Annotated in this window: 60 protein-coding genes (2 of these 60 cut by a window edge); 13 read left to right on the plus strand and 47 right to left on the minus strand. The window is 66.0% G+C overall.

The genetic code is table 11. The features are described 5' to 3' along the window. The 3 genes in view from HGB44_RS02440 to HGB44_RS02450 are tightly spaced (at most 54 nt apart) and all read left to right on the plus strand, a layout consistent with a single transcriptional unit that may run on beyond the window. Positions 1 to 108: the end of a hypothetical protein gene (locus tag HGB44_RS02440; protein WP_061080022.1), read on the plus strand. 5,478 nt of this gene lie to the left of the window's left edge; 108 of the gene's 5,586 nt are visible here — the last part of the coding sequence; its start codon lies beyond the left edge, outside the window; its stop codon occupies positions 106 to 108. A 1-nt stretch (position 109) separates the two neighbouring features. After that, complete coding sequence (locus HGB44_RS02445; protein WP_061080021.1) at positions 110 to 1,885, plus strand: hypothetical protein; 1,776 nt, start codon at positions 110 to 112, stop codon at positions 1,883 to 1,885. Between the two features lie 54 nt (positions 1,886 to 1,939). Next, positions 1,940 to 2,275 (plus strand): hypothetical protein, encoded by a 336-nt coding sequence (locus tag HGB44_RS02450; RefSeq protein WP_168443896.1) that lies wholly within the window; start codon positions 1,940 to 1,942, stop codon positions 2,273 to 2,275. Between the two features lie 104 nt (positions 2,276 to 2,379). Here the strand turns inward: HGB44_RS02450 and HGB44_RS02455 are convergent, their stop codons facing one another. The 28 genes from HGB44_RS02455 to HGB44_RS02590 form a co-directional block, all read right to left on the minus strand. After that, positions 2,380 to 2,547 carry a hypothetical protein gene (locus HGB44_RS02455; protein WP_168443897.1) on the minus strand — a complete coding sequence of 56 codons (168 nt, stop codon included), beginning with the start codon at positions 2,545 to 2,547 and terminating at the stop codon, positions 2,380 to 2,382. Between the two features lie 431 nt (positions 2,548 to 2,978). Beyond that, positions 2,979 to 3,179 carry a hypothetical protein gene (locus HGB44_RS02460; RefSeq protein WP_061080019.1) on the minus strand — a complete coding sequence of 67 codons (201 nt, stop codon included), beginning with the start codon at positions 3,177 to 3,179 and terminating at the stop codon, positions 2,979 to 2,981. 294 nt (positions 3,180 to 3,473) lie between these two features. Continuing rightward, the gene (locus tag HGB44_RS02465) at positions 3,474 to 3,728 is read right to left on the minus strand and encodes a hypothetical protein (protein WP_168443898.1); all 255 of its coding nucleotides are present in this window, start codon (positions 3,726 to 3,728) and stop codon (positions 3,474 to 3,476) included. A 566-nt stretch (positions 3,729 to 4,294) separates the two neighbouring features. Beyond that, positions 4,295 to 4,972, minus strand: a complete 678-nt coding sequence (locus HGB44_RS02470; protein WP_061080017.1) for a hypothetical protein — start codon at positions 4,970 to 4,972, stop codon at positions 4,295 to 4,297. 81 nt (positions 4,973 to 5,053) lie between these two features. After that, on the minus strand, positions 5,054 to 5,230 hold the full coding sequence (locus HGB44_RS02475; protein ID WP_168443899.1) for a hypothetical protein: 177 nt from the start codon (positions 5,228 to 5,230) through the stop codon (positions 5,054 to 5,056). 435 nt (positions 5,231 to 5,665) lie between these two features. Then, complete coding sequence (locus tag HGB44_RS02480; protein ID WP_061080015.1) at positions 5,666 to 5,872, minus strand: hypothetical protein; 207 nt, start codon at positions 5,870 to 5,872, stop codon at positions 5,666 to 5,668. Between the two features lie 74 nt (positions 5,873 to 5,946). Next, positions 5,947 to 6,198 carry a hypothetical protein gene (locus HGB44_RS02485; RefSeq protein WP_061080014.1) on the minus strand — a complete coding sequence of 84 codons (252 nt, stop codon included), beginning with the start codon at positions 6,196 to 6,198 and terminating at the stop codon, positions 5,947 to 5,949. A gap of 408 nt (positions 6,199 to 6,606) precedes the next feature. Then, a complete protein-coding gene (locus tag HGB44_RS02490) occupies positions 6,607 to 7,008 on the minus strand; it encodes a hypothetical protein (RefSeq protein WP_061080013.1) in 402 nt (133 codons plus the stop codon). Positions 7,009 to 7,226: 218 nt separating this feature from the next. Continuing rightward, entirely contained in the window at positions 7,227 to 7,460 is a 234-nt protein-coding gene (locus HGB44_RS02495; protein ID WP_061080012.1) for a hypothetical protein, read from the minus strand. A gap of 93 nt (positions 7,461 to 7,553) precedes the next feature. Further along, positions 7,554 to 7,949, minus strand: coding sequence for a hypothetical protein (locus tag HGB44_RS02500; RefSeq protein ID WP_061080011.1), 396 nt, complete (start codon positions 7,947 to 7,949; stop codon positions 7,554 to 7,556). After that, entirely contained in the window at positions 7,946 to 8,320 is a 375-nt protein-coding gene (locus tag HGB44_RS32620) for an HNH endonuclease (RefSeq protein ID WP_061080010.1), read from the minus strand. Before HGB44_RS32620 ends, HGB44_RS02500 begins: the two co-directional genes overlap by 4 nt. 218 nt (positions 8,321 to 8,538) lie before the next feature. Next, complete coding sequence (locus HGB44_RS02510; RefSeq protein WP_061080009.1) at positions 8,539 to 8,814, minus strand: hypothetical protein; 276 nt, start codon at positions 8,812 to 8,814, stop codon at positions 8,539 to 8,541. Positions 8,815 to 8,883: 69 nt separating this feature from the next. Beyond that, positions 8,884 to 9,117 carry a hypothetical protein gene (locus HGB44_RS02515; protein WP_061080008.1) on the minus strand — a complete coding sequence of 78 codons (234 nt, stop codon included), beginning with the start codon at positions 9,115 to 9,117 and terminating at the stop codon, positions 8,884 to 8,886. Next, positions 9,114 to 9,593 (minus strand): hypothetical protein, encoded by a 480-nt coding sequence (locus tag HGB44_RS02520; RefSeq protein ID WP_061080007.1) that lies wholly within the window; start codon positions 9,591 to 9,593, stop codon positions 9,114 to 9,116. The genes HGB44_RS02515 and HGB44_RS02520 overlap by 4 nt, the downstream gene beginning before the upstream one ends. After that, positions 9,590 to 10,021 carry a hypothetical protein gene (locus HGB44_RS02525; RefSeq protein WP_168443900.1) on the minus strand — a complete coding sequence of 144 codons (432 nt, stop codon included), beginning with the start codon at positions 10,019 to 10,021 and terminating at the stop codon, positions 9,590 to 9,592. The genes HGB44_RS02520 and HGB44_RS02525 overlap by 4 nt, the downstream gene beginning before the upstream one ends. After that, positions 10,014 to 10,466: a hypothetical protein gene (locus HGB44_RS02530; RefSeq protein ID WP_061080005.1), complete on the minus strand. Its 453-nt coding sequence runs from the start codon at positions 10,464 to 10,466 to the stop codon at positions 10,014 to 10,016. The genes HGB44_RS02525 and HGB44_RS02530 overlap by 8 nt, the downstream gene beginning before the upstream one ends. A gap of 396 nt (positions 10,467 to 10,862) precedes the next feature. Beyond that, positions 10,863 to 11,966, minus strand: a complete 1,104-nt coding sequence (locus tag HGB44_RS02535) for an AAA family ATPase (protein WP_061080004.1) — start codon at positions 11,964 to 11,966, stop codon at positions 10,863 to 10,865. An 813-nt stretch (positions 11,967 to 12,779) separates the two neighbouring features. Next, entirely contained in the window at positions 12,780 to 15,533 is a 2,754-nt protein-coding gene (locus HGB44_RS02540; RefSeq protein WP_061080003.1) for a UvrD-helicase domain-containing protein, read from the minus strand. 303 nt (positions 15,534 to 15,836) lie between these two features. After that, positions 15,837 to 16,034: a hypothetical protein gene (locus HGB44_RS02545; protein WP_168443901.1), complete on the minus strand. Its 198-nt coding sequence runs from the start codon at positions 16,032 to 16,034 to the stop codon at positions 15,837 to 15,839. Positions 16,035 to 16,036: 2 nt separating this feature from the next. Beyond that, on the minus strand, positions 16,037 to 17,962 hold the full coding sequence (locus tag HGB44_RS02550; protein ID WP_061080001.1) for an AAA family ATPase: 1,926 nt from the start codon (positions 17,960 to 17,962) through the stop codon (positions 16,037 to 16,039). 156 nt (positions 17,963 to 18,118) lie between these two features. Further along, the gene (locus HGB44_RS02555; RefSeq protein WP_061080000.1) at positions 18,119 to 19,795 is read right to left on the minus strand and encodes a hypothetical protein; all 1,677 of its coding nucleotides are present in this window, start codon (positions 19,793 to 19,795) and stop codon (positions 18,119 to 18,121) included. Between the two features lie 115 nt (positions 19,796 to 19,910). Continuing rightward, on the minus strand, positions 19,911 to 21,149 hold the full coding sequence (locus tag HGB44_RS02560) for an AAA family ATPase (RefSeq protein ID WP_061079999.1): 1,239 nt from the start codon (positions 21,147 to 21,149) through the stop codon (positions 19,911 to 19,913). Positions 21,150 to 21,433: 284 nt separating this feature from the next. Continuing rightward, positions 21,434 to 22,462 carry a hypothetical protein gene (locus tag HGB44_RS02565; protein WP_061079998.1) on the minus strand — a complete coding sequence of 343 codons (1,029 nt, stop codon included), beginning with the start codon at positions 22,460 to 22,462 and terminating at the stop codon, positions 21,434 to 21,436. 99 nt (positions 22,463 to 22,561) lie between these two features. Next, positions 22,562 to 23,512: a hypothetical protein gene (locus HGB44_RS02570; protein WP_061079997.1), complete on the minus strand. Its 951-nt coding sequence runs from the start codon at positions 23,510 to 23,512 to the stop codon at positions 22,562 to 22,564. A 441-nt stretch (positions 23,513 to 23,953) separates the two neighbouring features. Then, positions 23,954 to 24,214 carry a hypothetical protein gene (locus tag HGB44_RS02575; protein ID WP_061079996.1) on the minus strand — a complete coding sequence of 87 codons (261 nt, stop codon included), beginning with the start codon at positions 24,212 to 24,214 and terminating at the stop codon, positions 23,954 to 23,956. 12 nt (positions 24,215 to 24,226) lie between these two features. Continuing rightward, complete coding sequence (locus tag HGB44_RS02580; RefSeq protein WP_061079995.1) at positions 24,227 to 24,466, minus strand: hypothetical protein; 240 nt, start codon at positions 24,464 to 24,466, stop codon at positions 24,227 to 24,229. Next, positions 24,463 to 25,047: a DUF4326 domain-containing protein gene (locus tag HGB44_RS02585; RefSeq protein ID WP_168443902.1), complete on the minus strand. Its 585-nt coding sequence runs from the start codon at positions 25,045 to 25,047 to the stop codon at positions 24,463 to 24,465. Before HGB44_RS02585 ends, HGB44_RS02580 begins: the two co-directional genes overlap by 4 nt. Before the next feature lie 392 nt (positions 25,048 to 25,439). Continuing rightward, positions 25,440 to 25,967, minus strand: a complete 528-nt coding sequence (locus HGB44_RS02590) for a hypothetical protein (RefSeq protein ID WP_082768299.1) — start codon at positions 25,965 to 25,967, stop codon at positions 25,440 to 25,442. 413 nt (positions 25,968 to 26,380) lie between these two features. On the opposite strand from HGB44_RS02590, the gene HGB44_RS02595 reads away from it, so the two are divergent. The 4 genes from HGB44_RS02595 to HGB44_RS02610 all read left to right on the plus strand — a co-directional run bounded on the left by HGB44_RS02595 (position 26,381) and on the right by HGB44_RS02610 (position 29,502). Next, a complete protein-coding gene (locus tag HGB44_RS02595; protein ID WP_168443903.1) occupies positions 26,381 to 27,103 on the plus strand; it encodes a hypothetical protein in 723 nt (240 codons plus the stop codon). A gap of 71 nt (positions 27,104 to 27,174) precedes the next feature. Then, positions 27,175 to 27,693, plus strand: coding sequence for an ImmA/IrrE family metallo-endopeptidase (locus HGB44_RS02600; RefSeq protein ID WP_168443904.1), 519 nt, complete (start codon positions 27,175 to 27,177; stop codon positions 27,691 to 27,693). Beyond that, complete coding sequence (locus tag HGB44_RS02605) at positions 27,690 to 28,910, plus strand: MAB_1171c family putative transporter (RefSeq protein ID WP_061079992.1); 1,221 nt, start codon at positions 27,690 to 27,692, stop codon at positions 28,908 to 28,910. The genes HGB44_RS02600 and HGB44_RS02605 overlap by 4 nt, the downstream gene beginning before the upstream one ends. Beyond that, the gene (locus tag HGB44_RS02610; protein WP_061079991.1) at positions 28,903 to 29,502 is read left to right on the plus strand and encodes a phosphatase PAP2 family protein; all 600 of its coding nucleotides are present in this window, start codon (positions 28,903 to 28,905) and stop codon (positions 29,500 to 29,502) included. Before HGB44_RS02605 ends, HGB44_RS02610 begins: the two co-directional genes overlap by 8 nt. Positions 29,503 to 29,895: 393 nt before the next feature. Here the strand turns inward: HGB44_RS02610 and HGB44_RS02615 are convergent, their stop codons facing one another. The 6 genes from HGB44_RS02615 to HGB44_RS02640 all read right to left on the minus strand — a co-directional run bounded on the left by HGB44_RS02615 (position 29,896) and on the right by HGB44_RS02640 (position 33,681). After that, complete coding sequence (locus HGB44_RS02615) at positions 29,896 to 30,837, minus strand: DNA-processing protein DprA (RefSeq protein WP_061079990.1); 942 nt, start codon at positions 30,835 to 30,837, stop codon at positions 29,896 to 29,898. Between the two features lie 47 nt (positions 30,838 to 30,884). Continuing rightward, positions 30,885 to 31,445 (minus strand): GNAT family N-acetyltransferase, encoded by a 561-nt coding sequence (locus HGB44_RS02620; RefSeq protein WP_061079989.1) that lies wholly within the window; start codon positions 31,443 to 31,445, stop codon positions 30,885 to 30,887. Between the two features lie 105 nt (positions 31,446 to 31,550). After that, a complete protein-coding gene (locus HGB44_RS02625) occupies positions 31,551 to 32,009 on the minus strand; it encodes a hypothetical protein (protein WP_061079988.1) in 459 nt (152 codons plus the stop codon). An 85-nt stretch (positions 32,010 to 32,094) separates the two neighbouring features. Further along, complete coding sequence (locus HGB44_RS02630; RefSeq protein WP_061079987.1) at positions 32,095 to 32,568, minus strand: hypothetical protein; 474 nt, start codon at positions 32,566 to 32,568, stop codon at positions 32,095 to 32,097. Positions 32,569 to 32,767: 199 nt separating this feature from the next. Then, positions 32,768 to 32,944 (minus strand): hypothetical protein, encoded by a 177-nt coding sequence (locus HGB44_RS02635; RefSeq protein WP_168443905.1) that lies wholly within the window; start codon positions 32,942 to 32,944, stop codon positions 32,768 to 32,770. Then, complete coding sequence (locus HGB44_RS02640) at positions 32,941 to 33,681, minus strand: N-6 DNA methylase (protein WP_168443906.1); 741 nt, start codon at positions 33,679 to 33,681, stop codon at positions 32,941 to 32,943. Before HGB44_RS02640 ends, HGB44_RS02635 begins: the two co-directional genes overlap by 4 nt. Before the next feature lie 139 nt (positions 33,682 to 33,820). Here HGB44_RS02640 and HGB44_RS02645 point away from each other — a divergent pair, with 139 nt between their 5' ends. Beyond that, positions 33,821 to 34,066: a hypothetical protein gene (locus HGB44_RS02645; protein WP_061079985.1), complete on the plus strand. Its 246-nt coding sequence runs from the start codon at positions 33,821 to 33,823 to the stop codon at positions 34,064 to 34,066. On the opposite strand, the gene HGB44_RS02650 is transcribed toward HGB44_RS02645, so the two are convergent. The 10 genes from HGB44_RS02650 to HGB44_RS02695 all read right to left on the minus strand — a co-directional run bounded on the left by HGB44_RS02650 (position 34,067) and on the right by HGB44_RS02695 (position 48,546). Next, positions 34,067 to 36,007 carry a DEAD/DEAH box helicase gene (locus HGB44_RS02650; RefSeq protein WP_061079984.1) on the minus strand — a complete coding sequence of 647 codons (1,941 nt, stop codon included), beginning with the start codon at positions 36,005 to 36,007 and terminating at the stop codon, positions 34,067 to 34,069. It abuts the gene before it with no gap. Positions 36,008 to 36,231: 224 nt separating this feature from the next. Then, complete coding sequence (locus tag HGB44_RS02655) at positions 36,232 to 37,242, minus strand: hypothetical protein (RefSeq protein ID WP_061079983.1); 1,011 nt, start codon at positions 37,240 to 37,242, stop codon at positions 36,232 to 36,234. Between the two features lie 114 nt (positions 37,243 to 37,356). After that, positions 37,357 to 37,677 carry a VRR-NUC domain-containing protein gene (locus tag HGB44_RS02660; RefSeq protein WP_061079982.1) on the minus strand — a complete coding sequence of 107 codons (321 nt, stop codon included), beginning with the start codon at positions 37,675 to 37,677 and terminating at the stop codon, positions 37,357 to 37,359. A gap of 56 nt (positions 37,678 to 37,733) precedes the next feature. Next, entirely contained in the window at positions 37,734 to 37,877 is a 144-nt protein-coding gene (locus HGB44_RS02665; RefSeq protein WP_168443907.1) for a hypothetical protein, read from the minus strand. A 176-nt stretch (positions 37,878 to 38,053) separates the two neighbouring features. Beyond that, positions 38,054 to 41,305 carry a hypothetical protein gene (locus HGB44_RS02670; RefSeq protein WP_061079981.1) on the minus strand — a complete coding sequence of 1,084 codons (3,252 nt, stop codon included), beginning with the start codon at positions 41,303 to 41,305 and terminating at the stop codon, positions 38,054 to 38,056. A gap of 35 nt (positions 41,306 to 41,340) precedes the next feature. After that, complete coding sequence (locus HGB44_RS02675; RefSeq protein WP_061079980.1) at positions 41,341 to 43,209, minus strand: DNA primase family protein; 1,869 nt, start codon at positions 43,207 to 43,209, stop codon at positions 41,341 to 41,343. A gap of 1,098 nt (positions 43,210 to 44,307) precedes the next feature. Next, positions 44,308 to 45,103 (minus strand): IS5 family transposase gene (locus HGB44_RS02680; protein ID WP_231972698.1). Its coding sequence is split into 2 segments (ribosomal slippage): positions 44,308 to 44,773 and positions 44,772 to 45,103, totalling 798 coding nucleotides; the frame shifts between segments, so codons are not numbered across the junction. Positions 45,104 to 45,181: 78 nt separating this feature from the next. Then, complete coding sequence (locus HGB44_RS02685; RefSeq protein WP_061080719.1) at positions 45,182 to 45,622, minus strand: hypothetical protein; 441 nt, start codon at positions 45,620 to 45,622, stop codon at positions 45,182 to 45,184. Between the two features lie 194 nt (positions 45,623 to 45,816). Beyond that, positions 45,817 to 46,602 (minus strand): CPBP family intramembrane glutamic endopeptidase, encoded by a 786-nt coding sequence (locus HGB44_RS02690; RefSeq protein ID WP_061080720.1) that lies wholly within the window; start codon positions 46,600 to 46,602, stop codon positions 45,817 to 45,819. Between the two features lie 18 nt (positions 46,603 to 46,620). Next, positions 46,621 to 48,546 (minus strand): DHH family phosphoesterase, encoded by a 1,926-nt coding sequence (locus tag HGB44_RS02695; RefSeq protein ID WP_061080721.1) that lies wholly within the window; start codon positions 48,544 to 48,546, stop codon positions 46,621 to 46,623. A gap of 185 nt (positions 48,547 to 48,731) precedes the next feature. Between HGB44_RS02695 and HGB44_RS02700 the strand changes: the two genes are divergently transcribed. Further along, positions 48,732 to 49,082, plus strand: a complete 351-nt coding sequence (locus tag HGB44_RS02700; protein WP_061080722.1) for a histone-like nucleoid-structuring protein Lsr2 — start codon at positions 48,732 to 48,734, stop codon at positions 49,080 to 49,082. Between the two features lie 75 nt (positions 49,083 to 49,157). Here HGB44_RS02700 and HGB44_RS02705 read toward each other — a convergent pair whose 3' ends face one another. After that, complete coding sequence (locus HGB44_RS02705) at positions 49,158 to 49,652, minus strand: hypothetical protein (protein ID WP_210751112.1); 495 nt, start codon at positions 49,650 to 49,652, stop codon at positions 49,158 to 49,160. Positions 49,653 to 49,661: 9 nt separating this feature from the next. After that, positions 49,662 to 49,958, minus strand: a complete 297-nt coding sequence (locus HGB44_RS02710; protein WP_061080724.1) for a hypothetical protein — start codon at positions 49,956 to 49,958, stop codon at positions 49,662 to 49,664. Positions 49,959 to 52,090: 2,132 nt separating this feature from the next. Between HGB44_RS02710 and HGB44_RS02715 the strand changes: the two genes are divergently transcribed. The 4 genes from HGB44_RS02715 to HGB44_RS02730 all read left to right on the plus strand — a co-directional run bounded on the left by HGB44_RS02715 (position 52,091) and on the right by HGB44_RS02730 (position 54,522). Continuing rightward, complete coding sequence (locus tag HGB44_RS02715) at positions 52,091 to 52,480, plus strand: hypothetical protein (RefSeq protein WP_168443909.1); 390 nt, start codon at positions 52,091 to 52,093, stop codon at positions 52,478 to 52,480. Positions 52,481 to 52,535: 55 nt separating this feature from the next. Beyond that, entirely contained in the window at positions 52,536 to 53,840 is a 1,305-nt protein-coding gene (locus tag HGB44_RS02720) for an acetate and sugar kinases/Hsc70/actin family protein (protein ID WP_061080727.1), read from the plus strand. A 305-nt stretch (positions 53,841 to 54,145) separates the two neighbouring features. Beyond that, the gene (locus HGB44_RS02725) at positions 54,146 to 54,301 is read left to right on the plus strand and encodes a hypothetical protein (protein WP_168443910.1); all 156 of its coding nucleotides are present in this window, start codon (positions 54,146 to 54,148) and stop codon (positions 54,299 to 54,301) included. A gap of 26 nt (positions 54,302 to 54,327) precedes the next feature. Next, positions 54,328 to 54,522 (plus strand): hypothetical protein, encoded by a 195-nt coding sequence (locus HGB44_RS02730; protein ID WP_061080728.1) that lies wholly within the window; start codon positions 54,328 to 54,330, stop codon positions 54,520 to 54,522. Positions 54,523 to 54,665: 143 nt separating this feature from the next. Here HGB44_RS02730 and HGB44_RS02735 read toward each other — a convergent pair whose 3' ends face one another. Continuing rightward, positions 54,666 to 54,848, minus strand: partial view of an NADAR family protein gene (locus HGB44_RS02735; protein ID WP_168443911.1) — the 3' portion only. Its footprint extends 267 nt past the window's final position; 183 of the gene's 450 nt are visible here — the last part of the coding sequence; its start codon lies off the right edge, out of view; it ends in the stop codon at positions 54,666 to 54,668.

Consider the following 54,848-nt stretch of genomic DNA (forward strand, 5'->3'; position numbering starts at 1 on the left):
CAGCGCTCGGCCCAGGCTGTAGTTGTCGGCGGCCGCCCGGAGTACACGCCCTCGATCAACATCGAGCAGCCCGTGGCAGGCGGGCATGACGAAGGAATGGGGCTGTGACATGAGCGAGCGCAAGCGCCTGGGAGACGTGGAGACGGTGCCAGTGGGCCGCACGCCCATGGCCGTAGACGGGCAGGGGCAGATCGACGCCGACGAGTGGACGGCCGAGAGGGCCAGGGCGCAGCCGCCCCTGGAGACCGGGGCGGGCTACCCACCGTGGCCGAGGCCGGCCGAAGAGGAGCCGATCGACGCCGAGTTCACCGAGGAGCGGCCGACGACCCGGCAGAGGGCCCGCCGCGCGTGGGAGGAGAGCAGGAGGAAGGCGCGAGAGTTCTTCAGCGAGAGCGTGCAGGCCACGATCGTCGATCACGAGGAGCAGCGGGCCAGGGACGAGGAACGGGCGGCGACCGACGACCCGGAGGCGAGCAAGCGCGCGCAGCTGCTCAAGCTGCGCAGCGAGGCGAGGCTGGCTGGCGAGGAGTACCTCGACTCGCTCAGGCGCTCGCAGATCTTCGTGCCCGGCTTCACGGAGGAGAAGGCGGCCAAGCGGCTCGACGCCATGCACCAGGTCTACGTGCAGATGATGGTGCAGGGCTGCCTGCGCCCGCTCTCGCGCGGGGTCAATACCAACTCGATCATCCAGGCCGTGGGGATGATGACGTCGATGACGCTGCTGTCGGAGGACTTCCGCGAGCAGACCCGCCCGCACCTCGACCGGCTCAGGGAGAAGATCCAGGACCGCATCGACACCAAGACCCGCTCGAGAGTCGGCGCGGTCGAGAAGGGTATCGAGCGCCGCCGGGACTTCTTCAGCGGGGTCGTTGACGAGGAGAAGAGGGCACGACTGGTCGGCTCGACCGATGCGCGCGCTCAGCTGTCGAGGAAGTGGCGCAAGCGCTATGACGACCTGCTCTATCGTGAGCGCGGCCGGCGGCAGCTCTACACTCCGGAGGCGGCGGCGCTGACGGAGCTGGGTCTGATGGAGAACGCCTTCGTCCAGATGCGGGACCCGGCGACGGAATCGCAGGAGGTCTACGAGTCCTACAAGAAGCTGCGCTCGCATCTGTGGGCCCAGTTCGAGGACGACGGCCTCGAGCGCCAGGACATCGTCGATCGGGTCAAGACGATGGTTGGGGTACGGATGGAGCACGAGCCGGAGCTCTGGACGATGATCAAGGGCGCCGCCCATGGACGGATCATCAAGGACTACCGCATCGATGGGGTCACCGGGGCCCGGGAGGAGCAGTGGCGCGGGCATTGGGCGAACCACATCGGGGCCAGAATGCCGCGCGAGGCGACCTTCTCCCTGCGCCCGCCGATGACGCACGATGAGCACAGCTCGGCGATCACCGAGACGATGCGGATCTCGTTCGCCGACGCGGTGGGCAAGGACATGAAGGACGGCAGGGCCGACGGCAAGCGTTTTCGGGAGATGGCCATCGGGTACATGGCTGGCTTTGCCGGACGCAGGCAGGGCATGGACCTGCGCGGGGCCCCCGCCGGCGTGCGCATGGCCGTCGAGCAATCCGGGGTGATGATGGCGACGATGACCGTCGACGGCGTCGAGCCCGAGGCCCAGCGGGCGGCGTACTCGATGGCCTACGCCAACGCCATGGACGAGGTCGCCGAGCAGTGCCCGGAGGTCAAGGACCTCATGCACGAGCAGTTCGGCCCCGACTGGAAGGCGGTGCTCAAGGACGCCGCAGACAACCCGCAGGCCTTCCTTATCGCCATGAAGGCGAAACCGCGACGGTACTACGCCGGGGCCGACGGGGGCCCGGCGTATGAGTCGGCCCGGGACTACGACGCCGCTCATGAGAATCCCCAGCCGGTCTGAGGGGTCGGGGGATAAAGCGCGAGCGGAGAGGCGGGAGAGATGTCGGAAGATGCGATGCAGCAGCACAACGAGCCGCGGGGTTCGAAGTTCGCCGAGATGTTCGGCTATGTCAAGCTCGACGACCGGGTGCGGTGGGACCAGCAGCGCCAGGCGATGCAGCGGCGGCAGGGGGCGATGAAGACGGGGTCGAAGCAGTCGCTGAGCTCGATGATGGAGTTCGGGCAGATGAACGTACAGGCCCGGCTCCAGGCCGCTCATCGAATCAAGGAACAGGAGGCCTTCGACAACAGGAAGGATCGCGTGATCACGGGAGATGACGGCGAGGTGCGGGTCGAGTCGGTGTCGTACCGGGACAGGCAGACCAGCGATCTGGGGCCGGAGATGGAATAACAATTCACGACGGCGTGAGGGTCGGGGGAGCCATTCAGCCTGCAGATAGAAAAACGGAGCCCCGAGGGATGATCCCTCGGGGCTCCTACCCGCTCTGGGCGGGCTCAGTTGTTCGTGAAAGCCATGATGACGACGAGGATGATGGCGAGCATCGCGGCACAGGTTCCGACAGCAGTCAGGAGGTCACCGTCGATGGAAGCCAGGAGTCGGCCCCAGAAGTCGGCGACGCCGACGGCGAGGCGGGAGAAGAAGCCGGTGACCCAGGCGATCACACCTGCGGCGGAGACGCCAGCAAATACACAGAGGCCGACGATGAAACGGGCGTTGCAGAGTATCAGAACCTCACCCCAGACCCTCTTCGAAGATCACGAGAATGCCGAGATTGGACAGAAAGAAGACGATGACGGCTCTCCAAGCACACCTGGGCATCCTCGATGCATAGGCCACGAAGGTCTTGGCTGGAGGGACGCAGGCTAGGAGTGGGGCAAGCAGGTCGGTGCGCACCACCACGTAGCAGACGCCACGCGAACGCGACGACGATCACGGCGGTCAGCGGCCGATGTAGAAGCAGCCGCCGCCTCGGGCTCCTCTGCCCGACGACCTGCTCGGCTGCCGCTCCCCCCCATCAGCGTCGATGACCTCGATCTCACCCTCGCGCATCGCCCCCCTCCATCCATTCAGTGACCTATTGGGTGGATGGGCATCAGATGACCTCGATCTCGTCCGCGGAGAAGTTCAGGCCTTTGGTGTAGAAGTGGTCGTCGATCACGACGGTGTACTCGCCGCGGTCGCTGATGCTGGTGATGGTGCCGAGCGAGCCCGCAGGGATGGCGTGTTCGGGTGGGAAGCTCGGGGCGGAGGTGAGGGTGATGGTGGTGCGGACACGATCGCCGGGGCGAAACATGTAGTGCTCCTCAGGATTCGTAGCCAGCGCTGCGGGTGGTGTGGTGCGGAACGCCGCTGACGGCTTCCGCTCAGAGGGTTGGGTGAGCCTCGGAGGTCCAGTCGTCGCCGTTCCACCACGTGCAGTGCCATCGGCGGCCGGAGAGCATCACGTGTCAGTGGCGGGGTGGCCAGACATACAGGGTGGCGTTGGTGTGGGGTCCTTCTTCACCGGGTGTCCTTTCGGGGCGGGGCGAAGCAGGGGCAGGCGAGGAACACTGGCGGGGTTTGCGGGCGCGGCGGATCGTGGTGCGTATCAGGACTCCCCGACGCTGGTGGGGAGGATGCTGGACAAGGCGCCCGAGGACAGCACCACCAGGGACCCAGACGGGACCATTACCAGCCAGTGCCCTTTTGGGATAAGCACCATGCACCGTTGGTCGTCCAGGTACACGCGGGCCTGCACGAAGCTCAGCGGGGGAAGGAACGCGGGACGCCTGTCGGTGCTGGCTTCGGCCAGGGCGCGGATCTCCTCGGCCGCGTCGGGGCCGGTGTACTGTACGGCGGTCACCGTGGCAGGGGCGAGGGTCACACGGGTGGGGTCTCCCACGTGTGGAGCACTGGCTAGTCCCAGGGCCCGACGGCACGTCACACACGACACTGGGGTATCCGGGGAGAGGAGGGTATCCCGATCCCGGGTCAGGTTGAACTCCTTTCGGCACGCGGCGTTGGCGATGATCCGGCGCATCCCCAGACACCGGGGGTCGAGGCGGCCCTTCGCGGGGAGGGCGTGCACAGCCCGGCCACCGAAGACACGGCCACGGCGGGGGTAGTGGTCAGGGTCGCGGGTCATAAGGTCTCCAGGGGGAAGAGGGGGCGTTGTCCAGCTGCGGCGAGCTTGACCTTGCTCATCGTGACTCCGGTGGGTTGAGGCCGGCCCGGGGGCGTTGACCCCCGGGCCCGGTCGGTCAGAGAGTGCGGGCGTACTGGACGGCCTCGATCCGTTGCGAATCGGTGATACGACCGTTGACCTCGTCGGTCTCATCGAGGACTTTGCCGAGTTGGTACTGCCCTGGCAGATGGTCCGGCCACAGGCGCGAAATCGTTGGCGGGCTTCAGAACCCTCTTGTTGATAGATCAGTCGTCGGTGACGGCGTTGACCGGTGAGTGCACCCACTGGACTCGCTTGAGGCCGTGGGGATCCGGCCCGGTCGGCACCTCGTCCGGGCTCTGGCCGGGCTCGAGGACGGGGCTCCAGTCAGCACCGGTCTTCTGCCAGGTGTGCTCGCCAGAGGCGTAGAGGCCGTCGGGCAGTTTGGACAGGGTCGTGGGCCGACCGGGTGCCTCGGTGAGTGCGACGCGCGAGGCGATCTCCATCAGGCGTTCGTACTCGTCGGTGATGTTCTCAGCGAGCTTGAGGGCAGCGGGCAGGCCGGTCAGCTCGTAGCGGTCGGCGAAGAAGCGCTTCCTGTCCTCGCTGGTAGCCAACCAGGTACCGGAGCTGCCCAGCGCGGTCATGATGTTGGCACCATCGATGCTTCCTTCGCCGTCGCAGACGAACTCGAACTCGAGGGCACCCGTCCGGCCCTGGGCGCGGTTGTGGTGGGCTCGCAGGCGCTCGGCGACGGCGCGCGCCTCCGAAGGTTCGTCGCCGGTGAAGGCCTCCAACCCGTCGAGCATGTCTTGGGCACTCATCGCCGACTCATACGGGTCGTTGGCGGGGTCGAGCAGGATTGTCAGCAGGGTCAGCTGCTCGGCCCCGAGCCCGAGCTCGGAGCTGATGCGATGGACGAGTTCGGAATCGGCATCAACCATGTCGTGTTCTCCTGTTCGATCCTGGTGGGGTGCTGGATGCGGCTCCCAGCTCTGTCCTCCGGATGCGACGGTGGCCAGGGGTCAACGGTCATGCATGGGCTGGGAGTAAGGCGGGGTGTTGGCGCCCTTCGCCCGGCTGGGCCAGTGGGTGAGAGGTGCGTCGGTGTTGTCGTCCCAGCACTCGCACTGGCCGGTGATGAGGTCGATGTCGATGCGACAGCCGCCGCACCAGGGCAGGTCCTCGATCGAGGTGTCCATCCACCGGTTTTCGAGGCTTGTCCTCATCCGGTGCGCAATCAGGGAAAGCATCAGGTCACGGGGGGTGGCGAAAGTGCTCACATCGACTCTTCCTTGTGCAGATTGTGCATTTATTCACGGCACGGGCCTATCCTGAGCGTCCTGGGCTACTCCGCACCGGGATCGGCCAGCTCTTGCAGGCGACCCGGGGTGGGGTGCACGGTGCGGCCTTCGTCGGGTAGATGACGCAGTGCGGCGCGTAGCGGCGCTGCTCAGATAGCGTGCGGGCAGCGAAGAACTGGCCCCAGTAGCGCTCACGGTTCTGGCAGGCGCACTCGTACTTCGTCCGAACCGCTGCCCGATTCCACTGCGCTTGCGCGTGGTGTACACGGCGCCCCCTGGTGTTGGTTCGGGATGGGGCGTGCCTGCTTGGGGGTTGGGGGTTTGTCCGTGGGGTCAGTCGGCACGCCGGGCGGCGGTGAAGTCGGTGTACACCGAGGAGGCGCCCACTTCCTGAGTAGCGCCGGTGGCGGGGTAGGAGATCCAGCAGATCAGTATGCGGTCTCCGCGCTCTTCAACGACGTGGACCTTGCGGGGGGTTGCGCCGGCGAAGTCGCCGGGCACGTAGCGAACTTCGGGGGTGCCGCCGTACTTCGAGCACATGGGGTTGGCCTTTCCTCAGGGAGCGAACCGGTGTCGGGGCACGATGGTGGACGCGCCCCCGACACCGTGGGGGGTTAGTGGCGACCGTGGGTGCGGTCGTAGAGGTCGGCCAGACGCCCGGTGTCGCGGGCGTCGTCGGCGCCGATGACGGCGCAGGCCTCGGTTAAGGCCTTGACGCGCTCCATCGCGCCGGTCAACCCCGCCCCCCATCGTGTGGGATCGGTGTACGGCCAGACCTCGCCTTGTTCGGTGAGGATTTCCACGACGACGCCCCACTCCTTGAGGGCCATCTCGATCAGGGCGGCGCGCTCGGCCTTGGTACTCACAGGGATCTCCGTTCGGTTGGTGGGGTCTTAGAACTGGGGGGTCGTGGCGAAGTCGGCGTTGTGGAGGATGTCGAGCTGTTCGAGGCGGACTCCGCGCAGAGCACGGGTGTAGTCCTGGGGAGGCGAACCCCGCCGTGAGGCCCCATCAGGGGGAGGGGCGGCGGAAGTGAAAGTGACGACTGGTGCTCACAGGTGGGCGCATGGGCCGGTCCTAGTCGTCGCGCATCTGGGGGCCAGCCCGGCGCTTCGCAGGCTGCGCGGGGTGTTGGGACGGCCTACTCCCAGGCGTGCGGTGGCATCGGCACTGACCAGTGCGGTGAGCTGGGGGCGCTGAGAGGAGGCATCGTGGTTTATTCGTGTGAGGTCGGGGACGGTCGGACCCCGGAATTTCTAACGTAGATTTTGCTTCTATTCAGGCGAGGAGTGCGCGTGCCCAAGGCCTTCGGTGGCCAGTGAATTGCCCGGGGCGTGGATGTTGTAGTAGCCGGTGAGTTTCGGGCTCAGCGTGCGGATCGGGCGGTCGTCGCGGCGAAACCGGTGGACGTGGTTGTTACTGGGGTGCGCCTGCGGATCGACCTCGCTGTGCTCGTAGTAGGCGTGGTCGGGGGTGATGTGGACGATCTCCCATTCCTCGTGACCGCTGTCACCCCAGGGGTCGCCGAGGATGAGCACGTCGCCCACGCCCATCAGCCGCCGAGGGATGTCGAGGGGGCGCTGCTGCGGTGCAGAAGGCTCGGGCATCTGCGGACCGAATCCGGCCTCGATGAATTCATAGACGCAGCTGCACACCACGGCTTCGGTGTCGCACATGGGATCCTCCTTCGCTCGGTTTTGCGGAAGGCGTTTCTGCTTCGCCCGCTTCCTTCTAATGTCGTCACGGCCTATGCCTTCGCCCCACCGAAACGATTCCCGCCCCCCGGGGGCCGCTTCCGGCCGCGTGGGACCCTATTTCGGGGGCGGTGTCGGTAATCCCTTCGGCCCGGCAGCGGCCGTCTCCCCGATCGAATCGCGGGGGCCGGCTGGACCGATCAGGACGAGATCCAGCCGAGGACCTCGTCGAAGGTGGCGTCGTAGCTCGCCTCGACCGCCTCGGCGAGCCCGTCGTTGGGATGCTCGAGGTAGTGGGCCGCGGCGTTGATCAGGAGGTTGAGTGCGTCGATCGTGCCTTCCTCTGGCAGGCTCGCGGCATCGGCGATGTCCTCGACAGCTCGGTTGAGGGCCGCGGTGATCTGATCGTGGGCGTACGCAGTGGGCTCTGGCATGTCAGCCTTCCTTGTCGGTGAGAGGCGAGCTCGGGGAGGCGTCGAAGTGGTCCCGCAACTCGGGGGTCTGGTCATCGACGACGGCGGTGATCATCACCGGGTATCGGGGTCGCCGATGTGGTCAAGGGCGTGACCCAACGCCTCGGAGTCCTCGAACTCGAGGCGGAGAGTGGCGGTCCTCGAGTCGTCGTCCTGCGGGACGAGCTCTTCACGCAGCGCGTCGACGAGGTCAGGGTTGACGGTCGGACGCAGGACGACGACTCGGGTGTCCTCGATGGGTAGTGGCAGGACGGCGACGAGGTCGTGGGGGCGCTCGTCGTCGTTGATCATGGTCGTCGAGGCGAGGATGTACGTCCCGCCATCGGTGACGTAGGCCTCGGTGGCGTAGTCGAGCTTGCCGGTGATTCGATCCCCTGCAGCGTGGACGATGTGGGCGAAGCCATGAGCGCCGCTCGTCCTGATGAACTGCGAGTCATCTCCGTTGGTCATGAGTACTTCCTCCTTCGCTGGCGCAGTCGCCACCGGTAGAGAGGCGACGGCATGCGGTTCGACTTGCGGGCGTTGTGCCGCTGGCAGAGAGCGGCCCCGTTCCCGAGCGCGGTCGCCCCTCCCCTGCTCCACGGGACGATGTGGTCGGCCTGGAGCCCGGTTACCGCCCGGCAGCGCGGCCACAGCGGGTGCTTGTGCTCGCAGCGCCAGCGGGCTCGGGCGAGGAGGGTCTTCTTCTGCTCCCAGGTGAACAGACGCTGGGGGTCGCGCCACCTGCGGCGTCGGCCGATCGCGTGGGCGATGAGGGCGAGCGGGATGAAGGCGAGGAGGGTCGCCGCGAGAGCGATGAGCGAGTCGGGGCTCGGTGCCACAGGCGGCTCCTGGGATCGGGGGCGCTGTCAGAGCAGCGCCCGTCAAGTCGCGGTCAGCTGGTGCGCGCTCGGTGACGTGGTCGACGGCTCTCTCCGTCCCACCCACCCCGCACGGGGTCAGCTGGGCGGGTGATGGGCGGAGGTTCGTCAGAAAGGCCAGGACTGAGATGTTCCGCCCAACAAGGAGGTCTCCTCGCGGACGGGGCCAATGGGTCCCATCAGGACCAGTAGTCGTTCGCGTCCAGCTCCATCTGACGCCGAACCGAGCGCCCGTACATCTCAGCCGTCTCCACGACTTCGGGTTTGGAACCGCCGAGCGAATGCCAGTGGATCTTCGCCTCGGGCACTTCCTCGGGCACGGATTCGGTGATGGCCACCGCGATCAGCGTCTTCAGCTCCTCGGTCTGCCAACGGTCAGCGGGAGCCTCGACGGTGAACACCACGCGGATGCGTTTGGGCTTCACGGGTAGCTGGTCGTTGCTGGTCTTGACCATGGTGTGCGTTCTCCTCGTGGGGTGGCCCCGATCACGCGCGCGACATGACCGGGGCCGTTAGGGATGAGGTCAGAGGTGGCCATGGACCTCGCGCACCCGGTTTAGGCACGCGAGCGCGAGGCCAGCAGTATCGGTGTTCACGTGCACGGCCAGCTCGCCGTCATAGAAGAGGGAGGCAGCCAGGGCCGGGATGCTTGCCAGGGAGACGGTGATCTCGATATCACCGTCTTCACCGGTGAGGCCGAGCGTCACCCGGTCGGTTGCAAGGTCGAAGAGGACCTTGGACACCGCTGTCGCCTTCACCGCTTGTCCTTCTTGATGCGCTTGGGCTTACCGGGCTTGGCCCTGAAGAAGCCTTCAAGGAAGTCGCGCAGGTCTTCGTTGGCGATCTCGATGAACTCCGCGTCGGCGGTGGGGAACCGCTCAGCTGTGTTCCTGTTGGCACGCTTGACCAAGCCAGTGAGGTCACGCTCGACTACCAAGCGCTTGCACAGCCCGCAGGCGTTCCAGACGCCGTCGTCGGCTCGGGTGACCGAGTCGTCGCCCGTCTGGTCGTGCATGGCGAAGAGCATGCGCGTGGTGAAGGTCCACAGCGGGTCGCGGCCTCCGCAGAAGTCGCAGAGGGCGCCGCCCTCGGCCGGAGCAGGCTCGGGTTCGTGGTCAGCCTCGTAGGTGTGGTGGTACTCCCAGGAGACTTCCGTGCCCTTGTGGTGCTCAACCGTAACGAGCTGGCCCCTGCAGATTGAGCAGTACGCGGCCAGACGAGGTGCGCCGCTCATTGGTCGTCCTCCTTCGGCTCGGGAAGCTGGTCCTTCTCCGCGTGGTATCGGCCCCAGGTGAAGGGACCCCTGTGATGGGCCAGCAGCGGCTTGCCCTCAGGAGGCAGGTCGAACGGCCCTTCCCCGGCAAGCCTCCAGTGCTTGGCCGCGATCTCGTCGGTCGCGGCGTTGCGCTCGGCGCGGTCGGTGAACACCTGGCAGGTGATGTCGCCTTCGGTGTAGGTAGCCACCGCGTAGACGCCGTGCCGCTTGTCGTTGAGGTGGACGACGATGACCTGCGGCCACTCGCCGAGGCCCCACATGCCGAGTCCCCAGGTGGGCACGGGTTTCCAGCCGAACCGCAGGTTCTCCATCCACTCGTGTCCGTCACCGAAGACAGTCGGAGGCAGTGCTGGCACGTGCAGGTGTGCGGGGGACAGTTCAGACACGGCGCTCCTCCGGTTCCACACCGGGGACAACCTCGTGAGCGGGGGCGGGGGTCCACTCCAGGTCGCGCCTCACCATCAGCCGCGGGGCCGCGACGGCGCTGACGTTGCCGACCTGGAGGGCGGAGTCGGTGGTCGTGGGGATGACCAGGCGCTCCAGGTCGGTGAGACAGAAGGAATCCCACAGCGTCGCAGCGTCAGGAGCGGGACGCCAGTATCCGTAGGCCATCCACTTCTGCGTGTCGCGGTCCTGCCAGACCTCGGCCACCCACCAGTCAGCGAGGGGCGCCGAATAGTGCAGGTGGATGACAGTGTCGGGCTGGGCCAGCTCCTCCTGATCGAACTTGCCGGGGATGTCGGCGAGGTTCGACGGGAGGAAGTCATGCCCTCGCGCCTCGGGCTGCGTCTGGACCGAAGCGGTTTCGCACAGCGGGTTGTTCTCGTACATTGGTACTGCTGCCTTCCTGATTCGTCGGGTGGGGCAAGCGCGCCCAGGCCGGACACGGGTCTCTACTTCGCTTCCGGCCTGGGCGGTCGACACTGACGCCGCTGGTCCTGTTGGGGGATGGGACCAGCGGCGTCCGTGCGTTCCGGGGTCGCCCCTTCGGGCGACGAGTAGTGGTGGTAAGGCGTGCATGACCGCGTCCTCCACAAAGCCGTGGAAGCCGGTCTCACCGGCGATGCCGTGCGCGCCGATCACGTAGAACCCGGCACCGCGCAACTACCGGTGGACCTGGGAGTAGCGGCCGTCCGGCTTCGCCACGAGAACGATGAGCGAGTCGGCGCCCGGAAGCACGGGGCGACTCCTGAGTAACGGGGACTGGTCGAGTTGGGCGACTGCGCACTAGAAGTCGATGGAGGGCTTCGGTGGCCGCCGGAGCAGCACCGCCGCGCCCGCGAGGTCGGACCCCTTGCGGTCCTCACCGGCCTCAGCGCGCTCCTGGTCGGTGCGCGTGTCGATGAGTTCGAAGGCACCGGCGGGCAGTACGTAGCCGTCCGGGGTGGGAAGGGCGTTGCGCATCCGCAGGCGCAGCTCGAGGTCCAAGCGCCAGCACTGGATCGACTGCAGCGCGTCGGAGTCGAAGAGGTCGAGCTCGCCCTCGATCTCATCGGTGTCGCCGTCGGGCCAGGAGATGACCGCGTGGACGGGATCGCGGCCGCGAAGGCTGGTGCGCTTGATGTTGAGGTCGCCGATGATCGCGGCGAAGTCCTCTCCCAGTCTCAGCTCGAAGGCGATGGCGCGCAGGTGGTCGAAGTTGAGATCGATCTTGCGCGAGAACTCGACGACCGCGGAGACCGCCTCCTCGGCGATCCCGGGCACCTGGTCGCGCAGGTACTCGGCGACGGTCTCGGGCTCCGGGTAGGCGAAGCGCATGTGGTAGTGGAATCGGCCCGGCCGGTTGAGCATGTAGTCGCTCGTGCGATGGAGCGAGTTGACCGAGAGCACGTAGAGACGCTTCGTCGTTGAGAGGCCGTCGAAGAGCGAGAGGAACTGGTCCTGCGGGGCCTCGTCATCATCGACCGGCGCGAAGACCTTCTCGAACTCATCGAAGACCACGAGGCATTCGCCGAGCTCATCGAGGAAGGAGGCAAGGCCGGGTGTCGAATGCTGGACGAGGACTGTCGGCAGCTCGTACTCCTCGCGCATCTTCTCGGCGAGCATACGGATCATCAGCGACTTGCCCATGCCCTTGTCGCCGGAGAGAATGACGCCGAGCGAGCGGCCCATCGCGGCGTAACCGGTGGCGATCCGGCCCACGCGCGCGGCGTGGTCGCCGTAGATGGCCTCGTCGCCCGGGGACAGGGGCTCGGTCTCGTGGAGGCTGTAGCCGAGCATCGTCGAGAACTGGATCGTGTACGTCGCGACGGGGAGCCGGTCAAAGGTCTGGACCGAGTCGTCGTACAGGCGCAGAGCGCCGCCGGAGGAAACGATCGTGGTGGCGGGCATGCATACTCGCTTTCGTAGGAGGATGTGGGTGGTTGGAGGGCGTACGTCCAGCACACCGGCATGAGGTGGCCAGTCGGCGGGTAGGCGCCGCCGGGCTCGTCGAGGACGATGGCTGGGACGTCGCCCGAGGAGCCGAAGAATTGCTTGGCGCGCTCGACGAGGGGCTACTGGCGGTCCGCCGGGGACGGGAAGTGCTCAACGACGTGGCCGTCGCCTTAATCGGCGATGACCGAGTGCGCGCTGGCCGGGTGCCCGGTGCGTACCGGATGGCGCGCGGTGGACATGTAGATGCTGGTGGTGAGCCTGACGGTCATCACCGCGGCGACGCTCCGCACACCCAAGCAGTTACAGGGCCTCAGTGGCGTACCATCCGGCGACCTGCCAGGCGGTCGCGGTTTTGTGGTCGGAACTGGGGTGCAGGGCGGCGAAACCGGTCATCAGGGCTTTTTCTTGGTGCACTTCTTGCAGGCGTTGGTGGCGTCACGGGCGGGCAGGTACAGGTCGACAATGGCTCCGCAACGGGTGCCGAGCCCGACGGCGCCGTCGAGGATGTGCGGGGTTGTTCCAGGTCGGAGGATCCCGTACCTGGTGGTGGCCCCGTCCTCCTGGTCTTTTCTGAGAGCGTCGAGTTCGGAGGCTTCGCGGGGGGTGACGTCGTAGGTGATGCTCCTCAGCTCCTGCGGTGGTGTGTCAGGCTGGTGGTGCGGGACGCCCTCAATCGATCTGAGGGCGTCCCTTCGCGTTGGGCCAGTCGCCTTCGGTGACGGCCTGTCGTGTGAGGGCGATCAGCTCGTCGGCCGCGGATCACACCGACTACAGCACGGGCACGCCCGCGCTCTCCTCGTCGTCGACGAGGTTTGGGTCGATACCCAGCGCCAGCGCGCGAGCGTGCTTGTGGCGCTCGGCGGTCTCGACCTCCCTCTTCTCGAGCAGGTTGCCGATCGCCTCGTGAGTAGACACGATCACGGGCTTGTCCGTGGTGCCGTAGGACAGGACGTACTCGGTCTTCCTCGCGCGGGTGAACGCTACGTAGTAGAGCCGGCGCACGTCCTGAGCCATCGCCTTGTCGTCCTTGTGCAGGATCACGGCGTTGTCGAACTCGAGGCCCTTGACGCCGTGGATCGTGGAGACGACCAAGTCGGCCTTCTCATCGAGGTTCTTCTCCTTGCGCGCCCGGTTACGGGCCTCCGTCAGCGACTTCTTGACCGCGTTCTGGGCGATCTCGAACTGCAGGAGGTTGTCGCGCAGGCGGGTGAAGAACTCGGCGGACGGCATGGAGCCCTGGTGGACCAGGGTGACCCAGGCGTTAGTGGTGGCTCCGTTCTCCAGCCACCATTTGGAGACGAGCTCGAGCACGGCGCGCTCAACCTTCGGGTTGTCGACGTTCTTCGTCAGCTTCTCCAAGTTGTCCCGGATGCCCTGGGTGACGACGAACGCCGCGTTGTTGGGCGGTACCTGGCGGACGTCGTTCCAGAAGAACTTGATGTACTTGGAGAAGATGTCGGTGGCGAAGACGCGCTCGGACACCAGTGAGGCGACGTGCCTGCCCGGGTACTTGGACTCGAGCACCCTCTGCATGAGCGCGACCTCCCGCCGGGAGAACGCCAGAAAGACGACCTGCTCACCGCGGGCCAGGCAGGGGTCGACGTACTGCGGCAGCACCCGGTTGGCCAAGAGCGGGCTGAGCTCGTTGGAGAGAAACCCGCGCATCTGGGGCAGGTGCTCGTAGTCGAGCCTGACCTTCTCCTCGAACGAGGCTTTGGTCGGCTCCTCCAGCGAGTTCGCCCGCAACTGGATCTGTGCGAGTTGGTTGGTCTCCAGCTCGCCGAGGACGACGTTGGCAAAGTCCAGGATCTCCTGGTTGCTCCGGTAGTTCGTCGTCAGTTCGTAGGTGGCGAACACGCCCGAGCCTTCGAGCGTGTTCAGCGCCCGGGGGTTGGCTGAGCGGAACTCGAACAGGGTCTGGCTCGCATCGCCGACGATGTACAGCGACTGGTGGTGCTTGGCCACGTACTTGAGCACGTAGATGAACTCGAAGACCGAGTTGTCCTGGACCTCGTCGATGATGAGGTGGCGGCAGGCCACGTTGGCGGGCTCGGCCATCTCGTCGATGCGCTGGTAGCAGATGATGATCTCCAGCTCCAGCGAGGTCTGCCCGATGGCGTCGAGCATGGCCATGACCCGGTCGTAGTGGCGCTCGACGAAGGTGTTGAGCGACGTCGCCGCCCCGATCTTGTTCCTGTCCACGTCGAGCAGACGCGCGCGGAAGTCTGCGGCGACCTGATCGGTGGGGAAGAAGATCTCGAGCGAGTTGATGATGGTGTCGATGCTTGAGATGTCGTGGCCGGAGTGGTTGAGCTGGTAGATGTCGTTGATCATCGAGGCGATGGTCATCGACCCCACGTCGGGGTTGCGTTCCTTGATGTTGTCCGCGGCGGCGTTGGTGAACGACAGGACCGTGATGTCGGCAGGGTCCACCCCGCAGGCCACGAGGTGGGCGATGCGCTCGATGATCGTCGAGGACTTGCCTGTGCCCGCACCGGCGCGCACCATCGCCAGCGGTTCGGTGGTCGAGACGCAGGCGACCTGTTGCGGCGACAAGTACTCCGGCAGGGGCGGAGGTGGGTCGGGCGGGACCAGGCGCGCCAGCTGCGGCTTGATCGCGTCGAGGTCGGCCAGGGTGTGGTTCATCAGCAGGTTGAGGTTCTGCTTGGCCAGGACCTGGGCGACCTCGGAGTCGAAGGCCGCGGTCAACGCCCGGTGAATACGGCCGTAGGCCTCCAGCGGCACGCTGTAGTTCTCGAGGTAGCGCAGCTGGATGGCCAGCGTGTTGAGCACGTCCCTGTCGAAGGAGGCGACGTCGGCGATGTAGGCGTCGACTTCGGCGGCGATGGCCCCCGAGGACCAGGTCTCGGCCAGGCGTACGATCCGGTCGTGGATGGAGTAGTCGTTCATCCACGTGTCGAGGGAGTCGAGGTTCGTCGCGGCGATGCCCAGGCGGCCCAGCGCAAGGGAGATCGTGTCGGTGGCCGTCTCCATCGGGCTGGTGTCCCAGTCGAGGAGCACCACAGCGTCGGTGGCGGCGAGGTTGGTGCCCTCGGTTAGGCGCACGACGCGCTCGGGCTCGACCATGCCGGCACGCATGAGCACGAGCTCGGTGCGGTACTGGATGGCCAGCTCGTGCCTGATCGGCTTGGAGGACTTGTCCTCGCGCAACACCAGTGCCTGGGGGGTCATGTCGAAGACGGCCTCCCAGTCGTCGGAGTCGGTCTCAACGACGAAGCGCTCGGCCACGTCAGGCGTCGGCAGCGTCGCGGTGGGCAGGGTTTCGAGCGCGCGGCGGGTGATGCCGGCCAGCGGCACGGTCACGACAGTGATGTCGTGCTGGGTGGTCGTGGTCTTGAGCTCAATCCGGTCCGGGGTCTCGATGCTGGTCGCGTCGAGGGGGCGCAGCCCCTGGTGGAGGCGGCCGGTCTTGTTGCCCGAGCCGTTGAGCTTGGAGCTGAAGAACTTCGCGTCGACCTTCTTGGCCTTCGTCGGGTCGAGGTCGTCAAGCAGCAGAGGCATGGGTGTCGTCCTTAGGTGTACGCGGCGGGCGAGTCGGCGAGGGTTGCTCAAAGGAAAGGATCATTCGACTCACCCTTTGAATGATGCCATCAATGATCCAAGAAAGGCATTCGATGGACCATCGGAGAAGGGTGAGCGGGAAGAAGGCGCGCCAGAGGCAGAGCCCAGGCCGCTAGGCAGCCTGGGCTCTGCTCCTCTCACCCCACCCGCAGGGGCCGTCAGGCCCCTGTCCGGTCCGTGCACACCCGAGGGCACGGAGATCATGCGTACCCGCCTTACCCTCCGGAGGGAGGATCGGCGATGTCAGCCGCGGTGGTCGACGAGGTCGAACTCCTCGGGGATCGCCTCGGCAATGCGGCCCGAGGCGTTGGTGCGCAGTAGGCCGAGCATGTGGCCCAACTCGTGGCAGTCGTCGTCGTGGGCGCTGGCGTGTACGCTCCGGCGCCCGGCGTCGGCGGCCTGCTCGGTCCTGTCCTCGGACTTGACGGTGGCGATGGTCATGATCACTCGCGTTGGTCGATCGTGCGAGCGATCGCCGCGCTGGTCTGGGTCTTCGCAGCCTGGGCTGCCATGATCCGGTCCTCGATCCAGGACCGGACCGCCTTGTAGGCGGGCCGGGCTCCCTGGGAATCGACGTAGGCGGTCTTTGCCAGCGTCCGCAGTTCATCGTCGGGCATAGCAGCAGGCAGGGCCTGAGCGAGCCTTGGCTTGGCGTCGATGATCCGCGCTACTTGGCTCTCGTAGTTGGCAGCCATGATCTGCCGGAACACGACCTCGTCGATTTGGTTGAAGCCCACGATCAGTGAGAACCGACCCAACAGTTCGGGCTCGAAGTGCTGGGCGAGCTCTGTGTTGAGGCTCTGCTGCGAAACGACCCTCGGGCCTGAGATGAAGCCGATCGAGCTGCCGCTGAGAGCTTCGCGGGCCGCATTGGTCGTGACGATGACGACGGCCTTGGAGAAATCGAGCAGCTTCCCGTGCGCATTGCGGATGTACCCCTCGTCGAACGCCGAGAGGAACAGTCGCTGCACAGCCATGTCGGCCTTCTCGAACTCGTCGAGCAGGACGACACGGTGCGGGTTGGACTCGAGCGTGTCGAAGGGCAGCTCCTGGTTGGAGTCGGATCCGACGTAACCCGGAGGTGCTCCGATGATCTTCGCGGTCGAGTACGGAGTGTGGTATTCCGTCATGTTGAGTACGATCGGCTCCTGGCCGGTCATTTGCTCGGCGAGGATCTTCGCGGTCTCGCTCTTGCCCGAGCCCGACGTTCCGGCGAACAGGCATGTGAGCGGGGTCTTCGTCGGGAACAGTCCGAGCTCCTCGCGCGCAATGCGGTCGGCGACCCTCTCCAGGACCTCGTCCTGGCCCTGGAGTCGATTGAGCAGCGTCGTACGCAGCGTCGCGGCGTCGAAGTCCGGGCGTTGGGCGTTGCCTGTCATCAGTGACTTGGCCACGTCGAGGACGCGCGTGGCCGTCAGCGGCACCTGGGAGATCGACCGCAGGGTCGCCGCCAAGGCGCGGTCGCCGGCGGCCTCAGCCTGGGCGATGAGCTTCTTCTGCTCCAACACGCGGTCGGCCATCGAGCGGTCGAGCAGCGTGATGGCGTTGTCGGGCCGGTGGGCACTGGCCTTCGAGGTCGCCTCGGCGATCTTGACCGTCTCGGCCAGCACGTCGTCGGAGACTCCGATCTGGTGGCGGTAGTGCGCCATCAGGCCGGGTCGAACGGTGCTGAGGACCGCGAGCGTCTGCTCGACGGTCAACTCGTCGACGATGAGCTGGGTGAAGCGGCGGGCGAAGGCCGGGTCCTCGTCGAAGGCGCGCGACTCGTTCGAGGTGGTCGCGCCGATGACGCTCATCTGCCCGCGGGCCAGCGCCGGCTTGAGGATCTGGCTGATCTTGCGGTTGGTCGGATCGCTGTGCGAGCTCGATCCTCCGGTGATCTGGTGAATCTCGTCGATGAACAGGAGGGCCCTGTTCTTCGGACTCGAGGCGAAGTCGACGACGGCCTGGACCTTCTCCTCCAGCTGGCCGACTATGCCGGAGCCAGCGACGAGGTTGGTCACCGGCAGTTCGTAGATGGTGTAGTCCTTGAGCAGGTCCGGGATAAGTGAGTCGCCGAGAGCGATGCGGCGGGCGATATCCTCGACGATCTTGGTCTTGCCGACGCCGGCTGAGCCCTTGAGCAGGACGTTGGGCTTGTTCTTGCTGATGAGGGTGGCCAACGTCTGCTCGATGAGCGTGTCGCGGAAGAGCGTCGGCTCGGCGTTCTTGAACTTTTCGTTGTAATCGACGAGCAGCCCCTTGACGGCGTCGTCACTCTGGCCGCCCGGGGAAAAAGGGCTGCCCATGCCAACGCCGATGCCGCCGGTCGGTGGACCGCTATTGTTCGCGTCATCATCGTTGTCCTGGGTGAAGTGGGACAGTCCCATGGTGAGACCTCCTTCGGTGGGTGCTGGGTCGAGGCGGCGCCGGTGAGCGCGAGCGATCCGGGTGGGGGTGCGGACAGCTGAGATGAGGCGGCCGATCCCGCAGCGCCGCCTGTCGGATCAGGTTGCGCTGCGGGCCGCAGCCGTGCGCTCGGCCGGTCAGACCACCATGCCCAGCAGCTTCTGGCGGATCGACGGGTCGATGTGGTGCATGCCGTTGGCGAAGTCCGTGGCGGACTGGACCGTGAGGGCCCAGTCCGTGGCCGAGCACGGCGCGTAGTACAGGTTCGCCGGGTGGTCGACGCGGGCCGATGGAGGTGGCCACTCGAAGTCGGTGATCACCAGGCTCAGCTGTCGCTTGCGCTTATTCGACGCGTTGATGTAGTCCCAGACCTGCTTGAACTCGGTGCCGCCGGTGACCTTGGGCACCTGGCGGAACTCCTCCCAGATCCGGCGCAGCGACTTGTTCTCCACCTTGAGCAGCGCCTCCTGCGAGAGGATGTGGCTGAACGAGTTGAAGTAGATGTTGACGCCCAACTTCTTGGCGATGCGGATGAGCATCATCACCGCCTCCTGGTAGTTCTCCTCGGAGATCGACCCGGAGGTGTCGATGTAGACGTGTAGATCGGGCATGTACTGCACCGAGCTGATCCGGCCGGGTTTGTTGAAGTCGTCCGGGTTGCGCCTGTTCGCCTTGAGGAACGTCGTCTTCATAGTGCGGTAGACGTTCTGCGACTTGTTGACCTTGCCCATGCGGCGCAGCACGCGGGTAATGTCCTTGAACAGGTCCAGCCTCGTGGGCGGGGCCTTGCGGAACTTCACCTGCGCGGAGCGCGAACCAGGCAGGCCCGGCTGCTGGTTCGCGCCCATGGCGGCCGCCTTGGCGACGGCCCGCGGCAGCGAGGTCAGCTTGGACAGCGCGGAGTTCGAGACGACCCTCACCGGCGAGGCCAGCGACTGGTTGATGAGGTTCCACTCTCCCGTGATCTGGGACGCGGAGGCACGGGCGTGCGCCTCGACGTTGACCAGGACCACGGACTTCGGGCAGAACAGCTCGCCGACCGTGAACGGCAGGACTCCGACGTCGGAGGTCTGGCCGCGCTGCTGGCCGACGTAGGTCATCAGCATGTGCATCAGCAAGCGCGGGAAGGACAGCTCGTCGTTGCCGTCAGAGTCGTCCTTGCGTAGCAGTAGGGACTCGGTGAGCCCTTTGAGTGAGAGCTTGGCGAAGTCGCCGACCAGCTTCAGGGTTCTCGCCGGCACCGGCGAACTCGCGCTGCCCAGAGCTTGGGCCTGAGCGGACAGCCAGACCTGGAAGCCGTCGAAGGCAGCGTCGGACTGGAACCAGAAGCCGAGCGTGCCCGGGTGGAAGGCGTATGCCAGCGAGGCGAAGAACTCGCTCTCGTCGGCCGAGCCGGCGAGTAGTCCCTTGGCCGCAGGGATCACGTCGGACTGGGCGGTGTAGATGACACGGGGCCCGGGTGCGGGCATCTTGTTCCGCTGCCCCGCCTGGGCGGCGAAGAGCTCACCGACGGGCAGGGGCGTGGTCTGGTCGTAGTTGACCATCGTCTGGCCCAGCAGCTCCTTGGCGACCTTCTCGGCACTGGTGTTGACGCTGTCGCCGAAGCAGGACACGAGAATGTCCAGGACGTCGTTGGTCAGGTCCTTTCCGGATCCGTCGACGATCGAGGCGGGCGCGTGCGGGCTTAGTGGCTCGAGCAGCGGGTCCACCAGTACTTCTTGGAGGGCGGGCATCGGGTCGTAGTCGCCGATGCACGTGATCGTGTGGACCGCGTCGAGCACGGCCGGCTTCTGGTTGGTGACGGTAATCGTCATCGCGGTGGTCTCCTTCTGAGGGCAGGGGCTGCGGCGATGCGCGGATGCTTCTGCGGGCCGCCAGCGGGAGCGGGGAGCGGCTTCAGCCGCTCCCCGCTCCTCGGTGCAGCCTCGATCAGAGGAATGCCGACAGGACGGGCTTGGCCGCGTTGGCGACCGGCGCGTCGATGTCCAGGAAGGCTTCCAAGTTCTGGCGGTCGACCTGCTGGCTGGTCACCATCTCGATGAGGGTGCGGGTGTGCTCCGGCTCGATCCGGGTGGCGGTCTGCGCCAGCTGCTCGATCAGGCGGGCGTTGTCCGAGTTCTCCTTGAGGGCGTACAGCAACGCGCCAGAGATCTCTTTCTCGGTGAGCTCTTGGATCTTCTTGGCCAGATCCGTGACCGTGCCCGCGGCCTTGAGCTCGGCGTAGCAGTTCGGCTTCGGGACGTTGACCCGGTTGACGGCGGTCGGCCCCGAGTTCGAGGCGAGGTCCTCGGCGATGGTGGCCACCACCTGGGTGGTGAACATGGTGTCGCCGGTGTAGGCCTCGATGATCTCGTTGAGCTCGGAGGTCTCGCGCCCGCCGATCTGGACCGGGGTCGCCAGATGGCTGGCCAGGTCCTGGCGGTCGGCTGCGTTCAACCACCTCGACAGGTAGTCGATCGTGCGCGGCGTGGTGAGCTGGTTCATCTCCTCGCCACCATCGAACAGCTCGGCCATGGTGACGTTGCCGTCGTCGTCTTCGTCCTGGCCATCGGCAACGATCGCGTTCGGCGTGGACTTCTGGAGAATCAGCGCCGGGTACTGCGTGAGCACCTTCTTCACCCACGGGTTCAGGTTCGGGATGACAGACATCAGGGTCGAGGCGTCGGGCTCCACGTGGAAGATGGCGAATCGGGACAGGCTCGCCTCGTCCAATGTGGTGACGTTGCCCTTGTCGTTGCCAGCGACGACGATGCGCACGTTCTTCGGGAGTTCGACATGGCCCATGCGACGCAAAGTCACCAGGGTGAGCGCGCCGGAAGTCACATCCGAGGTCGTACGGTTGATCTCGTCGAGGAAGAGGATCGGCCATTCGCGAGGGTTGGCCTCGGCGTAGTCGATCACGTCCTGGATGACCTGGTGGGGGTAGAAGACCTGCTTGTAGCTGTCGGTGCCGTCGGCCTTGACATAGGGCACGAGACGCGCGCCGGTGAGGTCGGCCTTGTCAGCGAGCTGGTTGCAGGGCAGGACGAAGGCTTTGGTGTCCATGCTGTAGGCGAGGTCCTCGACGAAGGAGCTCTTGCCGATGCCGGGCTCACCCATGAGCGCAGGTGTCGCGCCGACTTCGAGAGATTGCCGGACGAGCTTGGCCAGGGTGTCGTTGAACTTCACAGTGAATTCCTTTGATCATGGGTGAAAGGGGCTTCTTGGGCCCTCGGGACGGGCGTCGCGAGCAGAGGACCGGAGGCAGAGCACGGGCGTTCTCGGATCACCCTGCGCAAATCACGTCAGCGGCTGGCGGGGGCCATCGAGCCGCTCATGACGGGTTCGTCTCTGTGATCGAGAACGAAGACCTTTGCCGTGAGGCGGTGCGGTCCTGCCCCAGCACCGCCTCCATCCCCGGATCGCGTTTCGCGATCCAACCCCCGCCTCGGGCAAAGCCGGGCCAGCAGCGTTCAGGCAGTACCGATGGGGCGCTCCTGCGCCCGTGCCAGTCGATCGGCGACCAGTGAGGCCGCACGATCGAGCAGATAGGGCCGCCCGTTACGCGTCTCCGTGTGCTTCGCCCGCTTGGGCAGCACCTCGATGGCGGCGGCGTAGAGGAGCCAGGCCTGGTCACTGGCCGAGTAGCTCGTCTGCCTCATCCCGGCATGGAGGTTCATCGCCTGGACCTGTTCGGCGTAGAGCGTGCCGAGGACGGAGAACTCCCAGCGGGAGCGGTCGTGGTCGAAGTCGGACAGATCCTTGCGCCGGTCCTTGGAGCCGACGACCGCCGCGGCGACGATGTCGTGCGCACCGGGGATGTCGGGCATGTCCTCATCGGTAACGATCTCACCGGCGGACCCGGCGGCGCCGGCGCGGGCGTTCTCGGCCAGGTCGGCGTAGAGGTCCTCAAGCGAGGCGAAGCGGGTCGGCGGCCGGTCATCCTCGAGCCCTGCGGCCACGGATCTGCGGGTGAAGGTGATCCAGTGGTCGAGCAGGATCTCGAACCATCCGTTCCTCTGGCGTAGGACGCGCTTGTGGGCGGCGTGCGGGAAGTCGTGGAGGTTCTTCGGCCGCGGCATGACTAAGTGGTATCCGCGCCCCGACATCGAGGTCTCCGCCCAGAGGACGCCGGGTAGGCGCAGTAGGTCGGCCGCGAGGTCGGGCGGGCAGTCGGGCTCGACATCGACGACGACGACTCCGTCGCTGTGCGACTGCAGGTAGTAGGCGTGGTTGGCCGCGTTGGGCAGGGCGGCGACGAGCTCGCCAAGGCTCATCAGGCAGGTCGAGTCGAGGGCGAAGGCCCCGCGCAGAGGGCCGTCGTGCTGGCACCCGGGACGACAGCCCTCGAGGAAATGGCGGACGTCGATCGGTGCCTTGTGCCCGGAGTCGGGGTCGTCGCCGAGCCGTCCGGACACCGTCCAGCGCCGAACGGGGGCCAATGTCTGGATGGTCAAGTTGGTGTAGAACTCCGGGAAGAGCGTGAGCGGATCGACGGTCACATCAACGCCTTCGTGTGTTGGTGGGTCAGAGGGAAGAAAGACGAGACCCCGCGCTGGTGCGCAGAGCGGGGCCTCGTCGATCGGCCATGGCACGTCCGCTCAGCCGTTGTAGGCGATCCCGGCCTGGGGCTGGGACTGCTGCGGGGCCCAGGGGCTGCTCGGGTCCGGAGTCCCGATGGCCGAGGCGACGTCCTTGGCCGCCTGGTTCTCGGCGCGCAGCCTGGCGTTCTCGGCCTCGATGCGGGCGAGCTTCTGCTCGGCGGTCTCCTCGGCCTGGACCGAGGAGGGCTGCGCCTGCTGGACGGCCTGTGGCTGGGCGACGGGGGCCGGAACGACCTGCTGCGCGGACGGAGCCGGCTGGGTCGGGGCCTGCTGTACCTGACCGGCCGGCTGAGGAGCCGGGAAGGACAGGCCGGAGGTCTTGTCGACCTCGGTGCCCACGGGCTCGGCCCCACCGACAGGGGTGGCTTCGTTGGACGGCACGGCCTGCATCGGCTGAGCCAAGGTGATGCCGCGGGCCTTCAGCTGGGACTCGTCGACGCTGCCGGGGGTGTAGTAGCGAGGGGCCTCGTTGACGAGCACGTGAGTCAGTCCCAGACCGCGGTTCTCCTGGTCCCTGGCCTTGTACACCTCGAGGACGAGGGTGACGTCGAGCCCGCGGGCGAGCTCCTGGCCGCTGAGGTCCTGGACGAAGCCACCCTCACCGGGGATCCCGATGCTGGGCAGGTTGTTGCCCTTGGAATCGATCGAGTAGCTGAGGCCGTCCTCGGGCTTCTTCTTCGAGGTGTAGCAGCGCTCGGCGACGTACTGCTCCTCGAGAGTCGGGTTGTCGGGGTCGGCATAGATGACCTGGGCACCGCCGCTGATGGTGGCGGTGGTGTACGGGCTGGTGATGTCGTACTTCATTCCGGCCTGGCGGCGGCGGACGTTGGCCTGCGCGAGTTCTTTACCCTCGATGCGGCGGGTGAGCCGGGCGAAGGCGAGCTTGCCCCGGATGGTGACGACGGAGCCCTCGGTGAGCTGGTCGGCGCGGACGGTGTTGTTAGCCATGTGCGATTCAACTTTCTGCTGGTTAGCCAGCGGTCAGACGCGCGATGAATCCAATGATCATTCAATGCTTATTAGATTCATCTATGATACAAGATCAGTTCGTGTATGAGTGGATACGGGAATGGCCGACCTGATCGCGGTCGTGCGATCCGGTCGGCCGATGGATGAAGCGGGTCCGGTTGTGGGAGTGCGGCCTCAGCGCAGTGCGTCGAGCGCTCCGCTCAGGGTTCGGAGACGCTCGATCTCGACTTTCATCACGTCGTCGTCGGGTGAGTAGTCCTGCGGGAAGTCGAGCGTGCAGTCACCGAGGGGCTTGATCCACGCGGTGACGACAGCGACGACTCGTCATCGATCTGCTCGAGCGCGTGCACCGTGATGCCAGCCTGGGTCGCGGAGACCGCCAGATCGGGCTCATCCCTGGGGCCTGCCCCCGTCATCTGGCTACGGCGTCGGGGTCTGGACGTCGAGCCATGCCTGCATCGCCTCGAGGGCGGTGGAGACGCCGTCGCGCTCGTCGAGGCGGATGAGATCGGTCCAGCCGATCTGTGTGAGCGTCGCAACGTCGAACTCGCCACGGCTGGCCTCGGTCACCTGGTACAGGCCGGAACCGGCGACCTCGTAGATGGTCAGGCCGGGCCTGTTCGTTTCACAGGACCGCTCGTACTTGACGGGCAGTTGCGATGCGCGGAGAGGGAGGGTCATGAGCTACTGCTCCTATCGGTCGAAGATATCGAGGACGATCCGCGCCACCTGATCGTGGGTCTTGGGCGCTCCGGTACGCAGGTCCTCACCGGACGCGACGACCTTGGCGCTCGGGCCGTGTGTGAGCCGGTAGCCCCACAGGCCGCTGTAGGAGCGGCCGAGGGTGCCGCCGCCGATCTTGTAGACCCCGACTTCGCCGTGCCTATAGGCGATGGTGAGCTCAACGATCTCGGGGTCGAAGACGCCGGTCATGATGCGAGGGCCTTCTTCTTGACAGCGTGGGCGAGCTGGTTGTGGACGGCGGCCATGCGTACGGCAGAGCCGGAGCGGGCGCGGATCCAGTCACCGATGACGGCGCAGGAGTTGCCGACCATCCAGCGCATGGGGCCGGTCGCCTCGAGAACAGTGCCTGTGGGGCCGGGGTCGGTGACCCGCAGGAGGAACCGGTGGAGCTGCCCATGGTCGTCCCAGACCGTCACCCGCAGCCAGAGGCCGGGGGCGTCCACGGCCGGAACGTGGCCGGGTCGAAAGGTCTCGAGGTGGGCCAGGGTGAGCAGCACTCCCCCGTGGCAATACCCGGCGGGGCAGGTGCAGACCAGATCGCGGCCGGCGAGCTCGCCGACGTGTTCGCGGATCCACCGCGCGCGTTTGTCCGGGGCGTGGAGAACCCACTTGTCCCACTGCTCGACGATGTCTTCGCGCGTGCCGTCGCGCCGGGCCCTGAACGGGGTCGCCCATGGCGATCCGGGACCGATGTCGACGGCGTCGGCGGGCCTGTTGCGGTCCTTGATCCGCCAGAGGCGGCCCGGCGCGTGCAGACGGGCGATGGTCATGGGGACCTCCTGGTCGATCATGGGAAGCGGCGAGCGGTCGGGGTTCGCCCCAACAGCTCGTCACCCGGGACCGACGTGAGTCGGTCCGGCCCCTGCGCGCCGAGATGGGAGACCCCCTTGACGAAGACGACCCCTGGGCCGGTGGCTCCAGGGGTTGAGGCCTGTAGGCGTAAGGTCGGGCTCACGCGGCGGCCGCGAAGTCAGCCAGGGCCTGACGGTCGGTGAAGGCCATGACGGGACCGGTGGGAACCCGAGGACGGCCTTGATGTGGTCATAGGCGGCCTTGCCGACAGAGACGTCGGTGACTCTTAGTCCACGTCCTCCTTGAGCCCGCTGTTGCCACCCAGGTGGTACTTCGTGGCCGAGCACTGGGCGCAGCCGGTCAGGGTCTCCTAGGAGTCGCGGGTCCCCCGGTCCTCGTCCGGGGGCTCTGGGGAGCCGAGGATGAAGCCGCGGGCTTCGCCTGCGTCGAGCATGTCGGCGAGGTGAGCGAGGACCATGGCCTTCTGTGTACCACGACGATCGGCGATGGGATCGTAGCCGCGGAGGACCTCCATGTCGATGATCCAGCCTTCCTCGGCGTCGGCGAGGGCGGCGAGCTCGGAACCGGCGCGCACGTCCAGCCCGGTCACGAGGTGGTCGAACTCGGGGGTGAGGTCGAGGTGCTGGCCCGGTTCGTCGGTGTAGAGGACGTCGCTACCCGCCCGACGCCCCTCGGCGTCGAAGGCCGTAAGGAAGTCCCTGTCGGCGCGGGCGATGTTGTTGACGTGGACTGCGACGACCGCCTCGTCGTCGAAGAAGTCGGTGATGGCGAGCCTCTCGAGCGTGCGGGTCCGGCCCTGGTGGCAGGACAGGAGCCGCTTGGCCTCGGCGAAGCCGGCGAAGTCGTCTCCATTGGAGGTCGGGGGGTGGGCTGTCATGATTCGAGGTCTTCCCACAGCTCGCCGCCCACCTTAGCGCCGATCGTCTTAATCACCAGGCGAGTGGTCATCACGGGGTCGGCCCTACTTCTGCCGCCGACGTGTCGCAGAGGTCTTCGGCTTCGGTCGCGTCTGCTAGCCGTGGCCCTGTGCCGGCTGAGGCACCTGTGCTCTCCGGCGACTGTTTCTGGTGTTCCGGTCGAAGGGGTGGTGGAGGACATGCGTTCGACGGTAGATCAAACTTAGCTAAGTTTCAAAGAACTTAGCTAAGTTTTTGGGCAGACTGGCCAAGCACGGTGCGCACCCTGGAACCACCACTGGGGCAACCGGCCATCAACCCCATCTACACCGCGGGGTCGACCAAACTTGTGTGCAGATAGTCAAACTTAGCTAAGCAGCGGTACCCTACAGCCATGACCAACGGCAGCCCGCCACCGTCGCACCACTCGGCCAACGTAGCGGCAACCAACCTCAACAAGCACCTCAACACGGCGCGAGAGACACAGCAGATCTCCTGGAATGCCTTCGCGAGAAAAATCGGCATTAGCACTGTCGCATTCACCAACATCCGGTTCGGTCGCTCCAACCCGCACCAAAAGACCATTAAGCGCATCGAAGAAGCTGCCGGATGGCCAGCGGGAGGGTACAAACTCGCCCGACAGGACAAGGACCCCATGCAAGGCCAAACCCAGAAACCCTCCACCCTATCCAGCCGTCTTAATTTCCTCCTTAAGCGCGCGCCGACGATAGACGGAAACGAGCACTCCCCCGAACGAATCTCCAATTTCCTAAAGGATAGAAAAAACATCGACTACAGCGCCCAAGAAATCTATGCAATAAGCGAGGGGGTCACAACAAGTGTCCCCGATCATATTCTTGAAGGAATTGCCGAGTATTTCCAGATCACTAAAGGTGCGCTGTACTTCCACGATGACACGGTGGCGAAAGAAGTAGAAGCCGAGACAAATCTCCTTCACGCCATAAAAGACAAGAATGTCCAGAGAATCGCAACACGGATCGCTGGACTCTCCGACCGGAGCGTCGAACCACTTATGGCCATGATCGAAGCTGCGGCCGAGGTGGCACGGAAGAACGAGGGAATATCGCCCGAATTCGGAGGTGATGATAAAGACTGAAGAGGAGCGGAACGGGAGACAAATCGACCTCACCCCTCCCCCAGGGTGGGCGCACATCAGGGAGGGTTAACTTGTCCGTCAGCGACACCAGGCTTCGCCGCCGCTGCGCCAAACTCCTGCGCCAGATTACTACTGGCGAGGTCCTTGACCTCGACGGACTTGTCGCGAGAATCGCCGCATGGCGCGGTAGGGAAATCATTCTCCTGCCGTTCAACTTGCCGGCAGGGACTCCCTGTGGACTATGGCTCTCCCTGAACGGCAAGGACGTCATTTTCTACGACAACAATACCTCAATTCTTCATCAAAAACACATCATCGCGCACGAATTAGGACATATTGCGTTCGATCACAACAAGGGCGAGAATTCTGTTATCGATAGCCAGGTCGCCATTGACCTATTCCCCAATTTCAGTCCTGAGTTCATCATGAAAGCCCTTGGGCGCACTCACTATTCGTCGGAAGTCGAACGTGAAGCGGAAACATTCGCTACTGTCGCCATTCAAGGGTCTTCCAGGTCGGACGAAAAGCTAAAAGCAGGCGATGCCGCCACCGAAAGGTTCACTCGGGCAGTCGAAGATGGGATCCTGTGAACGAGCTCCTCACCCTCGCCGTCATCCCTGTCGTCATCATCGCGATCATCCACAAGTCCGTGCAGTTCCACAACAACCCAGCCAACCCTAGGCTGTTCGCCGTTCGAATCTACATGTACATCGCCATCGGGGTCGGATTCACCCTCGGGTTAAGTCCCGCATACACATTCCTCGGCGATATCACAGGCGTTCCCAACATCGCCCAACTCTGCAAGCACATCATTGGGATCACCTCCATTCAATGCGTACAGTTCTTTCTGCATGCACTAAACGACCCTCAAAAATCTACCGCAAGAGCTAAGAAACGCGCTGCGTTCACCATTCCCATCATCGGGGTCATGATCGCCGCATTCTTCGCCGCGCCGAAGGAAACGCCGGAGCCGGAACATTTCCTCGCCGTCTACGCCACCGCGCCCGGCATGGGCTTGTACATGGTCTGCTACCTCCTGCTTTTCACGATCGCCCTCATCGACCTCGTCCAGATATCGCTCCGCTACCGCAAACAAGCGCGGCGCCCCCTTGTCCGCGCAGGCGCCACCTTCCTCACCACCGGATTCGCACTCGCTTTCCTCTACGTCCTTACCAAAGCCAACACCACCGCAGTGCTCCTCAACCTCATCGATCCCGTCTTGCCGACGAACGACACGCTCAGCCACGCATTGCTCGTCGCCGCCGTCGTCAGTGTCATCCTCGGCGGTACGATCCCTGCGGCCCTGACACTCGCCCGCTGGCCGCGCAGGCTTCGGATCCTCAGGGCTCTGTACCCCCTCTGGCTCGACGTCTACCGAGCCACGCCCGGTGTCGTCCTCAACCCACCCCGCACCCCCTCACGCCCACCAACCCCCAGCCCCGCCAGCACACGAGAACTACTGTTGCGCCGCATTGTTGAGATCCGCGACGGAGCCCGGGAGACCCGCCCGTATCTTGACCCCAGTGTCGTCCGCACAGCGAAAGAAGCTGCCCGCGCCAGCGGTCTCAGCGGGGACGAACTCGCCGCGACCGTCGAGGCCGCTCGACTAGCCGCCTCTCTCCACGCAGCCCGCGACACTGACGCAGTACCCGCCAGCGTTTCCACAATCGAGCCTCTGGCCAACCTCGGTGGAGCCGACCTCGACACCGACGCCGCAACGCTCCTGCCTGTCGCCCTGGCCTACGCCACCAGCCCCATCGTCGCGTCCATCATCCACGAGTACGCCGGGAGAGCCACCTATGCCTGACGGCGGACCAGCCAATGCCATCGCCCGCATAACCACTGAGGTATTCGCGCCTGCATATCTGGCTGTCCTTCTCGTCGCCGCGATCTCGTGGCATTCCGCTGCCACGTGGGTTTCCGCGCTCTTGTGGGCGTTCCATGCGGTGTTCTTCGGTGCCGTCATTCCCTTGGGGTTCATCTACTACGGCATCCGTCAGGGCTGGTGGGGTGACCGACATGTCCGCGAGCGAGCGTTGCGCCGGTGGCCACTGCTAGTGGGACTGGTTTCGGTCGCCGCGGGCACCGCTACCGGGCTGGCCTACGGAGGCCCCCGAGATCTCGCGATCCTCGGAGCCGTCATGGGCGCCTCGCTCGGGGTCATGCTGGTCGTCACCGACCGTCTTGAGGTCAAAGCGTCCATGCACACCTTCGTCGCGGTTATCACCGCCGCGATTGCAACGCTCTACTATGGCGCCATTGGGGCTGGGATCGCTTGGCCACTCGCCGCGATGGTGGCTTGGTCCCGGATCCGGCTCGATCACCACACTCCGGCCCAAGTTGTCGTCGGCGCCCTTGTCGGCGTGGCTGCGACGAGCGTCTTCGTGTGGTCCAGGTAGCGACATCCGCGCTGCCTTCCTCTCCCGAGGGTTTCCCGTCTGCATCGACAGACGACGGTTCGGCAGCGGGCTCTCCGTCGGTGACGTCCCGTGTTCACACTAGGCGGCAACGAGCCCCAGATCCGACCCCTGGGGCTTCTGCTGACGCGTCAGCGCCCGTCCAATAAGTAGGGGGGAGCGATGGTAAAGACCGGTAGGGCCGATCGTTCACCTGAACCACGTCGGCGGGGCCAGGCGTAGTGCGCCGGCCCCGCCGTGAAACGCTGACCCACGCAAAACGGGATCTCATCGGAAGGCCGGTGACCGCGGATTCGCTCTCCCTTTGGCGGATCAAGGAAGGCGTCGTAGGTTCCTATGCTCTCCATTGTCTCTTTATTCAATGGCCATATATGATCATCGATCGATCGCCGCCAGGGCATCGTCGGCATTAGTTACCAGCATGGCGGTGCGCTGCTTGATCAACAGATGCGTGCCTGCTGACGCTGCCGAGGTCGTGGGACCGGGCACTGCACCGACGACACGGCCGAGTTCGTGCGCCTGCGCGGCCACGTTCAAGGCACCCGAGCGCCGACCGGCCTCGACGATCACCGAGGCCTCCGATAGGGCGGCGAGGATCCGGGAGCGGCGGAGGAACATCGTGCGTGTCGGGCGGGTGCCGGGCGCGGCTTCGGTCACGAGCATCCCTCTGCGAGAGATCTGATGCTGTAGCGAAGCGTTGCCCTGAGGGTAGATGATGTCGAGGCCCTGGGGCAGGACGGCGAGGGCGCGCGGCAGCTCGCCGCCGGAGTCAGTGGTCATCAGCGCTCCGCGCATCGCAGCGGTATCGATGCCGAAGCTGGTCGAGGAGACCACGGCGGTGTCCGAGCGGACGAGACCGTGCGCCAACTCTTCGGCCACGTAATTACCGTATTCGGTCGAGGCGCGAGAGCCGGTGACCGTAACGGATTTCTCGACGGCCTCGGCGAGATGACCAGGGCCGGTCATCCACAGCGCGATCGGCGCATCTGCGCCGAGGTCCTTCAGCCGTGCTGGGTACTCGGGCGAGTCGGAGGCGATGAGGCGGGCGTCGTGCCTAGTCATGGTCTCGAGGTCGGCAGCGCCAGCTTCCCAGCGCCCCGTCGAAACGAACGAGCGTCGCAGCTTCTCGACGGCCTGCCTGCCCTCCAAATCTGAAAGGTGCGCCAGGGCCGTCGACGGATCGTCGACGGTCAGCAGTCTCGCCAGCGCGTCGAAACTGCCGGTGCGGGCCAGCACCTGGCTGATGATCCCGTGCCTGTCGAGGTGTGCGAGTCGGAGCATCGTCGCGCGGACGACGGTGTCGGAGGGTGCGGTCATGGTAAGAAGCCTTGTCTGTGGAGGAGGTCAGGGAAGAGGCGGCCGATTTATCGGCGTCGGGCGCGAGAGCGCTGGATCCAGGCCTGTTCGGCAGTTGGAGCGCAGTAGGCGCGCAGCAGGCGCACGGGTACACCCAGGTAGCGGTACCGGTTCAGGGCCGCGTCGATGTCGTCGGGCGCCAACTGGTGCTGCTCGGCGCCCTCGGCCTCTGCGCGTGGGGTCATGGGTAGGACGAGTTCGTCCAGGGGCGGTGACGGGTCGCACACCCGCTGGGCCAGCAGGTCACCCAGGACTGTGCGGCGCCCCGAGATCCGTAGAGGGCGCCCGGTGGTCATGATGTGCAGGTTGCGGGCTGTGTTCCACAGCGCGGTCGCCACCCCTTGGCGGCGCATCGTCGGGGCAACGTAGATCTCGCTGACTTCCCCGGCCTGGTGCCAGCGGATCGCACCGATCTGCTTCTCGGCGATCCGGCGGGCGGCCACCGCGGTCATCGTCATCACCACCCCCGCCCCGGGGCGGCCTTGTTCGTCGCAGGCCAGAGCGAGCAGTTCATGGGTTTGGTCGGGCCCGGTATCGGTGGCGGGGATGTGCACGAAGTACAGGTCCATGACGGGGCCCTCCTTCCTTCGGCGTGCAGGTGGGATCACCACGGGGCCTGGGTGTGCTCGTCCAGCCAGGCAGCGGCCGGGTGAACAGGGGTCGATGGGGGTGATTCAGTCGAAGTAAGGTGCGAAGTGCTCATCGCTGAGGTCGATGTCGACCCGGCGGTCACCGTCGACGACGGTGAACACGCAGCTCTCGTTGGCGCTGGGCTGGAGCGGCCCGCCACGAAAGAACTCCCGCCAGACAGCGATCGCGGCCTCGATCGGCGACATGCCGTCCTGCTCGATGGCCCAGGTCACGCCGTACTCGACCGGGCAGGGATGCGGTTCGGCGGGATCGAGGGGCAGCTGCCCGTTGGGCGGATTCGGCTGCTGGCCGAAGACGGCGGCCCAGACGTTGCGGGCGAACTGCTCAAGGTCGCCCTCGATCGTCACGGCCTCGTCGTAGCTGAGGACGAGGATCTCGTCGTCACCTTCGCCTTCGTACTGGCCGCCGGTCTCCTCGGCGAACTTGTCTTCAGTGGTCTTCGAAACGGTGGGGTTTTGGACGGCCTCGATGTGGAGAGACACAGCTGATTCCTTCGTGGAGTGAGCGAAAGGGCCGGGGCGCAGTCAAAGAGATATTGGAACAACGCCGTGTCGATGTATGGGTTGATCAACCGCGGAGCATGGCGCCGCCACGCTCGAGATCCCCTTCGATATACGTGAGCATTTCGTCGGCGCCGGGGTGGGCCATCACGTAGTGATAGGAGGCCTCGACCGCGGTCATCTTCCAGCCAGCTTCGCTGAGGGCCTCTATCAGCGATTCCCCCCCGGATCCGGCGAAGAACGCCTGGTCGATGGAGAAGCGGCGGACGAAGTTGCGGTTGACCTCGGCGATGACGGCGTCGTAGCACTCGTCGAGGAGCACCGCGCGGACCTGGTCGAAGGTGGATACCCTCTGGTCGCGGATGCGAGCGAGCTGATGATCGACCTGGGCCCAGAAGCCCTCCGGCACCGGCGGGCACCGCTGGTCGCGGCCGGAGCCGAGGCAGGCCCGGCAGCGGTCAGTGGGCTCCTCGCGGGCTCTGGGGGCGTCGGCGGCCCGCCCGGGGTGGTCGAGGCAGTTCAGGCAGATGGGTCCAGGCATGGCAGATGCCCCTTCGGAAAATCATTGGGCTGGTCATCAGGTCTTTCAGCGATGGCCACGGAAAACGGCCAAGCCCGCGACTGGGGCGCGGGTTTTTCGCTGGGATGCGCTCGAACGAGAGTCGATGGGATCGGAACGCCCTGCGCCCCGATCCCATCGACTCTGACCCGTGCCCGCCGTTAGGCGGGCCCGTCACATCTCAACCACGCTCATCAGAATCTTCACTGTCGTTGAACCCTGCGACGATCTCGTTGATAGCGTCGGGTATCGACGAATTCACGATCGCTGAAGCGAGTCGGTCGAGTTCGTCACCGCTGAGCGGGCGGCCGGCCCACTCCTCAAGCTGCGATCGTGTGAGAGTGATGCTCTTCATCATTTCTCTTCCTCTGTCGGCGATGTCGGGTCGGTGTCCGCGCTGGCATTGAGGTCGGACCGGTGTTGCAGTCGCGGGCCCCATCCGCCGAGGAGGTGGGCGGGGGTCGGCCAGGTACTGAAGACCTCGCGTGTGAGGGTGTCCTGGTGGCGGATGATCGCCGGGACGCCAAGCAGCGCCAGGTGGATGTAGATCATGTGGACGGCCTGCAGGGAGAGGTCTTCGGCCGTGACGTGCAGCTGGGTCTGATGGTTGAGCCCGTGCGCGCCCATCTCTTCGGTCACGGCGACGATGAACGCTCCAGCCCCGCAGGCGGGCTCGTAGAGCTCGGCGAACCCGTGGGCGGCCACCTGGTCGACGATGTCACCGATGGTCATCGCGGCCGCGAGCCGGGCGATGTCGCCCGGTGTGTAGACCTGGCCCAGGCGGTCGTTGCCGAGCTCGAGCTCCATGTAAAGGCGTCCGAGGACGACGTCGCTGGGCTTGGCCTCCATCGTCAGCGTGGTCAGTGCCAGGGCGTGGGCGAAGCGGTCCAGTTCCTCGCTCGAGTAGCAGTCGGCGATGGCGAGGTATCGCGCCTCTCGCTCGCCGCGCCCACGGATCTCGACGGCGTTGCGCAACGTCAGGGCGGCCGTCTCGACGAAGTTGTCGAAGACCACAGGGAGGCGGCGGGGCCCGGCATTGGCGCGTAGTAGCCCGGCGATCTCTCGGCGGTGGACTGCGGCTGTCGTCCTGGTCATGGGGGGCGTCCTGTTCTGGGTAGAAGACGCGGACGACCCGGCCGCCGGTGAGCAGCCGGGTCGTTCGCGGGGAGTGCGGTGTAGGGGTCGTCACTCCTGCCGGAAGAGCAGGGCGAGCACCGCGTCGGGGACGACCAGCGTGCTCATGGTCAGTTCAGTCGCGCGGGGTCCAGCGTCCACCGTTGTCGGCGCGGACTACTCGGGTGTCGACCAGGGCCTGCTCGATCTCGTCGATATACTCGGCGGTCTCGGTGAGCTCAGCCTCGCGGACGTCGTCACGGTGGAAGGCGAGCTGGCGGTCGATGCTCTTGACCTTGATCTTCAGCCACTCCTCGGCCTGCGCACGCTCATCGGCCTCAGCGACGAACTCGACTTGACACCCTGATCACGCAGGGGCGAGGGCTCGGATGTCGTCAGCGAGCTCATCGCTGAGAGCGGCAAGCTTCAGATCGTCGCGGCGCTGCATCGACACCGCGTCGAGCAAGGTGTCCTGGGTGTTCTTCTTCTCCCGCAGGACACCGGGCATCCGGTCGTCATGAGTGCCCTTGGTCAGCAGCCGGTAGATGGTCACCGGCCGCGTCTGTCCGGGGCGGTCGAGGCGTTTGTTCGTCTGCAGGTAGTGCTCGAGGCTGAACGGGAGGGTGTACCAGATGAGGGTGTGGCCGCCGCCCTGCAGGTTGAGCCCGTGGCCGGCCGAGGCCGGGTGGACGAGCATCACCTCGACCTGACCGGCGTTCCACCGGCGGACCATCCTCCGTGAGCCGTCGAACTCCTCGGCCCTGATCCCGGCTCCCTTCAGCCTGGTCAGCAGCTGTTCCTTGTCGGAGCGGAAGTGGTAGGCCAACAGCACCGGAGAGCCGCCGTTGTTGCGGATGAGGTACTCGGCCATCTCGGCCTTGGCGGTGTGGACGACCTCGTAGCGGCCCTTGGTCGACGGATCGTCCGGGTCGGAGGTGTAGAGCGTGCCGCTCGCGTACTGCAGCAGCTTCGAGGTCAGCACGGCCTCGTTCTGTGCCACGACCGTGGTCACCAGGGACATGCGGTTGGCGTCGAGGAAGCGCTGCAGGTGGCCCTGATACACGTCCTCGTGGTCGTCGCCCGTCAGCCCCGACAGCTCGGCTCGGATCACCTGGGCCTCAGGGGCGGACATGGCCAGCCACTGGTCGAATGCCTCGCGGGCGGCCTGCAGCAGGTTGTCGTCGACGATGTCGAGGACGAGCTCCCGCTTGAAGGACTTGTAGTCTTCCATCAGATCCGGCGCGAGCCTGACCGTCACGTCCTCGACCGTGCGGCCGGGCAGGTTGAGTTCGGTGTTCTCCGCGCTCATCACCAGGTGCCCGATGGCCCGGTGGATCTCGGACTCGGCATCCGGGTTGGGCATCCACTTGGCCGGGGTGTTGGTGCCGGGGACCATCTTCGGGGTGAACCACCGGCCGCGGAAGGCGGTGATGTTGTGCCCGAGAGCTTCGCCACCGTCGAGAAGATACATCTGCGACCACAGGCCTTCGAGCCCGTTGGCCGCGGGCGTGCCTGTGAGCTCAATGAAGCGGTCGACGGTGGGACGGATGGCCTTGAGCGCCTGGAACCGACTTGAGGAGTGGGACTTGAACCCTTGCGACTCGTCGATGATCACGGTGCGGAACGGCCAGGTGGGCTCGGTCTCGTCGAACAGCATCTGATCGACGAGACCGAAGCGGCACTGCCGACAGCCCTCGCTCGAGCAGGAGCGACACTTGACGGTCTCTCGCACCAGGCGTGAGGCCTTGAGCAGCTCCTTGATCCAGGCGGCGACACGGGCCTTGGCCGCCGGTTTCTCGCCACGATCGACGGCCGCGGCGATCACAGCCGAGACGAGTTCATCCTGCTTCAGCGGTCCCAGCGCCCGGCCCAGGTCGAGCACGGCCTGCGCCTCGGACGAGACCGGCACGGATCCGGCTGCGTCGGGGGCGGCGACGAGCACCCGGGTCGACTGGGACGACTGGGTGAGCATCTCCTGGTTGATGAAGTACATCGACGGGGGATCGGTGGCGATCTCGGCGAAGCGGGCGAGCCGCTCGTCCTTGCTCAGCTGCCGATCGTTGTCGTCAACGATGAGCGAACGGGTGCGGATAGGCATCTGCCACTTCTCGATCTCTTCGATCCAGGTCGACCGAGCGATCGCCACGGGAGCGACGACGAGGATGTGGCCGACAGGCCGAAGCTGCATGAGCGCGGCAAGGGTCGATAGCGTCTTACCCCCACCCATGTCCAGCCAGATACCGCAGTGCGGGCGGCTGGTGATGAAGTCAACCGTTTGCTGCTGGTGCGGTTTGAGCGCGATGGCCATGGTCGCCCCCCTTTCGTGGTCAGATGAATGCTTCGGCCTCCGAAGGCGACGAGATCGGCCTGCGTGGCCGGAGCCGCGGCGGGCCTGTCACGTTGACCTCGGCGATCCGCGCCCAGCTCGTTGGTCAGCAAGCGGTCGGGATGGTCCAGCGCAGGCCACCCAGGGGTACGAGGCGTGGACGCCGATGCGTTCCTGGGCGGCCTGCACTCGTGAGGTCGGGGCCATCAGGCCTCGCAGGCTTCCTTGATCAGCGCCAGCCGGGCCGTGGTGTCACTGAGCTCTTTCTCGAGCCCAGCGCAGCGCTCCTCGGCGGTAACGGCGCGGCGCTCCTGGGCGGCCACTTCGTCGGAGAGCGCCTTGTTCTGCGCCTCGAGGACCTGGATGCGGGGGTCCTCGCCGAGGAGCGAGCGGATCCGGCCGAGGACCTCAGCGGCGTCGGCCGGAAGCGCCGACTGGTCATCAAGGCCAAACGCAGCATCACCCTGAGGGTTCACGGTCTGAGCAACGGGGCGCTCGCGCCCATCAAAGGGCACGTCGAGACCGGCGCGGCGCAACTTTGTCGGCGTCGCGCGGTAGCGCCCGTCCTCTCCGCGACCGCCGACGGCCCGCAGCCGGTTGCGCACGGTTCGGCCGCACACCGCGTTGGCCTCGGCGACCTCGGCGACGGAGAACACTACTTCCTCGGTCCCCGGGGTTTCTCCGGGGGCCGAAGCGTCGGCCTTGTTGGGTGTCCCGAGCACGTCCGGTCTCTCCGGCTGATCGAGATCGGCGGTCGGCGCTTTGACCGGCGTCGAGCCGGAGGCGGACAGTCGTGCGAACAGCGGTGATCCGTCCGGTCCGGGAGAGACCTCGATCTTGTCGTGGGGGCCCAGCCCGTCCTGGGCGTCCATCCAGTTGGAGAAGGCCATGCCATGGGCCGCGAAGGCTTCGACGACGGTGATCGGCGAGGCGAAGGGCACGGGTAAGGACGACGGCTCCGATCGGGCTGCGTGCCCCTCGAGGAGGCGCTTGATGTCGGCCTCGGCGTTCTGGGCCGAGCGGTTGGGGGAGGTCGATGTAGGCGGCACGCTCGCCGTCTGGCCCGCGTTGTTGCGCAGGATGGCGTGGCCCTTGGACGAGACGCGACCGGTGCACCCGGCGTCGATCGCATCGAGGACGAGCCGGGCCGCACGTTGGTCGAAGGCCTTCAAATCGCGGTGGGTGAGCTGGCCGAAGGATGTCCGCCTCTTGGCCATCAGAGCCCACCACCCTTGTGAGCGGCGTTCGTGCTCGGGGCGGACGGGGTGCCGACGAATCGTGCGGCAGGCGATGAAGTTGTCATGGAGTGTCGATCCTTCGAAGCTGGATGGTCAGTCGGCGGTGAGCTCAGCGACGAGGGCGTCGACGGCCGATCGGCTGTCGACGACGTAGACGGCCGCGCCAGCGCGGAGCATCTTGGCTCTGACCGCCTGCTGGAGGCGGCGGAGGCGTCCGCCGGGGCGCTTGACCTCGACGAAGACCGTGGCCCGAGGGGCGATGACAACGCGATCGGGCACTCCTGCCCTGCCGGGGCTGGTGAACTTCCAACAGAGGAAGCCGACGGCCCTGCAGCTCTCGAGTAGGTACGCCTCGATCTCGTTCTCGATGGTGCCGGTGTCAGTCGCCGACGCTGCGCGGTCCGCAATGCTCATGGGCTCCCCCGTCGCCGTTCGTGCTTTCCGTGAAGCGTGTGGTCGGTGGCCGCGCCTCAGGCGACGGCCATCCAGCGCTTAGCCGAGTTACCGAAGACCGAGACGACCCTCTCGTTGTCCTCCTTGACCCGGATGCCCGGTTCGGAGGCCCTCGGTGTGTCGGGGGCGCCTGCTCGCACAGTCAGTGTGGACTGGGACATGATTCGACTCTTTCGATAATTATCATTCAATGTCGATACACCTCCGACTCTACTCGATTATTGGGTGATTCGATTGCGAGTGGGCTCCTGCGGCAATGGTCGCGCCGATACGAGGACAGACCCCGCCGACGACGGGTCGCTGGTGGAGCCTGCGGCGGCCACAGGGAAAGGGCGCGCTAAGCGGAGTTCTTCCAGTTCCGCGAGAACGTCGCGTCGAGCATCCCCAGGTAGACCTCGAGGTCGAGCGAGGCGATGAGGTCGTCAAGCACCTGGGCGTCGAGAGCGTGAAGGTCGTCGTTGCGCACGACCATCGACCACGAGGGATTGATGCCGCTGATGCGCTGGGCGACGACGTCGCGATCCTCGGGGATGAACGTGAGCCCGTCGGCGGAGCCGAGCTCCAGGCGGTCACCGGCCCAGCCGTGGGCGCGCAGGATGGCCAAGGCCTCCTTCTCGCGCCTGACCGGGGCCTCCCCCAGCTCGCGACGCCGCTCCTTCGAGTCGGCGTTCACGACCCTCGCCCTGGCCGAGAGCAGGCTCTTGGCGCCGGGCGTGCCGTGCTCGACGACGAAGACCCGGTTGACCGTCTGCAGGGCCTGTGGGTTGGCCAGGACCAGATTCTCGTCGAGGGCCTCTTCGTCGTCCCGGCCGAGCGGGTCGACGGCGAAGGGATAGGTGATCGAGCCCCGTGAGGCGGTGATGATGTTTTGGAAGAGCATCAGAGTCTTTACGGGGTCGTCGGGATCGATCGCCGCCTGGAGGATCGTGCGCCCCAGTTCGGGGTCGAAGGGCTCCGACAGTGCCCACTCCCCCCTGGCCGCGACCGTCTGCAGGTAACGGGCCAGAGCGAAGTCGGTCACCGCGGGGTGAGCGAGCTTCTTCGCGGGTGTGGGACCGGCGTGGCAAGCCAGCGTCCCTCCGCCGGCCGCGTCGATCTCCCAGTCAGCGACCGGATTGACCGGCGCGTGATCGACGTGGTCGTCGGCGGCTTTGTCTTCTTCGGGCGGGACGAGTTCGAGCCTGTTGTTCGAGTCTTTGCTGATGAGGAACATCGGCTCCGGCTCGATCTCGATGCCGATCGCGGCCTGCTGCTCGGCTAGCACCCTGTTGTTGGTCTCGGCGCTGAAGGCCCCCGGCGCGCCGGGGGTGTCGACGACGGAGTAGAGGCCGTCGGTGTTGGTCGAGATGATCCGCGCCCCGGCCAGCGTCTGGGCCTGGCCGATCCGCCAAGAGAAGAGCTGGCCGATGATGCGCATCGAGATGATGGTGTTGTTCATCCGGATCGGTGAGTTGCCGAAGGTCGTGTCCCCGGCACCGGAGGCCGAGTTAAGGATGAGCTTCGTCCCGTTACGCAAGGTGTGCAGCCGCGCCTTCTCTTCCGGGGCGATGCCCGGGACCTTCATCTGCTTCCCGTAGCGCTCCTTGTCGAAGAAAATCTTCGCGTAGCGGTCCTCGCCCAGATCCGGGTTCCAGAACGCCCGCATGTTGCGCAGGAGGTTCGGGTAGTAGGAGCTGAAATCCTCGTGGATGACGTGGCCGGCCGAGGTCCGGGCGTACTTGGCGTCGAGTCGGGTCGACCGGTCGCCCGGCTTCTTCTTGTTCTCGACGAACAGCTCCGGCTGCCTGGCCGCCGGAACCTGACGGTATGTCGCACCCGAGATCGTGTGTTTGGCCAGGACCGCCTTGCCGAGGAGCGCCTCGCCGGTGGGCAGGACCACGTTGAGCTCCTCGGCCTTGGGCCGCTGGGTGGCCAGCAGCTCCTCGGGATCGGTGACCTGCTCCTGGGCCAGGGCCAGCTGCTCGTTCTGGACGTCGTCGCCCTTCTTCGGCTTGCGCCACTTTTTGCCGCTGATGACCAGCGACTTGGTCACCTGCGAGCCGTCGGGCAGCGTCAGCAGTTCATGCTGGCGCTTGGCCGCGGCGCGGAAGTCGAGCGGGTCGGGGAACGCCGACTGCGCGCGCAGGAGCATGTTCTCCGCCTCGGCATAGGCGAGCTGGTCGGCGGCATAGGCCTTCATGTCTGCCTCGGCCCCGTGAATGCCGCCGGTGGAGAAGGTGGCGAAGCAAGAGGTCGGCCTGCCTGCGGCGTCGAAGTAGGGCAGGTTGTTCGGCAGCCTCGGGAGCTCCTTGAGCACCTTGGCCTCGCGGTCGCCGTGGACCCTGCGGTACTCGTCGGAGTCGTTGAAGTTCTCGCCCTCGATCGACCGGTAGTAGGCGACGACGTCCATGAACTGCCGGTGGGCCTCGGCCTGGTCGGGATTCGTCGCCCGGTCGGGGACGACCTCGTCCTCGAAGAAGCACTGGCACTGATCAAGCACGTTGACCTGCTCGATGCCCTGCTCCTCGGCCACCGACGTCGCCGGGTACTTGAAGGACACCGTGGGGATGTCCTCGAGCTTGCCGTAGGGCGAGAGGATGAGGCCGACGAACTTCGCCGAGGTCGAGTCGATGGTCAGTCGGTTGCGGCGGACCCGGGACGGGTCGATCGCCGGCTTGCCAGTGCGGTAGTCCTTCTCGTAGACGGTCTCCGGGTACTCGGCGAGCAGGCCGGCCTTGAGGTCGAATGCCGAGGAGTAGGTCGGCTCCTCGAACAGCTGAGCCAGGCCCAGGCAGTCGGAGACGTTGTAGGCCAGCAGCTCGTAGAGGTCGTCGAGCTCGGTCAGCGTCGTGTCGTGGGACAACCGGTCGGACTCCTTGATCTGGCGGCCGAGGAGTCCGAGCAACCCTTTGAGCGGGACCTTCCACTGCAGCTCGTTGAGGCGGGCGATGTCGATGTGGCGACCGGAGTGGAGCATTGCCTGGCGGATCGATGCGGCGGTCGAGTCCCAGCCCAGGTACCTGGGCATGTACTCGATGTTGTCTGCGCTGAAGAGCCGGTCGTTGTGCGTGCGCATCTCGGCGGCCGTGGTCGGTCGGAAGACGTCGCCCTCGGTGGCCTGGAACACCTCGTTCAGGTAGAGGGCGAGCATCGTCGTGTCGTAGTTCGTCGAGTTGTACCCGGCGAGGAACGGGTGGGCCGCGGGGTCGTACCCGGCGTCGGTGTCGCAGACCGGACGCAGACCCGCCGGGTAGGACGACGACTCGGCCGGGTCGTTGACCCGGTCGGCGTCGGAGAGACCGACGATCTCGGCGAGCCGGACGTTGCTGGCCTCGTTCCGTAGGTCGAAGAAGGTCACCGCGGTGGCGGGGAATGCCGGTAGTCCCGGGTTGGCTGCGAAGAGCCGGCGGCCGAGGGCCTGGTGGTCGATGGCGTCAGCGAGGTTGGTGCCCTCACCCGCGTCGTCGACGAGGTAGAAGACCTCGACAGTGCCCGCGCCATCGGAAAACGGCGTGTAGGCGACGAGGCTGAAGACATTGGCCAGCGACTCGATGTCGTAGAAGGTGAACAGTGACTGCTCAGCAGTGATGGGTGTCCTCTCGGTGCTCATGAGGGGTGTGCCTTTCTCCTGGAGGGGGTTTCGGCTCAGCCCTGGGCGTCCCGGTCGTCGTCGCCGCCGACGGTCTGGCGGAGGAGCCCGCGGTAGTTGGGCTTGAGCAGAGGGCGGGAGGCCTTGGTCGGGTCCGTGCCGATGTAGCCGGGCTGCTTCCATGCTTTGAGGTCGTACTCGGCGATGAGGGTCTCCGGCTCGCTCATCAGCCCGGTGTCGGGCTTGCCCGGCCGGATCTTCCGGTTTTTGTCCGGGCAGTGCCATTCCTGGTCGGACTTGACGATCGCGACCAAGTCGGTGACGAACTGCTGCCTGGACACCGGCGAGCCCGACGGCGAAACCGAGACGAACCAGACCTTGTAGAGGTCGTAGAGGAACGTGAACGGCAGCAGGTCCCAGGCGAAGCGCTCCCTGAATTCCTCCCAGTACGCCCTCACCGGGTCGTTGGCCTCCTTGTACTCGGCCAGCACCATCCTCGTCACTGGCGGCTCGGCCAGCTCGTAGTAGCTGCCCGGGGCGTCGTCCGAGGTCTCGGTCTTGTGCTCGGAGGTGCCCGCCCTGTGCAGGACGTGCCAGAGCGCGTACTCGAGGACCTCGGTCCGCTGCAGGTAGTCATCCTTGATGTAGCGCTTCTCGGCCCCGGTGAAGGACTTCGAGAAGGGTACGAACAGCTGCCTGCGGTAGAACGACTCGGATTTGTCCTTGACCCGCGGGAACTCGTTGAGGCACTGGACCATGAAGCCGAAGAACTGGTAGGCGATCGGCATCCGGTACTTCCGGTCGATCTGGATGACGTCGCCGGTCACGACGGCCTTGAGGTTGGCGGCCTTGTCGATGAAGGTGCCCACGTCGTTCTCGTCGACGATGATCGCGTTGGCCCTCACCAGCGGCTCGAGGGCGAAGTTCTTGCCGAAGTCGGCCAGCGGGATCGAGGTGTGCGAGCGCGGCCCACACAGGTTGCGCATGAGCGAGCACAGTGTGCCCTTACCGTTGTTGCCGGACTCGGAGTAGAACCAGGCGGTCTTGTTCCAGCGCACGTGCGGGCGGATGATCGCGCCGATGATCTCCCACAACAGGTCGGCCACGCCCTCGTCGTCGGTGAGCTCATCGATCCAGGACACGATGTCCCAGGTCGAGCCGTCGACGGGGTGGACGAAGACCGGGTTGGGCGCATCGGCGACGTAGTCGACGTGGCACTTGGCCAGGAAGACCAGGGCCGGGTCGAAGGCAACCAGGGTCTTGGGCTCGAAGGAGAACTCCGTGCCGCCGATGGTCTCGGTCGCGGGCTGACTGCCGTAGTGGAAGACACCGTTGCCGACGGCGATGAGGTCGCGGTGCAGGCACTGGGTGGTCCGCGGCGCGTCCTCCTTGAGCACGGCCATGACCTCTTTGAAGTCGTTGAGGGTCAGGCCGGCGTGGTAGCGGCGGGCCTTCATGCGGATGTCGTCCTCGCTGACCGTGTAGGTCCCGCGGCCCGGGCCCGAGGCCTGGTACATCGCCAGCAGGTCGTACTCGCGGTCAGTGTCCTTGTCGGAGGGAGCGATGCGCTTGACGTGGTGCAGGTGCAGGAGGCTCTGGGCGATCTGCCAGGGGGTCAGGTGCTTGGCCATGGGCAGCTTCATGGCCCGGAGGTTGGTCTTGGTGTTCTCGACCACGACGACACCGTTGACGATGGCCAGCAATTGCTGCTCCAAGGCTGTCGGCCGCGGTGGTCGGGCGGAATCGAGATCGGCGAGGTAGGCCTCGGTGACGAAGGTGATGACCTGGTTCAGCGGCGAGATGGCCTGCGTCTTGGCGAAGTGGGCCTTGATCGTGTCGAGGGTGGACTCGACGTCGTGGACGGCGTTGTCGGCTGACCTATCGGGGTCGGCTGACGCAGATGTGCTCTGGTCAGGAGTCGTCATGAGGTTGTCTCCCTGGCGAGCGAGACCTGCCGGCGATGGCGTGGGAAGCCGATTGGTCTCGTTATAAAATGGAACGCGATGCCGACCCTATGACATGCAAATGGTCTTTCGCAATGCATTGAATCGTGACTTGATGATCAGTGGATGCTCGATCTGCGGCGCGGCGAGCGTCAGTCAGGATCGATCCAGCCCAGCGAGAAGCCGATTTGATCGAGGCCGGACGCGGGCGCCCTGGCGCGAGCAGGTGGCTTCTCGTGCATCACCAGCCCGGAGGCGGCGTGAGCCGCCTACAACAGGCCAGAAGGGCGCGACAGAGAGTTCTTCGCTCGCGAGGGATCGACACACAGGGACACCAAGAGGTGGTACCCCCTGAGGGTTCAGAGAGCGCACAACAGAGCGTGGTACACCTGTTTGCCCAGGTCAAAAGGAAAACAGGAGGGGCTTCGTACCACGTGTACCACTTCTCAGTCTTGAAGTGGTACATCCGTTTGCCCAGACCAGGGGAACTTTATATACCCCCTGTACCACTCGTACCACATGAATGACATGAAGCAATGCGCGCAATGCAGACCCCCGCCTCCCCACCGACGTCCCGGCGCCAACGAAGGCGCCTCCTCTTCCCTATAAAAGAGCGAAGAAAATCTGGTACGCGTGGTACAACGTGCTGGATAACAGCCTCGACCTGGGCGAACATCTGTACCACGGCGTGAATTCAATGTGGTACACGCCATCTGGCGACCCTCTTCAGAAGAAGCGTTTACCCAGCTCAGAGCGCAAAGGATGGATGTACCAGAGAAAGTGGCACACAATGATCCATGCGACGAAGCTTCCTCGACGCCGACCTGGCTTAATTGATGAACCATGCGATCGACCCCCATTGCAACCATGAGCGATACGAATGATCCTTGCCTCTCGGGATCGTTCGATTCATTGCGCGGGGAATGGATGCCCTGATAGAGTCGGGCTCAGGTGAACGGCGGCTTGTTCAGCTCTCACCCTCGTGTGGTTGTCTCACAGGAACGTGAAAAAGAAAGAGGCCGGAGGTCCTCCCCGTGGGAAGGGAGCCTCCGGCCTCTTTCTCGTGTCTAAGAGCTCATCTCAAAAGCCGTCAGCATGCTTGGCCAGGTGCTTGTAGCAGATGAGGATGCAGGCGATGCCGAGCATGGCCAGGAAGGTGGAGGCCTTGCGCTCCCAGCGCACGTTCAATCTGCGGTAGGAGCCCAGCCAGGCGATAGAGCGTTCGACCTTGTACCGGTGGCGTCCCAGACGTTGGGAGGACTCGATGCCGGGACGGGCCAGGCGCACGCCGATGCCGCGCTCGCGCAGCCAGCGGCGCTGGTCCCGGGAGTGGTAGGCCTTGTCGCCGTGAAGTTTGGCTGGACGCCGCCGCCGGGGACCTCGCCGCGATCGCACCGCCGGAACGCCCCGGACCAGGGGCTTGAGCGCTTCGATGTCGTTGACGTTGGCCGCGGAGACCGCGCAAGTCAGCGGGAGGCCCTGGTTGTCGCACAGCAGGTGGAGCTTGGAGCCGGGTTTGCCGCGATCAGTGGGGTTTGGCCCCGTGCTCTCCCCCTCTCTTGGCGCGGATCGACTGGGAGTCGACAGTGGCGCGGGACCAGTCCAGCAGGGCGCGTCTGCCCAGCTCATCCAGGATCGTGCGGTGGATCGTGGGCCACAGGCCCATCTCGGTCCAGGTCTGAAACCAGCGGTGGGCGGTGGCACGGGTAACGCCGAACAGGCCATCGGCCTTCTCCCAGGAACAGCCGGATGCCTGGACGAACAGCACCGTGGTCAACACGGCTCTTTGGTCCGCCCGGGGTCGGCCGGTCCGCGGCGCGGGAGGCAGTAGCGGCTGGACGATCTCCCAGAGCCCATCGGGCAACACATCGCTCACAGCACGTGATCATGCCAGGCTCAGGAGCATCTCGTAGGGCTTTTGAGATGAGCTCTAAGAGACTGCGGACACTGGACCTCAGTACGGAGCGAAGTCCGCGGGGTTGAAGCCCGAAAGGGACGCGTCGTCCCGGGAATATCCCGCTTTGGGGGATATGGTCTGGAAGGATCGGTCGGTCTCGATGGCGTAGACCATCTTGTAGGTGACCACGTAGTCGCGGCTAACCGGGATGTGGCCCGTGGAGCGCTCGACGCTGATTTCACGGAAGCCGGTCTCGAACTCGAGGCGGCTGAGCGTCCGGGCCAAGCCGTTCTTGCCTCGGCGCACGGCTTCTTCTGGGCTCTTGGCGTAGAAGGTCAGCACGGCGAGGTGTGTGCACCCGCGGTCAAGAGTGAGGGCATCGCTGTCTTCGGCGCCGATGCTGGTGTCCATGCTCACGGAGGCGCGGCCGATCGCGGAAGCACTGGGGCGCAACAGCTTGCCGTCCGCGTCGTACTCACAGGGTCCGATGACAGCCATGATGATCCTCTCCTCTCTTCACGAGTATGACTGATGAACAACCTTCAGTCACCCACCCGGTGGCCGGATGGCCCGGTCACCTCGGTCCGACCGAGTCCCTGAGCGACCTCGCGCGCGAGCGCGGCAGCCATGGGGACTCGGTCATCACCGAGAGCAGAAAGGAGATGGAGCCTCGTCCTGGATCCCGATCGCCCTCAGGTAGCGGGTCCGACCGTGGCGCCGACGCGGGCGAGGCCGGCGAGCACGAGCCCGTAGGCCACGCCCAGCGGAATCACGGCCAGCGGATGGGCGAGGAACCCCAACCAGGCCGGCGGCACGAGAGCCGCGGCGAGGTTGAAGCCGATGTGGACCAGGACGACGGGGACGAGACCGCGCGTGCGCTCGTAGACGATCGCCAAGAGCGCTGCCAGGGGCAGGACCGAGGCGATCTGGACGATGTTGGCGTGCATGATCGCAAAGGCCGCGGCCTGGATGGCCACGGCGACGACGACCGCCACTCGCCTGCGCAGCAACGGGTAGAGCGCTCCCCGCAAGAGGGCCTCTTCGCTGAGCGGGGAGACGAGCAGGGCGAGGATGATCGCCATCACGCCGGCGGAGTGCCGGGAGGCGGCCTGGGCCTCGAAGCCCGGCGAGCCGAAGACAAGGTAGAGCCACAGCCCCATCGTCTGGCCGGCTAGGAAGGCCAGCAGCCCGGCACCGGCCACCCGCGACCAGAACCGAACGGCTCCGCTCCTGGCCCCCGGCAGGACGGGAGTGGGCTCATACGCGAACCAGGCCGGACGCCTCCAGCGCAAGAGGCCGACGACGAGCGTGACCACCACGCCGAGGACCACCGTCGCGGTGATTGGGTCGGCCACGAGTCCAGCGGCGGCGAGCCCGAGGGCGATGTAGGCGCCGATGACGAGGACGGGTACGGCCAGGCACCAGAGGAGCGCCCCGGCCTGGGGCCGGGAGCCTGCGGGATTCGCTGATGCGGCCATAGCCGGGGGCTCCTCGCGTTATGCCAGTTGTTCGTCGATGACGAGCTGGACGCGGGTCTCGCCCATGAACTCGTTGAGCTGGAGCTTGGCCAGGAACCGAAGGGGCTCTGCCCCCGGGTCCTGCTGGGCGTCACAGACTCTGACCGCGAGCGCCTCGGCGTGTTCGTCTGCGGCGTTCCACCACAGGCACGCCAGGCCGTCGCGGGTGATCACCCGCAGGTGCTTCTTGCACCGGAAGCACACCCACCAGCCGCGCTCGCCCTCCTCCCCGTTTTCGGGGGTGCGTTCGTGGTCGCAGTCGGCGTCGGAGCCGATGCGGCCGACGCGCAGGTCGGCCGGGGGCAGCACGACCTCGATTCGCGGTTCGGCGAAGGCGTGGCCGAAGGGTTTGAGGGACTCCAGGCGCTCGACGAGCTCAATGAGCGGGGTCATGTCCGTCAGCGGAGCGTCGGCCGCATCGGCCGTGCCCAGAACGAGGTCGCCGGGCGAGGAGGAGGGGTCGAGCCGGAGCATCGCCAGCCGGGTCTCGTCGGACAGCACTTGGGCCAGCTGTGCGAGCCGGTCGGCGCGCTCGACCCGGACACCACAGGCCTGCTGGTGACCGATGGCCGACAGACCCTCGTGCGGCTCAAGGCTGGAGATGATGTCGAACCACTCCGGGGCCCGGCCAGAGCCGGAGACGAACTCGTCGGGACGCGCGGGCCGGGCGACGACGACGGTCGGGCGGCCGGTGCGCTGCATCATCTGGTTGGCCAGCAGTCCGTGCATGCCCGCCGGGGCAGAGGAGAAGTAGACCCAGGGGGTCAGCGGCTGGTCGGCACCGAGGATCTCCTCGGCGTAGGCGGCGGTGAGCTCCTTGCGGCGCTCGTTGCCCTCGATGACCATCCGGGCCGCGTCGAGCTTGGCCTCGGGCGTCGGGGCGGTGAAGACCTCGAAGCACGGGGCCAGCGGAGCCTCGATGCGCCGCGGCGAGTTCATCGCTGGTGCCAGGTAGAAGCCGTAGAGCCCTTCGTTGATCGAGTCGACCTCGCGGATCTTGCCCGCCTGTGTGAAGGCCTTGAGCAGAAGTGCGAAGCCCTCGAAGGCCGAGAGGAAGACCGGGTGGTGGTCGTCGGCGCGCAGCAACTGCAGTAGGACGGCCCGGTCGACGTCGATCCTCTCCAGGTCGGGGGCGAGGCCGCCGAACCGGTCGGGGACCGTCTTCGGGGGCGTGACCCACAGCAGTCGGGCCAGCGAGAGCGAGTCGCGCACGAGCTGGCGGTTCTCGTACAGCAGCGGCATCACGTCGGAGATGGTGCCGAGGCCGGCGAAGAGCCGCAGCAGACGGACCTCCCACAGCTTGTCGGGACGGTGGGCGGCCGCATGGGCCTCGATCACCTGGTAGAGCACGTGTGCCCCGCAGATGCCCTTGAGCGCGTAAGTCTCATCGATGCGGCAGGGGTCGACGGTGACGTCGGCGCTCGATCCGGGCTCGAGCTCGGCGTGGTGGTCGGTCACCAGTGTCGTCCACCCCAGCGTCCTGGCCGCGGCGATGCCCTCGTGGGAGTTCACTCCCCCGTCACAGGTGAGCAGCACCCGAGTATCGGGCCAGGCCGCGTGGATCTCGGCGATGTCCTCCGGGCGCAGGTCGTGACCGCGACGGTAGTCGGGCAGATGCAGCTCGACGTCGAAGCCGAGCTCGGACAGACCCGCGTAGCCGAGGACGCCGGAGGCGATGCCGTCCATGTCGAAGTCGGGCGCGATGACGACCTTCGCTCCCGAGGCCCGGGCGTCTTCGAGCACGGCGACCATCGTCTCGACGTCCTTGAGGGCGTCGTGCTCGTCGGACTGGATGGCCGCGAGGTACTCGTCGGTCCAGCCCCGGCGGGCGCAGAGCGTGGTGAAGAGGCCCTGGCCGGTGACACCGGCGAGGTCGTCGATGTCGATGGTGGGAGCATAGGTCACGGCGAAGGCCTTTCGGATCCGTGGTTTCTTCACGCGCGGATCACGAGTCGGCGCGCATGATTCGATGGTGTGATTCTAGCAGTGCATGACCTCAAGGATGCTCGTGTAGCAGCACGAACGGGCTTTAGTCAACGATTCGGCGGTCTGTCTTTGCGGCCACGGATCCGTGGGTTACCCTCACCAGTATGGCCATCCGAGAAGTGATCGAATCAGATCTCAGCGGCAAGCCCGATGCGGCGACCTTCACCTTCGGAGTCGGCGATCAGTGGTACGAGGTCGACCTGACACCCGAGGAACGGAAGAAGCTCGAGGCTTCGCTGAAGGAGTACATGAAGGTGGGACGCAAGGCGTCCAAGGAGCCAGGGAAGAAGAAGGTCGTGCCCAACACGACCCCAGAGCAGCGGGAAGAGATCCGGAAGTGGGCCAAGGAGAACGGCTACGAGGTGGCCGAGTACGGGAGAATCCGAAAAGAGGTCTTCAAGGCGTACTGGGATGCCCACGGCGGCTCACCCAAGGACGACCCCTACGATTCGTAGACCAATCCACAGACTAGTGGATCGGCGAAGCCCCGGACCGACGGCGGTCCGGGGCTTCTGCGTCCATGCCGCTGTTCAGGCGCGGACGAGGTCGACGACGTCGAGGCCGGCGGCCATCGCAGCGCGGCGGCAATGGACGGTACCGTGTGAGAAGTGACCTCGTCGAACGGGCAGGAGCTGCTCGTCGTTCGCCCGCGGGCAGCCGTCCTTGTCGCAGAGGTCGAGGAAGGCCGCGGCCTGTGCTTCGGTTCCCGCCTCGCAGAGCCTGAGCACGGCGTTGACCATCTCCAGGTTGCGCCGCAGCCCGGCCTTCTTGCCGTGGGCCTTCCAGTCCGCGGGCATCTTGATGACGTCGAGGCCTGCCGACCTCCACAGACGCTCGGCCATGGCGTCGGCGCTGCGCCCGTGCTTGTCAGCAGGGCAATGGCCCGAGACCAGCACGGGCCGGGTAATGGGGCCTCGAGCGGTCCAATCGGTCCAGACCTCGTTGAAGACCCGGCGCATGGCGACCTCGTCGTCCCAGGTGCGAGAGCCGGTGACGAGGAGCACGTGGGAGTAGTCGAGAGCCATGATCGGATCTCAGTCCGTCAAGGCGTTGACGGAGGTCCGCGCACCGTTGTCGTCGACGACGATGATCGGCTTCTCGTGACGAAGGCCGATGACCACGACGTACCGACCGTCCTCGCCGCGCTCGATGTGGACGGTGCACACGGTGGTCGCCTCGTCGTTGTCGAAGTCGACTCTGCCGAAGCGGTCCTCTTCGATGGCGCGGGCGTCGGACGACGACTTCTCGAGAGCGAGTTGCGTCGGGGTCGGCCAGACGCGGGGCTCGCAACGGGCACCAGTGTCGTAGGGCGTGAGATAGGGCGTAGGCATGCGGATCGTCCTTTCGGTCAATGATTCTCGGAATGATTCGGGTCAGTCGGAGACGGCGGTCTCGTGCTCGCCGCTCTTGCGCTCACGGCAGCGACGAGCGCCGGCCCCGCCGCTGGCGCTGGGCTTGAACCGGAGGTCCTCGTCGCCGCAGGGATGGCCTTGGGCCAGTTGGTCTTGCGGTCGTGGACGGCCATGAACTCGTCACTGCGGATGATGGTCTCGGCGCTCGTCACAGGCTCGAGGTGATCGGGATGAGGGCTGATGCAGGCGCGGTTCCTGCAGTCGTGATCGAGCACGCGGCCGAAAGGCCTCGAGTCAGCTCGTATGGGCGCTGGGGTCGAATCGTGTCGACAGGGGCCTGGGCACCTCCGTCGACTCCTGCTTCCTCCCGTGCCAGCTGTGCTGGCCATGAGCCATCGCCTGGCAGTCATCGAGGCGATCGTCATTCCGCTCATGGGTGCGCCCGCAGGGCGTCTTCCTGTGGATACCGGGCGAGCGCCGAGGCGGCTCATTCTTCTGCAGAGCGCAGCGGATGGGCATAGGCCGAGGGAGCGCCAGCGACCGAGGATCCGGAGGATAAAGCTGTCGGCTATGCCGACCAACCCGACCGAGCGCAGCGAGGGTCCCCGTAGGGGTGGGTTGCCAGCTTTACTTATGCCCTTTTCTCTTTTCCCCATGTTCCGCGTCCGAGGCCTTGGCCGAGGACCGGAACGGCTCGTGCATCAGGGGAAACGTTGTGTACACCCATCAACCGTACGGTCCGTTATCGGCCGCGAAGCGGTGTACGGGCGGTTGGGTTTTCCCTGGCCATGGCAACAGAGCGGCGTACGGCAGTTTCAACGACCGTGGCACCGCCGTACGGTCTGGGTTTCTTCGCTTCAGCGAGGTACGAGCGGGTGACCGTACGGTTGTTCCCCTACTGCTGCGCTCCTTGCGTCGATATCGTGCAGCAGCTGTCACCGCAGGCGTGGCCACAACCTTCTCTTCGTCGTCGCGATGACCGCATCAGCCTGTGGACCACTCTCGTGGCAGTCCTCGTTCCGAACCCCTGCATTCGTTGTCACCGTCTGTCGCTCCACCCGTTGTCGCGGCGCCTGCTCCGCTTCCTCACCGGGTACCTTGTTGCCCCGCGCCCGAGGCCGGCTCCGCCCGTCGCTGCCCGTTCATCGCCGGAGCCGGATACCCGCCCCCTCGTGAACTCGTCGCGGCCCCGCGGCCGGGGTAGTCAACGTGGGCGCATGAGGAAGAGGGCAACCCGCTGGCAGCGAGCCGCTCTCCCCCGTTTCACTACTCGTGTCGCCACCTCGTCATCGCTGCGGAATCCACTGCGGTCGCCGTCAGCACGTGCTCGAGAGCCTCTGGCACCTTCCTCAACCCTAGGAACGGTCTCGTTTCGCGTACCGGATCCGGTCATCCACTGCAACGATTCGGTCGGGCTTGGGATTGACGCGGTCATGCTTGTCAATGCTGTGTCCGGCTCGTTGCCAAATCCGGTTTCCGGGGCCGTATCGCGGCGCCACACCTCCACTCCGGCATCGTTCCGGCCCGAACGTGGTTCGTCTGCGGTCGGATGGCGACCATGCATGGCCAATGTCGAATCGCTCGGTCATTGTCGGTTCAAATCGGGTCATCGGTGGCCATGAACCGCCAATGATGTGGCCATGGATGGGAGGGGCTCTTCTTCGACCACAGCCACCCATGATCCGCCCGGATGGTGCATCACTGCCGGGCGTGATGTGACCGAGGTTGGTACGTGGTCGTGTCACGCCCTGCCCGAAATACCGCCATTGCTGGCCAGTGACAGGCCATTACCGGGTGTGTCATGGACGGTCCTCGGAAGTCGTGGTCAAAGCCGGGCGCGAAGCGTCCGAGATGAGGTCTGTTCTGGCCGCACACGTCGACCGCCGTGGGGCGGCCGCGTGCGAGACGCTCTGCGCACGTACCGGGCTCGTTTCGGATCTGACCATGGATGGCTTGCCATTGGTCATTAATGACCATTAGAGTAGCATCAAATGATCGATAAAATCGGCGATGGACTCGTCACCGAGCGCAGAGGAAGGAGACACGGATGACCACGGCGCGAGGGGTTCGAGATGGTTGCTAAGACGAAGCCGGAGCCCAGGCGGGTCCGATTGACGATCCCTGCCGCCGACGAGTCGTCGCAAGCGTGGATCGACCTCCAGGACGACCCGTCGGCCTCCATGCGGATGCTCATCCGCGAGTCGATTCAGCGCGACGGCTATGTCGACGTGGTCAATCGGCCCGTCGAGCAGCAGCCCCGTCGGGGGCGGCCGCCGAAGAGCGAGGAGGAGGATTTCGCGCAACTGCCGCAAGTTACCGCTGCCGACGAGATCGGCGGCCCCGAGCCCGACGGGGCCGAGCCGGCAGAGGAGCCCCGCCACGAGGTGGAGGACGCCGAGGAGCCGGAGCAGGAGCAGGTCGAGCCAGCCGCCGCCGAGCAGCCGAAGACCAAGAAGCCCCAGGCCCCCTCGGGCCTCGACGCCTTCCTCACCGGTTCGTGAGGGCCGACCGCGACGAACGCGCATTCCACGACAACTACTGAGAGGTTCCCCCAGCATGAGTACGCAGGACACGAGCATGAGGCTCACCGGCGGCATCGACGTCGGTAACGGTTACGTCAAGGGGGTCGTGCGCGGCACCGTGGACGGCGAGACGGTCTACGATTCCGTCGATCTGCCCTCGGCGGTCTCGAGCACGTCCCGGTCGATGCCGAAGGTCCCCGAGGCCGACTCCGACGCGATGACCGTGGCCGTCGACGACGACTTCTTCAACAAGTTCTCCGGGTCGTTCACCACTCCCCTGGTCGGCCACTCTGATCTGCGCACCATGGGCCGGGCTGCGCTGACGATGCGCGGGTCGAAGTTCACCCAGTTCGAGGTCGTTGGTACCCGGTCGAAGGCCGACCAGGAGCTCTCGGCCGTCCTGGTCCTCGGCGTCTTCGCCGCCAAGGCCCTGCGCGACTACGTGCGCGCTCACGGCGCTCTGCCCGAGGCCGAGCTGCGGGTCGCCGTTCGCGCGGGGCTGGCGCTACCGATCGCCGAGTACGTCCAGCGTCGGTCGGCCTACGCCGCGCAGTTCATTGGCGCTCTGGGAGGCGCGGACCCGGCGGTGCACATGGTCACGATCAAGAACTTCTCGACTCCGGTGGCGGTGCGCCTGCAGTTCGAGGACGTGCAGGTCCTGCCTGAGGGCGCGAGCGCGCAGTTCGCCATCGCCGACAAGGGCCTGGGCCTGGCCCAGGCCCTGCTCGACGATCTGCGGGCCTCGGACCCGGCGGCGGCGGAGGGGCTGGCCGACGTCACCGCCGAGGCACTGGTGGGCGTGCGCAACACCATCGGCGTCGACGTCGGCGAGGGCACGGTGAACTTCCCTGTCTTCACCGACGGCGACTTCAACCCGGAGGCCGCGGCGACGCTCGAGCAGGGTTACGGCACCGCGCTGACGAACGCCCTGGAGCAGATGGTCACCAGCGGGCACAAGAACCTCGCGTTCGCCAACCGCAAGCAGCTCGCTGACTTCCTCCAGACCGAACCGAGCCCTTTCACGCGCGGCCGCTACGACATCGCCTCCGGCTTCGTCGAGGAGGAGGCCGGCTACCTCTGCGACGAGATCGGGACGCGGTTCGAGGACGTCCTGGTCGAGGTCGGCGGCACCACCGAGGTGATCTACGTCTACGGCGGCGGGTCGGGCCCGATCAAGGAGCTGCTGCGACCGGTCCTGCAGAAGGCGGCGGGCTCCACGCCGGTGCTCTACCTCGACTCCGGCTACTCGCGCCATCTCAACCGCGAAGGGCTCTTCCTCGCCGCGACCACCGCGGAGGAGAACGCGAAGAAGGGCAAGCACAGCACCGCCGCGGCCTGAAGCCGACGACGCCCGGTCCTCCTCCAGAGCATTCCTGGGGACGAGGGCCGGGCGTTTTCGCGCCGTTCGACCTGAGGACCAAATCGCAATTGGACTCCTCATTTAAATCATCATTGAATAGACTTACGGTGTCATGAGATCCGGACAACCGCGGACGGGTCCGCTCAAAAACCAAGCCGTGACACGCGGCGGGCCGATCTACACGGCCGGGCGGATGGCTGAGATGACCGGGCACACGCTGTCGAGCGTCGTCGAGCTGCCCGCCCGGATGTGGAACGCGGCGATGGCGATCACCGGCCAGGCTGATGTCAGTCATCGACGTCCCGCGTATCGCCGTCGATGTCGCGTCCTCGACGACGGCCGGCCTCGGCTCGAAAGCGGCCCTGCAGAGCATGGGCGCGATGCTCATGATCGGCGACCTCAAGGTGCCGCTGGCGAGCGGACTGCGAACCCAGCGATGACGGATCGGACAGAGAGGAACGGAGCAATGGACGACGAGGACAAGGGCGGTGAGAAGCGACCCGGCCTGATCGACAGGATCAAGCGGATCTACGTCGAGCGGCCGATCGTCTTCGCGCTGGTGGTCATGGGCGGCTCCGCCGTGGCCCTGGTCGTCGGCGGCTTCCTGGTCGGTGACCTCGGGGCGTCGACGACGCTGGCCCCCGGGCCGATGTCGCCGTGACGGGGCCGGGGCACGGGTCCACGCGGGCCTCCAACCAGGCCCTCGTGGAGAAAAAAAGGAAGCCTCCCCGCCAGAGCAACCGTGGTTGCTGGCGGGGAGGCTTCTCTGTCGTACAGCAGGGACGCGGCGATGAGCTCGTCGTGTTAGCTCACCCGCTGGTGGGCGCGAATGGCCATGATCAATTCGCCGAGCATGTTCTGGCCGACGGTTTGAGCGTGCCGGTCGCAGAAGCAGTCGCCCCAGAACTGATCGTGCCAGCGGTTGGTCTCGACCAGCCGGAGTGATCCGGTGGCCTGGAGCCTGGCGCTGAGCTCGGGCACGGAGAA

Source organism: Nocardiopsis alborubida, assembly GCF_012396365.1.
Taxonomy (GTDB): Bacteria; Actinomycetota; Actinomycetes; order Streptosporangiales; family Streptosporangiaceae; genus Nocardiopsis; species Nocardiopsis alborubida.

Excerpts from the sequence above, each read along its gene's own strand:
- HGB44_RS02445 (WP_061080021.1), top strand. The coding sequence starts at position 110 with ATGAGCGAGCGCAAGCGCCTGGGAGACGTGGAGACGGTGCCAGTGGGC.
- HGB44_RS02450 (WP_168443896.1), top strand. The coding sequence starts at position 1,940 with ATGCAGCAGCACAACGAGCCGCGGGGTTCGAAGTTCGCCGAGATGTTC.
- HGB44_RS02460 (WP_061080019.1), bottom strand. The coding sequence starts at position 3,179 with ATGTTTCGCCCCGGCGATCGTGTCCGCACCACCATCACCCTCACCTCC.
- HGB44_RS02470 (WP_061080017.1), bottom strand. The coding sequence starts at position 4,972 with ATGGTTGATGCCGATTCCGAACTCGTCCATCGCATCAGCTCCGAGCTC.
- HGB44_RS02475 (WP_168443899.1), bottom strand. The coding sequence starts at position 5,230 with ATGGACACCTCGATCGAGGACCTGCCCTGGTGCGGCGGCTGTCGCATC.
- HGB44_RS02480 (WP_061080015.1), bottom strand. The coding sequence starts at position 5,872 with ATGTGCTCGAAGTACGGCGGCACCCCCGAAGTTCGCTACGTGCCCGGC.
- HGB44_RS02490 (WP_061080013.1), bottom strand. The coding sequence starts at position 7,008 with ATGTGCGACACCGAAGCCGTGGTGTGCAGCTGCGTCTATGAATTCATC.
- HGB44_RS02495 (WP_061080012.1), bottom strand. The coding sequence starts at position 7,460 with ATGCCAGAGCCCACTGCGTACGCCCACGATCAGATCACCGCGGCCCTC.
- HGB44_RS02500 (WP_061080011.1), bottom strand. The coding sequence starts at position 7,949 with ATGACCAACGGAGATGACTCGCAGTTCATCAGGACGAGCGGCGCTCAT.
- HGB44_RS02510 (WP_061080009.1), bottom strand. The coding sequence starts at position 8,814 with ATGGTCAAGACCAGCAACGACCAGCTACCCGTGAAGCCCAAACGCATC.
- HGB44_RS02520 (WP_061080007.1), bottom strand. The coding sequence starts at position 9,593 with ATGAGCGGCGCACCTCGTCTGGCCGCGTACTGCTCAATCTGCAGGGGC.
- HGB44_RS02530 (WP_061080005.1), bottom strand. The coding sequence starts at position 10,466 with ATGTACGAGAACAACCCGCTGTGCGAAACCGCTTCGGTCCAGACGCAG.
- HGB44_RS02535 (WP_061080004.1), bottom strand. The coding sequence starts at position 11,966 with ATGCCCGCCACCACGATCGTTTCCTCCGGCGGCGCTCTGCGCCTGTAC.
- HGB44_RS02540 (WP_061080003.1), bottom strand. The coding sequence starts at position 15,533 with ATGCCTCTGCTGCTTGACGACCTCGACCCGACGAAGGCCAAGAAGGTC.
- HGB44_RS02545 (WP_168443901.1), bottom strand. The coding sequence starts at position 16,034 with ATGACCATCGCCACCGTCAAGTCCGAGGACAGGACCGAGCAGGCCGCC.
- HGB44_RS02550 (WP_061080001.1), bottom strand. The coding sequence starts at position 17,962 with ATGGGACTGTCCCACTTCACCCAGGACAACGATGATGACGCGAACAAT.
- HGB44_RS02555 (WP_061080000.1), bottom strand. The coding sequence starts at position 19,795 with ATGACGATTACCGTCACCAACCAGAAGCCGGCCGTGCTCGACGCGGTC.
- HGB44_RS02570 (WP_061079997.1), bottom strand. The coding sequence starts at position 23,512 with ATGGCTAACAACACCGTCCGCGCCGACCAGCTCACCGAGGGCTCCGTC.
- HGB44_RS02575 (WP_061079996.1), bottom strand. The coding sequence starts at position 24,214 with ATGACCCTCCCTCTCCGCGCATCGCAACTGCCCGTCAAGTACGAGCGG.
- HGB44_RS02580 (WP_061079995.1), bottom strand. The coding sequence starts at position 24,466 with ATGACCGGCGTCTTCGACCCCGAGATCGTTGAGCTCACCATCGCCTAT.
- HGB44_RS02585 (WP_168443902.1), bottom strand. The coding sequence starts at position 25,047 with ATGACCATCGCCCGTCTGCACGCGCCGGGCCGCCTCTGGCGGATCAAG.
- HGB44_RS02590 (WP_082768299.1), bottom strand. The coding sequence starts at position 25,967 with ATGACAGCCCACCCCCCGACCTCCAATGGAGACGACTTCGCCGGCTTC.
- HGB44_RS02595 (WP_168443903.1), top strand. The coding sequence starts at position 26,381 with ATGACCAACGGCAGCCCGCCACCGTCGCACCACTCGGCCAACGTAGCG.
- HGB44_RS02610 (WP_061079991.1), top strand. The coding sequence starts at position 28,903 with ATGCCTGACGGCGGACCAGCCAATGCCATCGCCCGCATAACCACTGAG.
- HGB44_RS02615 (WP_061079990.1), bottom strand. The coding sequence starts at position 30,837 with ATGACCGCACCCTCCGACACCGTCGTCCGCGCGACGATGCTCCGACTC.
- HGB44_RS02620 (WP_061079989.1), bottom strand. The coding sequence starts at position 31,445 with ATGGACCTGTACTTCGTGCACATCCCCGCCACCGATACCGGGCCCGAC.
- HGB44_RS02630 (WP_061079987.1), bottom strand. The coding sequence starts at position 32,568 with ATGCCTGGACCCATCTGCCTGAACTGCCTCGACCACCCCGGGCGGGCC.
- HGB44_RS02635 (WP_168443905.1), bottom strand. The coding sequence starts at position 32,944 with ATGATGAAGAGCATCACTCTCACACGATCGCAGCTTGAGGAGTGGGCC.
- HGB44_RS02640 (WP_168443906.1), bottom strand. The coding sequence starts at position 33,681 with ATGACCAGGACGACAGCCGCAGTCCACCGCCGAGAGATCGCCGGGCTA.
- HGB44_RS02650 (WP_061079984.1), bottom strand. The coding sequence starts at position 36,007 with ATGGCCATCGCGCTCAAACCGCACCAGCAGCAAACGGTTGACTTCATC.
- HGB44_RS02655 (WP_061079983.1), bottom strand. The coding sequence starts at position 37,242 with ATGGCCAAGAGGCGGACATCCTTCGGCCAGCTCACCCACCGCGATTTG.
- HGB44_RS02660 (WP_061079982.1), bottom strand. The coding sequence starts at position 37,677 with ATGAGCATTGCGGACCGCGCAGCGTCGGCGACTGACACCGGCACCATC.
- HGB44_RS02665 (WP_168443907.1), bottom strand. The coding sequence starts at position 37,877 with ATGTCCCAGTCCACACTGACTGTGCGAGCAGGCGCCCCCGACACACCG.
- HGB44_RS02670 (WP_061079981.1), bottom strand. The coding sequence starts at position 41,305 with ATGAGCACCGAGAGGACACCCATCACTGCTGAGCAGTCACTGTTCACC.
- HGB44_RS02675 (WP_061079980.1), bottom strand. The coding sequence starts at position 43,209 with ATGACGACTCCTGACCAGAGCACATCTGCGTCAGCCGACCCCGATAGG.
- HGB44_RS02685 (WP_061080719.1), bottom strand. The coding sequence starts at position 45,622 with ATGGCTGTCATCGGACCCTGTGAGTACGACGCGGACGGCAAGCTGTTG.
- HGB44_RS02690 (WP_061080720.1), bottom strand. The coding sequence starts at position 46,602 with ATGGCCGCATCAGCGAATCCCGCAGGCTCCCGGCCCCAGGCCGGGGCG.
- HGB44_RS02700 (WP_061080722.1), top strand. The coding sequence starts at position 48,732 with ATGGCCATCCGAGAAGTGATCGAATCAGATCTCAGCGGCAAGCCCGAT.
- HGB44_RS02705 (WP_210751112.1), bottom strand. The coding sequence starts at position 49,652 with ATGGCTCTCGACTACTCCCACGTGCTCCTCGTCACCGGCTCTCGCACC.
- HGB44_RS02710 (WP_061080724.1), bottom strand. The coding sequence starts at position 49,958 with ATGCCTACGCCCTATCTCACGCCCTACGACACTGGTGCCCGTTGCGAG.
- HGB44_RS02720 (WP_061080727.1), top strand. The coding sequence starts at position 52,536 with ATGAGTACGCAGGACACGAGCATGAGGCTCACCGGCGGCATCGACGTC.
- HGB44_RS02725 (WP_168443910.1), top strand. The coding sequence starts at position 54,146 with ATGTCAGTCATCGACGTCCCGCGTATCGCCGTCGATGTCGCGTCCTCG.
- HGB44_RS02730 (WP_061080728.1), top strand. The coding sequence starts at position 54,328 with ATGGACGACGAGGACAAGGGCGGTGAGAAGCGACCCGGCCTGATCGAC.